The following is a 57,387-nucleotide window of genomic DNA, read 5'->3' as shown; positions in this document are numbered from 1 at the left end:
GCCGGACGGGCTGAGTTGGCTGAGGCCGATTCAGCCCCTCCGGCGTTTGAGGAGGGGGGCCGGGGACTGGCCCCCGGTACGGGACGGGTAGGGGCGGCGGGGGCGAGGAAAAGGCTCAGAAGCCCAGCTTGCGCAGCTGCCGAGGATCCCGCTGCCAGTCCTTGGCGACCTTCACATGGAGGTCCAGGAACACCGGAGTACCGAGCAGCGCCTCGATCTGCTTCCGGCTCTTGATGCCGACCTGCTTCAGCCGCTGGCCCTTCGGCCCGATGATGATCCCCTTCTGGCTCGGCCGCTCGATGTACACGAACGCATGGATGTCGAGCAGCGGCTTGTCGGCGGGCCGGCCCTCGCGCGGAAGCATCTCCTCCACCACCACCGCGATGGAGTGCGGCAGCTCGTCGCGCACACCCTCCAGGGCGGCCTCCCGGATCAGCTCCGCGATCATGACCTGCTCGGGCTCGTCGGTGAGATCACCCTCGGGGTACAGCGCAGGCCCCTCCGGCAGGAGCGGGACGATCAGGTCGGCCAGCAGGTCCACCTGCTTGTCGGCGACCGCCGACACGGGCACGATCTCCGCCCACTCGAACCCGAGCTCCTTGCCGAGCTGGTCGATGGCGATGAGCTGCTCCGCAAGGGTCTTGCTGTCCACGAGGTCGGTCTTCGTGACGATCGCGATCTTCGGCGTCTTCTTGATCGACGCCAGTTCCTTCGCGATGAAGCGGTCACCGGGGCCGAGCTTCTCGTTCGCCGGCAGGCAGAAGCCGATCACGTCGACCTCGGCCCAGGTGGTGCGCACGACGTCGTTCAGCCGCTCGCCCAGCAGCGTGCGCGGCTTGTGCAGGCCAGGGGTGTCGACCAGGATCAGCTGGGCGTCCTCCCGGTGCACGATCCCCCGTACCGTGTGCCGCGTCGTCTGCGGCTGGTCGGCGGTGATGGCCACCTTCTGGCCGACCAGAGCGTTCGTAAGGGTGGACTTGCCCGCGTTGGGGCGGCCCACGAAGCAGGCGAAGCCGGCGCGGTGGGGAGCCTCCGACGATTCAGACGGCTTGGATGACTGGCTGCGAACGCTCATGGCGCCCATTCTCCCTGATCCACAGAGCCCCGCCGCACAACAGAGCGACCACCGCTCACCCTGTGAGATTCAGGAAACCTCCACGCAACGAAACATCACGGAAACATGCCTGTGCAGAGCTGGAAACGCATGCCGGTGACCCTCTGACGAGCCCCCACCTCGATGGAGACGACGTGACGACCCTCGCCGCAGCGCACGCGGACACCGGCGACACCGCCTGGCTGCTCGCCGCCACCGCCCTCGTCCTGCTGATGACCCCGGGCCTCGCCCTCTTCTACGGCGGCATGGTCCGCACGAAGAGCGTCCTCAACATGCTGATGATGAGCTTCGTTTCGATCGCCCTGGTCACGGTGGTGTGGCTGGCCGCCGGCTACTCGCTGGCCTTCGGGGACGACATCGGCGGCGGGCTCATCGGCGGCCTGAGGCACGCCGGGATGGCGGGCCTCGGCCCCGGCAGCGTGCAGGGCACCGTGCCCACCCTGCTCTTCGCCACCTTCCAGCTCACCTTCGCGATCATCACCGCCGCGCTCATCAGCGGCGCCGTCGCGGACCGCGTGAAATTCGCGGCCTGGCTGGTCTTCGTCCCGGTCTGGGCGCTGCTCGTATACGTTCCCGTCACGCACTGGGTGTGGGGCCCCGGCGGCTGGATCGCGCACCGCCTCGGCGCTCTCGACTTCGCGGGCGGACTCCCGGTGGAAATCACCTCCGGGGCCTCCGGTCTGGCCCTGTGCCTCGTCCTCGGCCCCCGGCTGGGCTTCAAGAAGGACGCGATGCGTCCGCACAACCTGCCCATGGTGATGCTGGGCGCGGGCCTGCTCTGGTTCGGCTGGTTCGGCTTCAACGCGGGCTCGGCCCTCGGCGCGAACGGTCTCGCTGCCGCCGCTTTCCTCAACACCCTCGCCGCCGGCTGCACCGGCCTGCTCGGCTGGCTCTTCGTCGAGCAGAAGCGCGACGGGCATCCGACGACACTGGGCGCCGCGTCCGGTGCCGTCGCCGGTCTGGTCGCCATCACCCCGTCCTGCGGCTCGGTCTCCCTGCTCGGCGCCCTGGTCGTCGGCCTGGCCGCCGGCGTCGTCTGCTCGTACGCCGTGAGCTGGAAGTTCAAGCTCAACTACGACGACTCGCTCGACGTCGTCGGCGTCCACCTGGTCGGCGGCATCATCGGCACCCTCCTCATCGGCGTCTTCGCCGAGAAGGCCATGACAGGCGGCACCGAGGGCCTCCTCTACGGCGGCGGGCTCGGCCAGCTCGGCAAGCAACTGGTGGCCGTGGTCGTCGTGGCCGCGTACGCCTTCCTCGTGACGTACGGCGTCGGCAAGCTGATCGACAAGGCGATGGGCTTCCGGGCGAGCGAGGACCAGGAGCACCGGGGCCTGGACCTTACGGTGCACGCCGAGACCGCATACGATCACGGCGTCCTGGGTCACGGCGCCCCGGTCTCGTCCTCCGTCCCCTCCGCCACGCAGAAGGTAAAGAGCCAGGCATGAAGCTCATCACCGCGATCGTCAAGCCCTACCGCCTCGACGAGGTGAAGACGGCCCTCCAGGAGCTGGGCGTGCACGGTCTGACCGTGACCGAGGCGAGCGGGTACGGCCGGCAGCGCGGCCACACCGAGGTGTACCGCGGCGCCGAGTACCAGGTCGACCTCGTCCCCAAGGTCCGTATCGAGGTCGTCGTCGGGGACGCCGAGTCGGACGCCGTGATCGACGCGATCGTCAAGGCCGCACAGACGGGGAAGATCGGAGACGGGAAGGTGTGGGCGCTGCCGGTCGAGACGGTCGTACGGGTACGGACGGGAGAGCGCGGCCCGGACGCGCTCTGAAACCCCTTGTCCCCCGGGCCGCGTGACGGAGCTCACCTCCTCGCCGCGGCCCGCTCCCGTCGCACGCCCCGCGCCGCGGCGGCGACCGCTTCGAGCGCCGCGCCACGACCACGGACGCCCCTTGCCCTGCGTGCCCTGATCCCCAGCGCGACCCCCACCACCAGCGCCGCCGACAGCACCAGCGCCGCCGCCCACGGCAGCGCGAAGAAAGACGCGCTCGCCGACTCCCGGGTGTCCTGGGCGCTGGCCGTCAACGTGATGTCTCCCCAGTCCATCTGGGGCGCGCCGCGCCATGGCTCGGTGAGGTGGACGCGCTGTCCGGGCAGCAGTTCGGAGGGGATGCGGGACAGGTTGCGGGCCAGGAGCGTACGGCCGAACAGGCCCTCCGCGCGCAGTTCCACCTTCGGTACGAGGGTGACGTTTCCGGTGTTGTGCAGGGTGTACGAGATCGTCGCCGTGCTGTCGCCGAGGCCGGGGACGAGCGGCTGGTGGTGGACGACGTGGACGTTCTCCACGGCGATCGCGGGGAGGGCCGGGCCGCCGACGCGCAGGTAGACGCGGGCGGCGACCGCCCGCTGCACACCGAGTGCGAGGGAGCCGTCGCCCTTGTCGATCTGTTCGTCGAGAGCCACGAGCGCACCCGGGTGGTCGCCCGGTTCGGCGCCCTCGGGCACGTGCAGCGTGAAGGGGACGGTGACCTCGCCGTGTGCGGGGACGGTCACGCGTGACTTCGCGGGCTTCGCCCAGGCGCCGACGCCCCGCTGCTTCTCCCGCACCGTCCTGACGGCGAAACCGCCGTCGCGGGGGGTGTTGTAGGCGTCGGCGGCGTACAGCCGGAAGCTCAGCGGCTGCCCGGTCCTGTTCGCCACGACCACCTTGTCCTCGATGGTCGTCCCGGGATCGGCGGAGAGGTAGAAGTACGGGCGGGCGGCCACTTTCGAGGCGGCCGGGTAGACGGACCAGCTGCCGTTGTCGGCGGCGTGGGCGGGTGCAGGCGCGGCGAAGAGGGCCAGGAAGAGGCCCAGGAGGAGGACGTACGGCTTGCGCATGGGTGCGGACCCCCACGGACTTCGACGGACTTCGACGGACTTCGGCGGGACGAGCGGAACGGGCGGGTGCGGACGCCCGTACGGTCAGCTGAGCGTCAGGGTGAGCACGCCCGAGTACGAGCCGGGGGGCGTGAACGCCGGTACGTCCAGCGAGAGCCCCGCGTTCGCCGTGAACTCGCCGCCGGTCAGCGTGCCGTTGGGGGTGGACGCCAGGGTCGCTCCCGAACTGCCCACCGTGCCCGCGGAACCGGCCTGGCAGGTGCTCGGGCTGCCCGCCTTGGTGGCGCAGGCAGGGGTCCAGCTCAGCTTCCCGGCATCGATCTTGGCGCCCGGACCGGTGAAGTCGGTGACCTTGCCGGTGAGGGACCAGCCCGCGGGTCCGCCGCGGAAGTCCTTCACGGTGACGGCGTTCAGGGCGCCGGTGGAGGCACCGCCCTTGCCGAAGTCGACCGCCGACAGGGCGACGGAGTCCCCGGCCTGGGACATGGACAGCGTGCCCGCCTTCACCGTGGTGGTGACCTTCTGGCTGCCGGCGGGAACCGGGGTGGTGTCGTTCACGACGTAGGCCGCGGGACCCGCCCCTTTGCCGGCGCTCCACGCACTTCCCTCGTACGCCACGATCCCCGTCGTCGTCTTGTCGTTGACGACGAGGGAGCCGCTGAAGGAGCCGTCGGCGGAGGCGGTGACCGTCGCCTTGTCCGCGGTCTGGGTGTCCCCGGAGCGCCCGGCGAGGGTGACGGTCGCGCCCGGCGTGAAGTTGCTGCCGTGGACGATGACACCGGCACCGGCGTTCCCGGAGGCCGAACCGAGCGAGATGGCACGGTTGTTGACCGGCGTGGCGTCCGTCGCCGTGGCGGTCTCGGAGACCGGGGCGGGCGGGTTGGTCACCGTGCACGGGGTGTCCAGCTCGAGTATGTAGCTGGTGTGGATGTTGTAGTCGCCGGGCGAGAGCGTGATCGAACCGGCCGCGGTGACCTTGAAGGTGCCGGTCATGGAGAACGACGGGAAGGCGCCGTTGCCCGGCACCGGATCGTTCTTCTTGGGCCCGGCGACCGTCACGTCGCCCGTCTGCGCACCGCCGAGAGTGACCTTGCCCGTCGGCGTCATGATGTCGGCCGGCAGTGCGATGGCGGTGGGGTTGCTGGCGGCGGGCTTGACGACCGTATAGGTCACGGTGACGGTGTCGCCGACCTTCGGACTGGGGTTGTCCACCGCGATACTCGCGGTCGTCGTACCGTCGATCGGCGGGATGCCCGCGACCGCGGGCGGGATGCAGTGCGTGGCGAAGTCCACGTTGGTGGCGGCACCGGCCGGACAGGCCAGTGCGCCACCCGCGGTGACCGCGAGCGCGGTCCCGCCGAGCAGCGACGCCCAACGGCGTCTTCGGGTTGTCGAACCCATGGGAGTGCCCCCTTCTCTGCTGCGCTCACTGGGGGCATTGATGTGGGGAATGAGTGAGAAGTCAATGGAGAAGTCGAAATGAACCGATGGCCCGTCAGTTCCCGTGCTTCTGCCGGGAACTGACGGGCCATCGGTGGTGACTCAGTCGAACACGAACGGTCCCGGCGACTGCGGGCCGGTCGCGGTGCAGGTGATGGTGATGCCGAAGACGGTCATCTGCAGCGAGCCGCCGTAGGCCTCCAGGCTGTCGCCGGAGGCGACGGTGCCGGAGAGCGGGCCGACGGTGACGGGGTCGCCGGTGGCCATCGCCGGGTTCTTGGTGCCGGTGAAGGCGGTGGTGCCGCCGCTCGCGTCGACCAGGGTGAGCGTGGAGGAGATCGAGTCCTGGGACAGGGCGATCGGCGCGGTGATGGCGGACGTGACGGTGACGGTGGCCGCCGTGCCGTCCTGGGTGGCCGTGAGCGTGGCCTGTCCGCCGCCGAAGCTTCCGCAGTCGGCGGTGATCGTCGCCGACTGCGGGGTGACGGCGAGGGCGCTGGGCGCGAACGCGAGCGAGGCGGCCGCGAGGGCACCCACCGCCACTGCCGCACCTGTGGTTATCCGTTTGGCTCTCATGGGGATCCGGCTCCCTTCCCGAAGCTGGGAACTGCCATGTGGGGATGGATGGGAGAGGTCCGGACGGACAGCCGGCAGGCGCGGTGCGGGGCGCCGGGTGGGGGGTGGGGGGTGGAGTGAATCTGACGGTCCGTCGGAACTACCGGCTCCATTGATGCCCGTGAGGTGAAGGAACGGCAAGGGTGAATTCCGGACGGCTCTGAAGCGGCCGGTTTTCAGCCTGCGGTGACCGTGGTCCGTACCGTTCCGTCGGGCCCGGCCACGAGCACCGGTGTGTCCGCCCCGCCCAGATCCCGTACGGCGGCCAGGTCCTGAGCCGAAGCCGACTCGACGTCCGTCACCACGGCCGCCGCCTCCAGGGACTTCGCCCCGGACGCCACCGCCATGGCCACCGCCGTCTGCAGCGCACTCAGCTTCAACGAGGCCAGGTCGACGGTCCCGGCGACATACGTACGGCCCGTCTCGTCCCGTACGGCAGCCCCCTCGGGCACACCGTTGCGGGCCCGTGCGGAACGGGCCAGGGTGACGATCTTGCGGTCCTCGGGGTCAAGCGCGTTGCTGTCGGTCATGAGCCGAGCATACGTAGCGGCACCGGCCCTATCCGGCCATGGGGTGCAGCGCGCTCAGGGCCGGTCCAGGCGGAGCCGCTCGGCACGCGGCAGTCCGGCCACCACCAGGTCGTAGGAGTCCTCGATGAGCTCACGGACGAGCCGGTCGGGGAGGGCGCCGTCGACCGTGACGGTGTTCCAGTGGCGCTTGTTCATGTGGTAGCCGGGGATGATCAGGCCCTCGTACTCGCTGCGCAGCCGGATCGCGTCCTCCGGGTCGCACTTGAGGTTGACCGTGAGGGGGCGGGCGTCCAGCCAGCTCAGGGCGAACATCTTGCCCAGCACCTTGAAGACCGAGATGTCCGGGGCGAAGGGGAAGTCCTCCACCGCCGCGTTGAAGGACAGGCAGAAGCCGCGCAGTTCCTCGGGCTTCACTCCTCTTTCGCCTCCTCCTTGGACGGGTCCGCCGGATCCACGGGCTCCACGAGCACCGTCACGATCTTGTTCCGGCGGCCGGCGGCGGCCTCCGCGGTCAGCCGGAGCTCGCGCCCGTCGGGCACCTCCACGATCGCCGACGCCCCGGCGATGGGCACCCGGCCCAGCGCCTTCGCGAGCAGTCCGCCGACGGTCTCCACGTCCTCGTCGTCGTACTCGTCGAGCCCGTACAGCTCGCCGAGGTCGGTGATGTCGAGGCGGGCGGTGACCCGGTAGCGGTCCTCGCCGAGGTCCTCGACCGGCGGCAGCTCACGGTCGTACTCGTCGGTGATCTCGCCGACGATCTCCTCGAGGATGTCCTCGATGGTGACGATGCCGGCCGTGCCGCCGTACTCGTCGATGACGACGGCGACATGGTTGCGGTCCTGCTGCATCTCGCGCAGCAGATCGCCGGCGTTCTTGGTGTCGGGCACGAAGGCGGCGGGCCGCATGGCCGTCGACACCAGCTCGCTCTCGGCGTCCCGGCTGATGTGCGTCTTGCGGGCCAGGTCCTTCAGATACACGATGCCGACGATGTCGTCCTCGCTCTCCCCGGTGACCGGGATGCGCGAGAAACCCGAGCGCAGCGCGAGGGTCAGGGCCTGGCGGATCGTCTTGTAGCGCTCGATGACGACCAGGTCGGTCCGCGGGACCATGACCTCCCTCACGAGGGTGTCGCCCAGCTCGAAGACCGAGTGCACCATGCGGCGCTCCTCGTCCTCGATCAGCGACTCCGCCTCGGCGAGGTCGACCAGCGCCCGCAGCTCCGCCTCGGAGGCGAACGGGCCGCGGCGGAAGCCCTTGCCGGGGGTCAGCGCATTGCCGATGAGGATGAGCAGGGACGGGATCGGCCCCATGATCCGCGCGAGCGGCAGCAGCACGTACGCCGCGGCCGTCGCCGTGTTCAGCGGATGCTGCCGGCCGATGGTGCGCGGCGAGACACCGACGGCGACGTACGACACCAGGACCATCACGCCGATCGCGGCCAGCAGGGCGCGGGTGGTGCCGGAGAACTGCTGGAGGCAGGCGTACGTCACCAGGGCCGCGGCCGCCATCTCGCAGGCGACGCGGACCAGCAGCGCCACGTTGAGATAGCGGGTCGGGTCGGCGGCGACCTGGGCGAGCTTCGCGCTGCCGCGCCGGCCGGAGCGTACGGCCTCCTCGGCGCGGAAGCTGGAGACGCGCGCGAGGCCCGCCTCCGCACAGGCGGCGAGCCAGGCGACGACGACCAGGGCGATCGCGCCCGCGACGATCTGGGGACTCATGAGACGGTCGGGGCCGGGGACGGACCGGTCAGGCCCTTCTCCGCGCGCCAGCCGTCCACGATGGCCGCCTGCAGACCGAACATCTCGGCCTTCTCGTCGGGCTCCTCGTGGTCGTACCCGAGGAGATGCAGCACCCCGTGGACGGTGAGGAGCTGGAGCTCCTCGTCCATGGAGTGCTGGGTGGGCGCTTCCTCGCCCTGCTTCTTGGCGACCTCCGGGCAGAGCACGATGTCGCCGAGGAGGCCCTGCGGGGGCTCGTCGTCGTCCTTCGACGGCGGCCGCAGCTCGTCCATCGGGAAGGACATGACGTCCGTCGGCCCCGGCAGGTCCATCCACTGGATGTGCAACTGCTCCATGGCGTCGGCGTCCACGACGATCACCGAGAGCTCGGAGAGCGGGTGGATGCGCATCCGCGCGAGTGCGTAGCGGGCGATGTCGAGGATCGCCTGCTCGTCGACCTCGGTTCCGGACTCGTTGTTGACGTCGATCGACATGGTGCTGCTCGGTCTACTTCCCCTTGTGCCCGGACTGCCTGCCCCGGCCGCCCTTGTGGGTGCCGTTCTCGGTGCCGTGCTTGCTGTCGTACTTCTCGTACGCGTCGACGATACGGCCGACGAGCTTGTGCCGTACGACATCGTGGGACGTGAGGCGCGAGAAGTGGACGTCGTCCAGGCCCTCGAGGATCTCCTGCACCTGACGCAGGCCCGACTTGGTGCCGGTCGGCAGGTCGACCTGCGTCACGTCACCGGTGATCACGATCTTCGAGTCGAAGCCGAGGCGGGTGAGGAACATCTTCATCTGCTCGGGCGAGGTGTTCTGGGCCTCGTCCAGGATGATGAAGGCGTCGTTCAACGTGCGGCCTCGCATGTAGGCGAGCGGCGCGACCTCGATCGTGCCCGCGGCCATCAGCCTGGGGATCGAGTCCGGGTCGAGCATGTCGTGCAGCGCGTCGTACAGCGGGCGCAGATACGGGTCGATCTTCTCGTAGAGCGTGCCGGGCAGGAAGCCCAGCCGCTCGCCCGCCTCGACCGCGGGCCGGGTCAGGATGATGCGGTTGACCTGCTTGGACTGCAGGGCCTGCACCGCCTTGGCCATGGCCAGGTACGTCTTGCCGGTGCCGGCGGGGCCGATGCCGAAGACGATCGTGTGCTTGTCGATCGCGTCGACGTACCGCTTCTGGTTGAGGGTCTTGGGGCGGATCGTGCGGCCGCGCGAGGAGAGGATGTTCTGGGTGAGGACCTCGGCCGGGGTCTCCTGGCCTTCGCTCTCCCCGTTCTCACTCGCTCTGAGCATGGCGATCGAGCGTTCCACTGCGTCCTCCGTCATCGGTTGCCCGGTGCGGAGCACCAGCATCATCTCGTCGAACAGGCGCTGGATCAGAGCGACTTCCGCGGGGTCGCCGACCGCGCTGATCTCATTGCCCCGGACATGTATGTCGGCCGCCGGGAAGGCCTTCTCGATCACGCGCAGAAGGGAGTCGCCGGACCCCAGAACGGTCACCATGGGGTGTTGGGCGGGGACGGTGAACTCTGCTCTCGCCTGCCCCTGCGCGGGGGTGTGAGCTGTGGGTGTCTGAGTCATGGGCCGGCTCTGTAGGCCTTGCTCGTCCTCCTCGAAACGGCACGCCAGCCACTAGGGCTGCCTTGGCGGTTTCAAGGGTACGCCGGGGGACTGACAACGCCGTAGGTCTTTTTGGCAGGCGCCGTTTCACAGTGCTTGCGGTGCTCAGGCCGACCTGAACCCGATCGTCGGCACGGCCCTGCGCCGCGGCCACGGTCTCGCGGCCTCCCCCTGGGGGATCAGGCGCTCCAGGAACGCATACCGCCGCAGCGCCGCCGGGTCCTGCCCCTCCACCGACTGCACCCTCCGCCACCAGGCCGCGATCTCCGACCATCCCGGTGCCGACAACGAGCCCCCGAACTCCTGGACGGACAGCGCGGCCGTCAGCCCCGCGAAGGCCAGCCGGTCGGCCAGGGGCCAGTCCGCCAGCGTGCCGGTGACGAAGCCCGCGACGAACACGTCGCCCGCGCCGGTCGGGTCCAGGGCCTCCACGGCGATCGCGGGCACCTCGGCCGTCTCTCCGGTACACCGGTCGACGGCGTACGCGCCCTCCGCACCGAGGGTGACCACCGCGAGCGGAACGTGCTCGGTGAGGGCGTGTGCGGCGGCGCGCGGGGAGGTCGCGCCGGTGTACCGCATGGCCTCCTCCGCGTTCGGCAGGAAGGCCTCGCAGTGTTCGAGGTCGGTCAGGCCCGCCAGGTCCCAGGCGCCGGTCTCGTCCCAGCCGACGTCGGCGAAGATACGGGTGCCGTGGTGCGCGGCCTGGGCGATCCAGGGGGCGCGCCTGCCCGGGGTGAGGGAGGCGACGGCGGCACGCGCGCGGGGCGCGCGGTCGGGGGCGCCCCCCAGGTTGAACACGGTCTCGGGGGGTGGCTCGTGGCCGTGGGAGACCATCGTGCGCTCGCCCTCGTACGCCATGGACACGGTGACCGAGGAGTGCCAGCCGGGGATCTTGCGCGAGGTGGAGAGGTCGATGCCCTCGCCCTGCTCCAGGGCGTCCCAGCAGTACTCCCCGTAGTGGTCGTCGCCGAAGGCCGCCGCGAGGGAGGTCCTCAGACCCAGGCGGGCCAGTGCGGTGGCCATGTTGGCGACGCCACCGGGGCTCGACCCCATCCCGCGTGCCCAGGACTCGGTGCCGCGCACCGGGGCGGAGTCGAGCCCGGTGAAGATGATGTCGAGGAAGACGGGACCGGTGAGATACACGTCCCAGGGGGGATCGTCCGGCACGCGCAGTACGGCCAGCGGGTCGACCTGTGCCTGGCACTCCGGTCCCGCTGTGATGGGTGCTGGTCCCTTCCCGTTGGACGCGCTCACGGTGCACTCCCTGACATGGTGCGGATCAGGCCAGTGTGCACCACCCCACCGGTCAGCGTCTTTCAGCCCGTCCGGCGTTTGAGGACGAGGCCGTCAGGCCGAAAGGGGGGTCCGGGGGCGCTACCAGCGAGGCACCGCGGGCGTCACCCACCCCGGCTCCGCGACCCGCATGGCAGCCGCGTCGTCCCGCTCGCGCAGCGAGCCGTCGTCGTCCAGCCACCGCTGGTGCAGGAACTGCAGCTTGGCACGGTCGAGCTCCACACCGAGCCCGGGCGCGTCGGAGACGGCGACCTTCCCACCGTCGAACGTCAGCCGCGCGCCGAGCACGTCCTCCGACTGCCACGGATAGTGCGAGTCGCAGGCATGGCGCAGATTCGGCACGGTGGCCGCGACATGCGTCATCGCGGCCAGACTGATCCCCAGATGGGTGTTGGAGTGCATGGACACCCCGACTCCGAACGTACGGCAGACGGCAGCCAGTTGCTGCGTGTTGCGCAGCCCGCCCCAGTAGTGGTGGTCCGACAGCACCACCTGGACGGCGTCCCGTGTGAACGCCTCCTTGATCTCGGCGAAGGTCGTCACGCACATGTTGGTGGCGAGCGGCACCCCGGTGGCGGCGGAGACCTCGGCCATGGCGGGGGTGCCGAGCGCCGGGTCCTCCAGGTATTCGAGGACGTCCCCGAGTTCCTCCGCCACCTTCAGCGAAGTCTCCACCGACCAGGCACCGTTGGGGTCAAGCCGCAGCGGGTGGCCGGGAAACGCCTCCGCGAGAGCCCGTACGGCGGCGATCTCCTCGTCCGGCGGGAAGACACCGCCCTTGAGCTTGAACGAGGTGAACCCGTACCGCTCCTTGAACAGCCGGGCCTGCTCCACCACCCCGGCCGGGTCGAGGGCGGCACCCCAGTCGTCCTTCTCGCAGGCCACGCCCTCCGGGTGGTCGGCCCACTTGTAGAACAGGTAGGCGCTGTACTCGACCGCGTCGCGCACCTTGCCGCCGAGCAGCGCGTGCACGGGCAGGCCGAGCGCCTTGCCGAGGGCGTCGAGACAGGCGACCTCGAAGCCGGAGACCACGGACAGCCGCAGCTTGTCGGCGGTCTGGACACCGCGCAGCCCGCCGACGTCGACCTGGTTCCGGACCCGCGCGGAGTCCACGGAGACCTCGTCCGCGATCACGAACAGGCCGTTCAGATCACTGACTTGACGGCCTTTCAGCTTCTCGGCGAAGGGCCGGGCGAGCTCCAGGTACTTGGTGTCGCCGTAGGTCTCGCCGACACCCGTGGTCCCGTCGGCCGTCACCACCTCCACGATCAGCCGCGGGGTGTACGGCTGGTGGACGCCCTGCGTGTTGAGGAGGGGCGGGTCGGCGACCAGGATCGGCGTCAGCCGTACGTCGGTGATGGTGAGGTTCACAGCGCGGCTCCTACGAGGTCGAGTCCGGTGGCGAGCAGGGCTTCGAGGTCGGCGAGGTCGCCGGCCGAGGGGTCGGTGAGCGGGGCGCGGACGGGGCCGACGGGGCGGCCGCGCAGCCGGGCCGCCGCCTTGACCAGCGACACGGCGTATCCCGGTACGCGGTCGCGGAGCTCGACCAGCGGGACGTAGAAGTCGCGCAGCAGCCGCTCTGTGACTTTGTTGTCACCGGCGTCACCATCGCGCAGGGCCGCGAAGAAGGCGTTCGCGATCTCGGGGGCGAAGGCGTGCACGGCGGAGGAGTAGGCGGGGACGCCGACGGCGGCGTAGGCACGGGCCTGGATCTCGGCGGTGGACGCGCCGTTGAAGAAGAGGAAGCCCTCGGGCGCGGCGAGGGTCAGGCGCTGGAGGCGGTCGAGGTCGCTGCGGCCGTCCTTGAGGCCGATGACGTTCGGGACGGCCGCGATGCGCCTCAGGGAAGCTGTCGTGTAGGCGACCTGGCCGCGCTGGTAGGCGATGAGCGGCAGCCGGGTGCGGGCGGCGATCTGCTCCAGCTGTGCGACGAGGCCTTCCTGCGGGGCGGCGACCAGGTAGTGCGGCAGGACGAGCAGCGCGTCGGCGCCGGCCTGCTCGGCGATACGGGCGAACCGGGCGGCCTGGGCCCAGCCGTACCCGGTCCCGGCGACCACGGGCAGTCGCCCGCCCGCCTCCTCGACGGCGATGGTCACGACCTGCCGATACTCGTCCTCGTCCAGCGAGAAGAACTCGCCGGTGCCGCAGGCGGGGCTGCATCCGACATGCGGCTCCGCCGCGTGGCGGCGCCCGGGCCGGTGGCGATCTGCGCGGCTACGTGGGCGCGGAAGCCCTCCGGGTCGAGCGAGCCGTCGTCGTGGAAGGACGTCAGCGGGAAGGAGAGCACTCCTGCCGCCATCCCGTCGTGCAGCCGTCGCGCAACCGTCTCCGCCTCACCGCTCACAATGTCTCCCCATGTAGATTTCATACATATATGGAGACAGAGCCTAGGTATGCGAACAGCAGCAGTCAACGGTCCGGTCCGGCACGGGCCGACTAACATCGCTCCATGTCGGACACAGGTGGTGGCGTGCGCGAGGTGAAGTCCGCCGCCCGGACGGTCGAACTGCTGGAGCTGCTCGCCGCCCGCGGCGACCGTCCGGCACGGCTGCAGGAGCTGGCGGACGAGCTGGGCGTCCCGCGCAGCTCGATGTACGCGCTGCTGCAGACCCTGATCAGCCGGGGCTGGGTGCGTACGGACGTCACCGGTTCGCTGTACGGCATCGGCATCCACGCCCTGCTCACCGGCACCGGCTACCTCGACTCCGACCCACGGGTGCGCGTCGTACGGCCGTATCTCGACGAGGCGTCCGAGGCGCTCGGCGAGACCATCCACATGGGCCGGCTCGACGGGCGGGACGTGGCGTATCTGGCGACGCGGGAGTCGCACGAGTATCTGCGGACCATCAGCCGCGTCGGCCGCAGGCTGCCCGCGCACGCGGGCGCGCTCGGCAAGGCGCTGCTGGCCGAGCGGGACGACGAGGAGCTGCCCGAGGGGCCGTACCAGGCGCTCACCCCGAACACGCACACCGGTCGGGAGTCACTGTCGGCGGATCTCGCGCGCGTCCGCACCCGCGGATACTCGGTCGACCGCGAGGAGGGCGTGGCCGGAATCGCCGGTTTCGGCTTCGCGCTGCGCTACGACGTCCCCGCGCAGGACGCGATCAGCTGCTCGGTGCCGGTGGCCCGGCTGACGCCGGAGCACGAGGAGCGGATCGTGGCGGTGATGCGGGAGATCCGCCTGAAGATCGAGGCGACGGCACCGGGTGCGGGAGGCTCGGCGCACTGGCGTTGAGCCGCCCGACCAGCCCATTTGGCGCGCTCGCCTACCCGGCCTCTCTCACACCAAACACAACGTGCGCCACATCACACCCCCCTCGCTTCTTTCCCGAACCGCGTGCTTGATACAAATTCTCCGCGCGTTCCTGTCCGTCGACGGTCGTCGCCCACCCCCTTCTTGAGCCGCTTCTTTCGCATGCCCTGGGAACGCCCGTGTTCGCGCCTCGCACCACCCCCTGGCCCCTCGTCGCCCTTTTCACGGCCGGGTACCTCGCTCCGTATCTGCTGCCGACGACCGTCGGACGGCTCGACTCGGGGCTTCCGCTCTCCGCGACCGAGGCGGGTGCCATCGGCAGTGCGCTGCTGCTGAGTTCGGCCGCGGCCGGCTTCCTGCTCGCCTCCCGCGTCGACCGGATCGGCCCACGCACCCTGGCCCGCATCGGTCTCGTGCTCGCGATCGTCGGCTACGGCGGCGCCGCGCTCACCCACTTCGTCCCGGCGGTCGTCGCGGGCGCGCTCGTCGGGGGTTTCGGCTCCGGTACGGCGACGACGGTCGCCGCCACCGGGATCGCCGCCCAGCCGGACCCGCACCGGACGACCACACTGGGCCTGCTCGGTGTCTCCGCACTCGCGGGCGCCCTGTATCTGGCGATCCCCCTCCTCGGAGCGGGCCACGGACAACCCCTCGCCGCGATCGCGCTCACCGCGCTCGCCGTCTGGCCGCTCACCGGCCGGCTCCCGGTCCGTACGGCGGTCGCGCACAGCCCCCTCGGCGGCACCCGCCTGCCCCGGCCGCGTTCCGGTCTGGTCCTCGCCCTCGTCATGTTCTGCTGGTCGCTCGCGCAGAACGCGCTGTGGGGTGTCAGCGGCCGCATCGGCCTCGCCCAGGCGCACCTCGCGGAGGCCACTGTCGGCGCCGTCTTCGCGGTGGCGCTCGGCGCGGGGCTGCTGGGGGTCGTCGGCGCGGGGGCGGTCGGTCCGCGGTTCGGCCGGGCGCTGCCCATCGGGGCGGGAACGGCGCTGATCTCCGGCTGCATCGTGCTCAGCGCGTCCGCGACCGACCTGACGACCTTCGCGAGCGGTGAGATCGCCTGGAACGTGCTCTACCCGGTCGTCCTGTCGTACGTGATCGGCCTCGCGGCCTCCCTGGACCCACGCGGCCGCTGGGCGGTCCTCGTCGGCTCCGCGTCCTCCCTGGGAACGGCGGCGGGCCCACTGACCGGCAGCGTGCTGGCTGCGCAGGCGGGGTTCCCGGTGATGGGAGCGGTCCTGGCGGTGGGGCTGCTGGTGATCACGGTGCCGCTGACCGCGGTCGCGACTCTTTCAGCCCGCCTGGGGGCGCAGCCCCCGGCAGCGCCCAGGACAACCCCCGCACCGGACTTCACCACCGCCGCCTAGAACTCGTACGCCTCCACCTCGGACAGATACCGAGCCCGCCGCTCCTCGTCGTCCTCCAGGAAGGACGCGAGGAACGAGTTGCGGGCCAGTTCACGCAACCGTTCCTCGGTCAGGCCGAGCGCCGAACGCACCGCGTCGAAGTTGTCGCCGACATAGCCGCCGAAGTAGGCGGGGTCGTCGGAGTTGACCGTGCAGAGCAGGCCTGCGTCGAGCATCGCGGGCAGCGGGTGCTCGGCGAGGGTGTCGACCGTGCGCAGGCGGACGTTGGAGAGGGGGCACAGGGTCAGCGGGATGCGGTCGCGGACCAGCCGCTCGACCAGCTCGGGGGATTCCATGCACCGCAGCCCGTGGTCGACGCGCTCCACGCCGAGCACGTCCAGGGCCTCGGTGATGTACTCCGGCGGGCCCTCCTCCCCGGCGTGCGCCACCCGCCGCAGCCCCAGCGCGGCGGCGGCCTCGTACACCTCGCGGAACTTCACCGGCGGGTGCCCGACCTCGGCGGAGTCGAGGCCGACACCGGTGATCCGGTCCAGGTACGGCTTCGCGGCCTCCAGGGTCTGCAGTGCCGACGCGGCGGACTCGTCCCGCAGGAAGCACAGGATCAACCGGGTGGAGACGCCGTGCACCGACTCGCTGTGCTGCAGCGCCCGCCACAGCCCCTCCACGACCGTGCCCATGCCCACGCCCCGCGAGATGTGCGCCTGCGGGTCGAAGAAGATCTCCGCGTGCCGCACGCCCTGCGCGGCGGCGCGGGCGAGGTAGGCGTTCGCGAGGTCCTCGAAGTCCCGCTCGGTGCGCAGGACGGCCATGAGCTCGTAGTACAGGTTCAGGAAGGACTGGAGGTCCTCGAAGTCATAGGCCTTGCGGAGTTCGTCCTCGTCGGCGTACGGCAGCTCGACGCCGTTGCGGGCGGCCAACTCGAAGGCGAGCTCCGGCTCCAGGGTGCCTTCGATGTGCAGGTGCAGTTCAGCTTTGGGGAGGGGCATCAAAGCATCGTACGGGTGCCTTACCGGCGTTTCGGGACCGGCACTCGTAGAAGATCGTGCGCGACCGTCAGTTCACCCTCGAAGCCGGCGGCCCGCGTCTGCCGCTCGAACTCTCCCCCAGACTCCGTCCGGGAGGTGCCCTCAGGTTCGGTGTAGCGCTGGCTGAAGTGCGTGAGCACGAGGTGCCGTACGCCCGCGTCCCGTGCCACCGCCGCCGCCTGGCCCGCGGTCAGGTGGCCGTGCTCGACCGCGAGATCGGTGTCCTCGTCGAGGAACGTCGACTCGATGACGAGCATGTCGCAGCCCTCGGCGAGCGCGTACACCCCGTCGCACAGGCGGGTGTCCATGACGAACGCGAACCGCTGGCCGCGGCGCACCTCGCTGACGTCCTCCAGGGCCACGCCGTCGACGACGCCCTCGCGCTGGATACGACCGACGTCCGGGCCCTTGATGCCGTGCGCGGCGAGACGCTCGGGGAGCATCCGGCGTCCGTCGGGTTCGGTCAGCCGGTAGCCGTAGGACTCGACCGGGTGCGAGAGCCTGCGCGCTTCGAGGGTGTACGAGGGCGTGACGGCCAGGGTTCCGTCCGTGTCGATCGGGGCCTCGGTGAGGTCGACCGTCTCTCGGTAGGCGGTGGCGTAGCGCAGGCGGTTGAAGAAGCGCTGACCGGAGCGCGGGTAGTGCGCGGTGATCTCGTGCGGGACCCTGTCGAGGTTGATGCGCTGGATGACGCCCGCGAGGCCCAGACAGTGGTCGCCGTGGAAGTGGGTGACGCAGATCCGGTTGAGGTCGTGCGCGGCGGCCCCGGCACGCAGCATCTGGCGCTGGGTGCCCTCGCCGGGGTCGAAGAGGATGCCCTCGCCGTCCCAGCGCAGCAGATAGCCGTTGTGGTTGCGGTGCCGGGTGGGGACCTGGCTGGCGGTGCCGAGGACCACCAGTTCACGTACGGACACGGTCGGTTATCCGGGGGGCCACTGCAGGCCGCGGCCACCGAGTACGTGCGCATGGGCGTGCCAGACGGTCTGGCCGGCGCCGACGCCCGTGTTGAAGACGACGCGGTAGCTCTCCAGCTTTTCCTCGTCTGCGACCGACTGGGCCTCGCGCAGGACGTCCGCGGCGAGCACCGGTTCGGCGGCGGCGAGCTCGGCCGCGTTCTTGTAGTGCGCCTTCGGGATCACCAGGACATGGGTGGGCGCCTGGGGGTTGATGTCCCGGAAGGCGACGGTGGTCTCCGTCTCGCGGACGATCGTCGCCGGCACATGCCCCGCGACGATCTTGCAGAACAGGCAGTCGTCCTGCGGCTCCCCTGCCATGTGGTCTCCTCAAGCCGGTTGATCGATCACACTGATCGAGTACGGGGGCATCGTATCCAGGGACGTCAGTCCAGGGTCGGGGGTGTCTTGGCGGGGGTCTCCTCCAGGGCGGCCAGTGCGATGCGGATCGCCTCGTCCAGCTGGACGTCCCGTCCCGCCGCGTGGTCCTGCGGCCGCTGGACCACTTCCACGTCCGGGTCCACACCACGGTTCTCGACGTCCCAGCCGTAACCCTCCAGCCAGAAGGCGTACTTGGGCTGGGTGGTCAGCGTTTCGTCGACGAGCCGGTAGCGGCTGTCGATGCCTATGACACCGCCCCAGGTGCGGGTGCCGATCAGCGGGCCGATACCGAGGGCTTTGATGGCGGCGCCGATGATGTCACCGTCGGAGCCGGTGAACTCGTTGACGAGCGCGACGACGGGACCGCGTGGCGCGTCCTCCGGGTAGCTGGACGGCCGCAGGCCGCGCGGCCGGTCCCAGCCGACGATCCGCCGTGCCAGCTTCTCGACGACCAGCTGCGAGGTGTGCCCGCCCCGGTTCTCGCGCACGTCCACGACGAGGCCTTCCCGGGCCACCTCCACCCGCAGGTCGCGGTGGATCTGCGCCCAGCCGGGCGCCTGCATGTCGGGCACATGGAGATAGCCCAGGCGGCCCTCGGACCGCTCGTGGACGTAGGCACGCCGGCCGGCGACCCAGGCGTGGTAGCGCAGGGGTTCCTCGTCGGCCACGGGCACGACGACCGGGTGGCGCAGTTCGCCGCCGCCGGACGGCGAGACGGTCAGCTCGATCGGTTTGCCCGCCGTGCCGACGAGCAGCGGGCCGGGGCCGGTCACCGGGTCGACCGGCTGCCCGCCGATCGCGACGATCGCGTCTCCCGCACGCACCGCGACACCCGGTGCGGCCAGCGGGGAGCGGGCGTCGGGGTCGGAGGTCTCCGAGGGCAGGATCCGGTCGATGCGCCAACTGCCGTCCTCGTGCCGGGAGATGTCCGCCCCGAGCAGGCCCTGTCTGACCCCGCCGCCGACCCGGCCGACGTGCCCGACGACGTAGGAGTGCGAGGTGCCCAGTTCGCCGTGGACCTCCCACAGCAGGTCCATCAGGTCGTCGTGGGTGGCCACGCCCTCCAGCAACGGGCGGTAGCGGTCGAGGGCGGCGGCCCAGTCGACACCCCCCATGTCCGGGCGCCAGAAGTTGTCCCGCATGAGGCGGCCGTTCTCCTCGTACATCTGCCGCCACTCGGCCGCCGGGTCGAGGATCTGCCGTACCCGGGACAGGTCGACCGTGATGTTCGAGTCGCCGTCGTCGTTCGGGGCGCGCCGGTCGCTGGGGACGACCTTCAGTCTGCCGTCGGTCCACAGCAGGACCCGCTTGCCGTCACCGCTGACCGCGAAGTGGTCGGTGTCGGCGGCGAGGTGTTCGAGGCGCCGCTGGGTGAGGTCGTACCGCTCCAGGTCGCTGCCGGGGTCCGAGGCGTCAGGTGTGGCCCTGGAAGTCCCGAGGGTGCCCTGCACCGGATGACGCAGCCACAGCACACCGTCCTTCGCCGCGCGCAGGGTGGTGTAGCGGGCCGCCTCGACCGGAAAGGGCACGATGCGGTCGGCGAGCCCTTCGAGGTCGATGCGGGTGGCCGAGGCGCCCTCGCTGTCCGGGGTCTCGTCCTTGTCCGGGGTCTCGAAGGGGCGGCCGTGGCGCTGCGGGCCGAACGGCGAGGGAGTCGTGGCGGCGAGCGTGATCAGGTGCGGACGGGCGCCTGCGATGAAGGCCAGATCGAAGACGTGCTCGTCGTAGACGGGGTCGAAGGAGCGGGTGGAGAGGAAGGCGAGGTACTTGCCGTCGAGGGTGAACGCCGGCGCGTAGTCCCGGAAGCGCAGGGGCGTCGCCTCGGTCACCGACAGGTCGGCCGTGTTGGCGAGCTTCAGGTGGCGCAGCGGCCGCGGACCGGGGTGCGACCAGACGAGCCAGGCCGAGTCGGGCGAGAACACCAGCCCGGACACATCGCCGTCCGCGCTGCGGTCGACCTCGCGCACCTCGCCCGTCTCCCGCTCGACGAGCAGGACACGTCCGTCGTGCGCGGCGACCGCGGCCTTGCTGCCGTCGGGTGCCATGGCCAGGCCCAGGACCCGCCCCAGCAGGCCGGCGGCGAGCCGGCGCGGGGTGCTGCCGGGCACCAGGCCGGTGGCGGGCGCGAACTCCAGGGCGTCCTCGCCCTCGGCGTCCGTCACCCACACCGCCCACTCCTCGCCCTCGACGCGGAAGGAGCGCGGCAACCGGGCCCGTATGCCCGGTTCGGCGGCGAGCGCGCGGGCCGGACCGGACCGATGGGTGACCCAGTGGACGGCACCGCGCACTCCGACCGCGCTGCCGCGGCCGGTGTGGTCGGGGCTCGCGTCCCCGAACCATCTGGCGACGTTGAGCGGGCGCGGCTGCAGGTCGGTGCGCGGCCCGCCGAGCCTGATGTCCAGGCGGCGCGGTTCGGCGCCGTCGAGGTCGTCGAGCAGCCACAGCTCACCGCCGGCGCAGTAGGCGACGCGGGTGCCGTCGCCGGCGGCTTGCCGGGCGTAGAAGCCGTCGAGAGGCGTGTGCCGGCGCAGATCGGATCCGTCGGCGAGGGAGGAGTACAGCGCGCCGGTGCCCTCGTGGTCGGACAGGAACGCGATCCGCTCCCCCACCCACACCGGATGCTCGATGTTCCCGTCCAACTCCTCGTGCAGCCGTACGAAGTCCCCGTCGCTCGCGCGGTCGATCCACAGCTTGCCCGCGGTGCCGCCTCGATACCGCTTCCACCAGGCCGCCTCGCGTCCCATGGGCGCGGACAGGAGCACCACGTGGGGTCCGTGGGCCACGGCGCCCACCGGCCCGTAGGGCAGGGTGGTGGCAGGTCCGCCGTCGAGCGGGACGGCGTGCGCCCAGGTGCGGCGCAGGGTCGCCTGGCCCTGGGCGCTGATCACCAGGACCCGTCCGTCCGGGGTCCAGCCGCCCACCCGGCTGCCCCAACTGCCCCAGTGCGTAAGGCGTCTGGCACGCCCGCCGCCCACCGGCGCGACATGTACCTCGGGTGCGCCGTCGCGGGTGGAGGTCCACGCGACGGTCATGCCGTCGGGCGAGATGCGCGGCTGCGTCACCGGCACGTTGTCGGCGCTGACCCGCCACGCCCAGCCGCCGTCGAGGGGTGCCAGCCAGACGTCGTCCTCGGCGGTGAACGCCACCAACTCCCCATGCACATGCGGGAATCGGAGGTACGCGGAGGTGGCAGCAGATGGCGGCTGAGTCACCCGATCACCTTAGGCAGGAGCGGTACCGGCAGCCAGAGCTTTCGATCACTTGCCCTCGACGGGCCAGCACTTCGGATCGCCCTTGCACCAGATGGTCCTGGTGACCGTCACGGTGACGGTGGCGCCGGGCTGACCGCCGTTCCCGTTGGAGGGGTTGTTGACGATGGGCGACGGTGTCGCGTTGCAGTTGCCGAGCCCCGTCACATGGAACCACTGTTTGCCGCCCACCTTGGCGGTGAGGTCGCCGCGCACGCAGGCGCCGTCGACGGCGCGGGTGACCCTGCCGGTGACGGTGATGTCCCGTCGGTCCTTGGTCTGCCCCTGGCAGTCGACGTTGGCGACGGTGGTCTCGCTCGCCGAGGGCGCCGTCCGCGTGGAGACCTTGTTGTTGCCGTAGTTGGCGGTGCAGCTGAGCCACTGCACGTCGACGTGCTGCCGCTTCAGCTCCCTGGTCGCGGTCTGGTCGGTCGTGTACGCCACGGCCGCCGAGTTCAGCCCGCCCGGATCACAGGCCACGGCTCCGCCGACGCCCAGGACGGCAAGTCCCACCGCGGCCGCCGCCCGCCGTCCCCGCGGCCGCCGCCAAATCCGCCTCAATGCCCCCATGGAGGGCAGCCTGCCACCGAGTGCCGTCCGGCGGTAGAGCGCATACGGTCACGAAAGCGCCCGCGCGCCCTGCCGGTTCAGCCGCGCAGCAGCAGCCACTCCTGCAACTCCACCAGGTTCCCCTCGGGGTCCTTGAGATGGGCCACCCGCATGCGGTCCGTCATGGGGGCCGGGCCGTGCACAAGGACGGCGCCCCGGGTGGCGATCTCCTCGCAGTAGGTGTCGAGGTCGTCGACGCGCAGCACCACCAGGGAGCGGTGGCCGGTTGCCGTGTCGCCCAGTTCGTCCAGGACCTCGGCCATCATCGAACGGTCCTGGAGGGCGATGCCCGCCGAGCCGGTGGCCGGGCTGAACTTCTCGTACGGGCCCGTGGTCGCCCCGGACTGCGGCTTCAGGCCGAGGACCTCGGCGTAGAAGCGGTAGCAGGCGGCGAAGTCGCTGACGAGGAGGCGGACTTGGGCGAGTTCCATGGTGTTCCCCCGTGATCGTTCAGGACCAGCGGCCGGTGCGGCCCAGGAGCAGGGCGGTCGCCGCGGTGCCGGCGGTCGATGTACGCAGCACGCTACGCCCGAGCCGGTACGCCTTCGCACCCGCCTCCTCGAAGAGCGCCAACTCCTGCTCGGAGACGCCCCCTTCGGGGCCCACGACCAGCACGATCTCGCCCGAGGCGGGAAGCTCGGCGGTCGCCAGCGGCTCGCTGCCGTAGTCGCGGTCCTCGTGCAGTACGGCCGCGAAGTCGGCTTTGGCGAGAAGTGCGGCAACCTGCTTGGTCGTCGCCGCGTCCGCGACCTCCGGGAAGCGCAGCCGGCGGGACTGCTTGCCGGCCTCGCGGGCGGTGGCCCGCCACTTGGCGAGGGCCTTCAGTCCCCGCTCGCCCTTCCACTGGGTGATGCAGCGGGCCGCCGACCAGGGCACGATCGCGTCGACGCCGGTCTCGGTCATCGTCTCGACGGCCAGCTCGCCACGGTCCCCCTTGGGAAGGGCCTGGACGACGGTGATACGGGGGCTGGGCTCGGGCTCGACCGGGAACTCGACGGGCTCTACGAACAGCCGGTCCTTGCCCTCCGTCCGCACGACCGCACCGGCGGCGCCGCGGCCCAGACCGTCCGTCAGCACCACGTCCTCGCCGGGCTGCAGCCGCCGTACGGACACCGCGTGCCGTCCCTCGGGGCCGTCCAGTTCGACGATCGAGCCGGGCCCCACGCCCGCCAGCGACTCGACGACGAACACCGGCGCGGTCATCGCAGGTCCCCCTTGCCCGACAACGCTGTCCTGGCCACGTCGATCTCGGCGGCGAGGACCTCCACCAGCTGCCCGGCCGGGAGCTCGCGCGCCATGCGGTGCCCCTGCCCCGCCCACAGCGCCATGCCCTGCGCGTCGCCGGATGCGGCGGCCTTCTTGCGCAGCGGCGAGGTGAGGTGGTGGACCTCCGGGTAGGCGGCCGGTGCGTACGGGCCGTGCTCGCGCAGGAAGCGGTTGACCAGGCCGCGGGCCGGGCGGCCGGAGAACGCCCGGGTCAGCTCCGTGCGCACGAACAGCGGGTTGGTGAGGGCCTGCTTGTGGACGGCGTTCGCACCGGACTCCGGGGTGGCGAGGAATGCCGTGCCGAGCTGGGCCGCGCTCGCGCCCGCCGCCAGCACCGCGGCGATCTGCCCGCCGCGCATGATGCCGCCGGCGGCGACGATCGGGATGCTCACGGTCTCGCGGACCTGGGCGACGAGCGAGAGCAGCCCGATACCGGTGCCGTCCGCCTCCGGGTTGTCCCGGTGGGTGCCCTGGTGGCCGCCGGCCTCCACTCCCTGCACGATCACCGCGTCGGCGCCGGCCAGCTGCACGGCGAGGGCCTCCTCGGGGGTGGTCGCCGTGACCAGCGTGAGGGTGCCGGCCCGGCGGAGGGAGTCGAGGACCTCGCGGCTCGGCACCCCGAAGTGGAAAGAGACCACCGGCACGGGGTTGTCGAGCAGCACGGCGACCTTGGAGTCGTAGGCGTCGTCCCGGCCGCTGTCCGGATCGCCGAGCTCGGTCTCGTACCAACCGGCCTCGCCGGCCAACTGGTGGGCGTAGATCTCCACGGCACCGGGGTCGGCGTACTCGGGCTGCGGCATGAAGAGGTTCACGCCGAAGGGACGGTTCGTGATCCCCCGGAGCTGCTTGATCTCCTGGTACATGCCGTCGGCCGTCTTGTACCCGGCGGCGAGAAACCCGAGCCCGCCGGCCTCGCACACAGCGGCGGCCAGATGCGGCACGGAGACACCGCCCGCCATGGGGGCCTGCACGATCGGATGAGGGAAGAGATCGGTCAGCGCGGAGGACATGACGGCATGTTGTCACGTCCTCCGAACAAGTCCGAATCGGGCCCATTCCAGCCTGTCCGGCGCCCGAGGACGAGGCCGTTCAGGCCGGAAACGGGGGTCTGGGGGCAGAGTCTCCAGCACCACGGTCAGCGGCCGTTGAACGCGTCCTTCAGACGGGAGAACAGGCCCTGCTGCCCCGGCTGGAACTGCCCCGTCGGCCGCTCCTCACCCCGCAGCTTCGCCAGCTCCCGCAGGAGCCGCTCCTGCTCGGGATCCAGCTTGTTCGGGGTCTGGACCTCGACATGCACGATGAGGTCCCCGCGACCGCCGCCGCGCAGATGCGTGACGCCCCGGCCGTGCAGCGGGATCGACTGGCCGGACTGGGTGCCGGGCCGAATGTCGACCTCCTCCAGGCCGTCCAGCGTCTCCAGCGGGACCTTGGTGCCGAGGGCGGCCGCGGTCATCGGGAGGGTGACCGTGCAGTGCAGGTCGTCTCCCCGGCGCTGGAACTGCGCGTGCGGCAGCTCGTGGATCTCGACGTACAGGTCACCGGCGGGACCACCGCCGGGGCCGACCTCGCCCTCGCCCGCGAGCTGGATGCGGGTGCCGTTGTCGACACCGGCCGGGATCTTGACCGTGAGGGTACGGCGGGACCGGACCCGGCCGTCGCCCGCGCACTCCGGGCACGGCGTCGGGACCACGGTGCCGAAGCCCTGGCACTGGGGACACGGCCGCGAGGTCATGACCTGGCCCAGGAAGGACCGCGTCACCTGAGACACCTCACCGCGACCGCGGCACATGTCACACGTCTGGGCGGAGGTGCCCGGCGCCGCGCCCTCACCGTTACAGGTGGAGCAGACGATCGCCGTGTCGACCTGGATGTCCTTCGTGGTGCCGAAGGCCGCCTCGTCGAGCTCGATCTCCAGCCGGATCATCGCGTCCTGGCCGCGGCGGGTGCGCGAGCGCGGGCCGCGCTGCGACGCCGTACCGAAGAACGCGTCCATGATGTCCGAGAAGTTCCCGAAGCCACCGGCCCCGAAGCCGCCCGCGCCTCCGCCGCCCGCCTGCGAGAGCGGGTCGCCGCCGAGGTCGTAGACCTGCTTCTTCTGCGGGTCGGAGAGCACCTCGTAAGCGGCGTTGATCTCCTTGAACCGCTCCTGGGTCTTCGGATCCGGGTTCACGTCCGGGTGCAGCTCGCGAGCGAGCCGCCGGAAGGCCTTCTTGATCTCTTCCTGCGACGCGTCGCGGCGCACGCCGAGAACGGCGTAGTAGTCCGTGGCCACTTACGACTCCGCCAGGATCTGTCCGACGTACCGTGCCACTGCGCGTACCGCTCCCATCGTTCCCGGGTAATCCATGCGGGTCGGTCCGACCACGCCGAGCTTGGCGACTGCCTCGCCGCCCGAACCGTAGCCGACCGACACCACGGACGTGGAGTTGAGTCCCTCATAGGCGTTCTCGTGCCCGATGCGCACCGTCATGCCCGAATCCCCCGCCTCGCCAAGCAACTTGAGGAGCACGACCTGCTCCTCGAGCGCCTCCAGGACGGGGCGGATGGTGAGGGGGAAGTCATGCCCGAAACGGGTCAGATTGGCGGTGCCGCCGATCATCAGCCGTTCCTCGTTCTCCTCGACCAGTGTCTCCAGAAGTGTGGAGAGCACTGTCGAGACCGTACCCCGGTCCTCGACGTCGAAGCCTTCGGGCAGGTCTTCCACGAGCCGCGGGACGTCGGCGAAGCGGCGGCCCGCGACCTTGCTGTTGAGCCGCGCCCGCAGATCCGCGAGCGAGGCCTCTCCGAACGGCGCCGGGCAGTCGACCATGCGCTGCTCGACCCGGCCGGTGTCGGTGATCAGCACGAGCATCACGCGCGCGGGGGCGAGCGAGAGCAGCTCCACGTGCCGCACGGTCGAGCGGGTCAGCGACGGGTACTGCACGACGGCGACCTGCCGGGTGAGCTGCGCGAGCAGCCGAACCGTCCGCGCCACCACGTCGTCGAGGTCCACGGCGCCGTCGAGGAAGTTCTGGATCGCCCGCTTCTCGGGCGCGGACATCGGCTTGACGCCCGCGAGCTTGTCGACGAACAGCCGGTAGCCCTTGTCGGTGGGGATGCGTCCCGCGCTGGTGTGCGGCTGGGCGATGAAACCCTCGTCCTCCAGGGCCGCCATGTCGTTGCGGACCGTCGCCGGAGACACGCCGAGGTTGTGCCGCTCGGTCAGGGCCTTCGACCCGACCGGCTCCTCGGTGCCGACATAGTCCTGGACGATGGCGCGCAATACCTGAAGCCGTCGTTCACTCAGCATCCAGCGCACACCTCCAGCAAGTCGTCCCCTAGGCGCTTCGCCTGGCACTCTGTCCGTCCGAGTGCCAGCCGTTACCGGCCAGTGTACGGCGGTGGGGTACACCCGGGGCAAGGTCGGCCCCTGTTGAAGGGGGCGTACCGCTAGCGTCGCCGTATGACGATGACTTGGGAAGAGCTGGGGTGGGAGCGGCTCGCGGCCGGAGTCGGGCGGTGCCGTCTTCCGGGCTGGGACTGCACGACGGGGCTGGTCGTCCGGGAGGGCACGGCGCTCTTGATCGACGCGGGGTCGAGCCTCGCGGAGGGCGCGCGGTTGCGTGCCGAGGCGCAGGAGCTTGCCGGTCACCGTGTGACTCATCTCGCGCTCACGCATCCCCATTTCGACCACGTCCTCGGGGTGGCGGCGTTCGCGGGCGCGGAGGTGTACGGCGCGGTGGGCATCGACACGGTGCTGGACGGCCGGCATGCGCGCGAGGATCTGCGGGCGGACGCGGTGGGCAACGGACTGGACGCACACCTGGCCGAGGAGGCGGTCGACGCCCTGGTCGCGCCCCGGCATCACGTCTCCGGTGAGTGGACCCTCGACCTGGGCGGAGGCCGGCAGGTGCTGCTGGCGAACGTCGGGCCGGGGCACTCGGCCCACGATCTGGCGGTGCTGGTGCCGGGCTCCCCGGAGGTCGTCTTCTGCGGCGACCTGGTGGAGGAGTCCGGCGAACCGCAGGCCGGTTCCGACGCCGTACCGTCGCAGTGGCCCGCCGCCCTGGACCGGCTCCTCGACCTGGGCGGGGAGGACGCACTGTACGTGCCCGGTCACGGAGCGGTGGTGGATGCGGGGTTCGTGCGGAGACAGCGGGACGAGCTGGCGGCACGTTTCGGCGTGTCGTAGCCGCTGTCCGACGACTTCTCCTATCGTCACTCGAATGCGCCAGTACTCCGCCGATCTGACCCCGCCGTGGAAGAAGTCCAAGCCCGTTCCGGAGGTCGCGGCCGAGCCCGGTCTGGTGGTCGAGGAACCCGGCACCGGTTTCTGCGGCGCGGTGATCCGCTGCGAGGCGGGCACGGTGACCCTGGAGGACCGCTTCGGCAAGCACCGGGTGTTCCCGCTGGAGCCGCGGGGGTTTCTGCTGGAGGGGCGGGTGGTGACGCTCGTACGGCCTTCGGGTGCCGCTCCTGTACGGCCCACCCGTACCGCTTCCGGATCGGTCGCCGTCCCCGGCGCACGCGCGCGGGTGGCTCGCGCTGGGCGGATCTACGTGGAGGGCCGGCACGACGCCGAGCTGGTCGAGAAGGTCTGGGGCGACGATCTGCGCATCGAGGGCGTGGTCGTGGAGTACCTGGAGGGCGTGGACGACCTGCCGTCGATCGTCGAGGAGTTCGCACCCGGTCCGGACGCGCGGCTGGGGGTCCTGGTGGACCACCTGGTGCCGGGCACGAAGGAGTGGCGGATCGCGGAGGCGGTGACGAGCGAGCACGCGCTGGTGGTGGGTCACCCGTACATCGACATCTGGGAGGCGGTGAAGCCGTCGTCGCTGGGGATCGCCGGGTGGCCGCGGGTGCCGCACGGGCAGGACTGGAAGACAGGGGTCTGCCGGGCGCTGGGATGGCCGTCGGAGAACACCGGGGCGGTGTGGCAGGCGATCCTGAAGCGGGTGGGTTCCTACAAGGACCTGGAGCCGGAGCTGCTGGGGCGGGTGGAGGAGCTGATCGACTTCGTCACGGGTAGCGGTGGGGCCTGACGTTGGTGAACGTTCCGAACTCGCTGGTTTGCAGCTCGACACCCAGGACATCCAGCATCAGCGGCCGGCCGAACTTCTCGATGTACTGTGCCCGGTAGTTGGCGTCCTCGCCCTTTCCTTCGGGCTTCGTGAACAGAACGCACTGCGCCATGATCGGATCGATGACGAGATAGGCGGGCACGTTGCCTGCGGCATAGATCGAACGCTTGACGGCGTAGTCGCGGTGCACGCTGTTCTTGGAAACGACCTCGACAACCATCGTGATCAGTTGGCACGGCAGCAGACGCCCCGAATCGGGCAGGACGTCACGCGCCACGACTACGAGGTCCGGAACCGGCTCACTCGCCTCGTCGACGAGGTCCACATCCTGGGTCTGGAGCGGATACCAGCGATCCAACGGAATCTGTCGCTCCGTCAGCAACACGATCAGGTTGTGCACCAGATCAGGGCTGGCCATCATCACGATTTCCCCCCGCAGAAGCTCCGCTTTGAGCCCGTCAGGCGGCTCAAAACCCTCGAAGAACTCTGCGACTCCACGTTCGTCCACAGCGGTCATCTCCGTGGCCTCTACATTCGCCGCATGCTGTCAGCGGCAGCCTACGAACCAGGTTAGGGGCCGAACCGGCGTCCGGCCGTGATTCACCCGCCCGAGTGATCAATCCACCAGGTCCCTGACCACCGCATCTGCCAGCAACCGCCCCCGCAAGGTCAGCACAGCCCGCCCCTCCCGGTATGGCCCGCCCTCCAACAGCCCCTCCCCCAACGCCCGCCGCGACGCCGCCAGCCCCTCCTCCCGGAGCAGCGACAGCGGCACTCCCTCCCGCAACCTCAGCTCCAGCAGGATCCGCTCCACCCGCCGGTCCTCCTCCGACAGCAGCTCGCGCCCGGCGCCCGGCGACCGCCCCTCCGCCAGCGCCGCCGCGTACGCGCCTGGATGCTTGACGTTCCACCACCGCACCCCGCCCACGTGCGAGTGGGCCCCGGGGCCCGCGCCCCACCAGTCGGCGCCGCGCCAGTACAGCTCGTTGTGCAGGCAGCGGGCCGCCTCGGAGGTGGCCCAGTTGGAGACCTCGTACCAGTCGAAGCCGGCCGCCGACATCACCTCGTCGGCGATCAGGTAGCGGTCCGCGTGGACGTCGTCGTCCGTCATCGGGACCTCGCCCCGGCGGATGCGACGCGCCAGCTGCGTGCCCTCCTCGACGATCAACGCATAGGCGCTGATGTGGTCCGGGCCCGCCCCGAGCGCCGCCTCCAGCGACGCCCGCCAGTCGTCGTCCGACTCGCCCGGTGTGCCATAGATCAGGTCCAGGTTGACGTGCTCGAAGCCGGCCGCTCGGGCCTCCGCGACGCAGTCCTCCGGGCGCCCCGGCGTGTGCGTACGGTCCAGGACCTTCAGCACATGCTGCTTCGCGCTCTGCATGCCGAAGGAGACGCGGTTGAAGCCGCCCTGCCGGAGCACGGACAGATACTCCGGGTCCACCGACTCCGGGTTCGCCTCCGTCGTCACCTCCGCGTCCGCCGCCAGGCCGAACTCGTCGCGGATCGCAGACAGCATCCGTACGAGATCACCGGCGGCCAGCAGGGTCGGCGTACCGCCGCCCACGAAGACCGTGCGGACCTCGCGCGGGTCGTCGCCGAGGACCTTCCGCGCCAGGCGGATCTCGTCGATCAGGGTGTCCGCGTAGTTGTCACGGGAGGCGAGGACGCCGCCCGTGCCGCGCAGCTCGGTGGCGGTGTAGGTGTTGAAGTCGCAGTAGCCGCAGCGGGTAGCGCAGTACGGGACGTGCAGATAGAAGCCGAGGGGGCGGTCGGGGGCCCCGGTGAGCGCGGATGCGGGGAGTGCGCCGTCGGCGGGGACCGGCTCGCCGTCGGGGAGTGCGGAAGGCATGCCTTCCATTGTCCAGCACCGTACGAAATGCTCACTCCGCCTGCAGCACCAGCAGCGCCAGGTCGTCCTCCGGCGGGCGCCCGCCGAACTCGTGGACCAGCCTGCGGATGCGTTCCGCGATCAGCTCGGCGCTCAGGCCGGCGCAGCCGGAGAGGGCGGCCGCGAGGCCGTCGGCGTCGTCGAACATGTCGGAGCCGGAGCGGCGCTCGGTCACGCCGTCCGTGACGCACAGGAGGCTGTCGCCGGTGCGGAGCTCGAAGGTCTCGCTGGTGTACCTCTCGTCCTCGACGACCCCGAGCAGGGTCTGCGGGCGGGCGGCCGTACGGACGCTTCCGTCGGGGCCGAGGAGCAGCGGGAGCGGGTGGCCCGCGGAGGCGAGCGTGCAGCGGATGCCGCCGTCGAAGGGGGCCAGCTCGCCGTAGAGGAGGGACAGGAAGCGGGTCTGCGGGCCGTCGCCGGGGGCGGGCGGCCGTACCAAAGCCCGGGCGGCGGCGTCCGCGGCCTCCGTCGCGTCGTCCAGGAGGAGGCGGTTGAGGCGGTCCAGGACGTCGGCGACGCGGTAGCCCTCGCGCGCGAGCAGGCGCAGCCAGGGGCGGGCCAGGCCGATGACGACGGCGGCCTCGGGGCCCTTGCCCTGGACGTCACCGACGGCGAAGCACCAGCGGCCGTCGCCGGCCGGGAAGAGGTCGTAGAAGTCGCCGCTGGGGCCGCCCTTGTCGCACGGTTCGTAGACGAGGGCGCTGCGTACGCCGGGGATCTCGGCGACGGCTGCGGGCAGCAGGCCGCGCTGCAGGACCTGGCTGATGGTGGCCTGGCGGGCGTACTGGCGGGCCGCGCCGATGGCGAGCGCCACCCGGCGGCTGAGGTCCTCGACGAGCCCGGTGACCTCGTCGGGGAAGCGCAGCAGCCCGGCGCGTCCGATGACGAGCGTGCCGAGCGGCCGGCCGCCCGCGATCAGACGGTAGGCGAGCGCCGCGCCGTGCTCGTCGCGCACATCGAGCGCCTCGCCGGGCCACGGGTACACGACCGGCCCGGACTTCCCCCACTCCCGGCTGCTCCCCCACTCCCGGCTCCGCTCGAGCGGGGGCGCCCCCATGGCGGGCGGGACGCTCATCGCCTCCGGCGGATGCGGCGGGTCCTTCTCCAGGGCGCGGCGCAGTTCCTCGATGCGGTTCTCGCTGCAGTGCCAGACGCGGGCCAGGCGGGGCCCGGCGCCGCCGGTGCCGTCGGCCCAGCCCCCGCGGCCCATGGCCTCGTCCTCCAGCCACACCGCGCACCAGTCGGCGAGCCGCGGCACGATCAGCTGTCCGGCGAGTGCGGCGACCAGGTTCTCGTCGAGCTGCCCGGCCAGCAGATCGGACGCCTCGGCGAGGAAGGACAGGGCACCTCGGTGCAGCCAGTCCCGGTCGCGCTCGGCGCGCTGCGGGTCGGGCGCCAGTATCTCGGCGGCGCGCAGCCCGCGTTCCAGTGCCTGCCGGCCGGCGTGCGCCTCCGGCTCGCCCGGGGCCGGGCTGCGCTCGGCGGGCAGCCGCGCCCACACCGTCTTGGTGCCCCGGCGGAAGGTGACGCCCCAGGACTCGGCGAGCGTGGCGACCAGGCGCAGTCCGCGGCCGTACTCCGGTGTCCCGTGCGGCACTTCGGCCGTCTCGTAGGGCCCTTCGGCGTCGGAGTCGCGGGGTGCCCGGGAGGGGTGGTGGTCGGAGACCTCCACGACGAGCGCGCCGGGCGCCTCCTCCAGACGGCACTCCACCTCGACCTCGGTGCCCGCGTGCACGACGGCGTTGGTGACGAGTTCGCTGACGACGAGCACGGCGTCGTCGGCGAGCCGGTCGGTGAGGCGTTCGGCGCCGGGCAAGCCGGCCTCCGTCCAGTCGGCGACCGCGGCGCGGACGAGAGCGCGGGCGGAACCCGGCGCGAGGGGACTGCCGGGCAGGGTCGTGTACGCCTGCGCACGCGGGTCCACCCTTCCGTGCTCGGTCGCGTGCAGGTGTGCAGGCGCATCGCAAGCGCAGGAAGCGGTCTCCCGTTGCGTCGGAATGGCCCCCATGGACAGCTCCCCGAGCAGTTCGGACGAATACGCCTCAGTCGATGCCGACAGAGTGACAGACTGACCCCGCCCATAAGCGCCGAGTTACCGAAGTGGGCCGCCATGAGTGAGAACAGTGCTACGCGTGTGCTCGAAGACGGTCAAAAACCGGAACAACTCCGAGCATCCGAGCTGCGCCCGCTGCTCGCCGCGATGACCGCCGCCCGGGACGGCGACTTCACGAAGGTTCCGGAGACGGGCCACGGGATCGTGGCCGAGCTGACGGCCGTGTTCAACCAGATCATGGACCGCAACACGCACTTCAACGGGGAAGTGCAGCGCGTGAAGCGGGAGTTGGTACGGCACGGACGGCTCGACGAGCGGGTCACGGCGAGCCCCGGGCAGGGCGCCTGGACCTCCCGGGTCAACGATGTGAACCAGCTCCTCGACGCCCTGGTGGCCCCGGCGGCGAACGCCACGCGGGTGCTGGACGCGGTGGCCGGCGGTGACCTGACCCAGCGGGTCGACCTGCACGACGGCAACCGGCAGCTGCGCGGTGATCTGCGGCGGCTGGGCCGGGCCGTGAACAAGATGGTCGACCAGCTCTCCCTGTTCACCGGCGAGGTGACCCGGGTCGCGCGCGAGGTGGGCACCGAGGGGCGGCTCGGCGGGCGGGCCAAGGTGACGGGTCTGTCCGGCAGTTGGCGGGACGTGACCGAGGCCGTCAACACGATGGCCTCCCGGCTGACCGCGCAGGTGCGTGACATCGCCCTGGTGACGACGGCGGTGGCCCGCGGCGACCTGACCCGTACGGTCACGGTTGAGGCGACCGGTGAGCTGCTCGAACTGAAGCTGACCGTGAACACAATGGTCGACCAGCTGTCCGCCTTCGCCGACGAGGTGACCCGTGTGGCCCGGGAGGTCGGCACCGAGGGCCAGCTGGGCGGGCGGGCCCAGGTGCGGGGCGTCAGCGGGGTCTGGAAGGACCTGACCGACAACGTCAACTTCATGGCCTCGAACCTGACTTCGCAGGTCCGCAACATCGCCCAGGTGACGACCGCCGTCGCCAACGGCGACCTGAGCCAGAAGATCACGGTCGACGCGCAGGGCGAGATCCTGGAACTGAAGTCGACCATCAACACCATGGTGGACCAGCTCTCCGCCTTCGCCGACGAGGTCACCCGCGTGGCCCGCGAGGTCGGCACCGAGGGCAACCTCGGCGGCCGTGCCCAGGTGCGGGGCGTCTCCGGCGTCTGGAAGGACCTCACGGACAACGTCAACTTCATGGCGGACAACCTCACTTCGCAGGTCCGCAACATCGCCCTCGTCTCGACCGCGGTGGCCCAGGGCGACCTCGGCAAGAAGATCACCGTCGAGGCGAAGGGCGAGATCCTGGAGCTGAAGTCCACGATCAACACCATGGTGGACCAGCTCTCCGCCTTCGCCGACGAGGTCACCCGCGTGGCCCGCGAGGTCGGCACCGAGGGAAACCTCGGCGGACAGGCGCAGGTGCGGGGTGTGTCGGGCGTCTGGAAGGACCTGACGGACAACGTCAACTTCATGGCCCTGAACCTGACCTCACAGGTCCGCAACATCGCCCAGGTGACGACCGCCGTCGCCAACGGCGACCTCTCCAAGAAGATCACCGTCGACGCCCGCGGCGAGATCCTGGAGCTGAAGGACACCGTCAACACGATGGTGGAGCAGCTGCGCGCCTTCGCCGACGAGGTGACGAGGGTGGCCCGCGAGGTCGGCACCGACGGCCGGCTCGGCGGCCGCGCCCAGGTGCTCGGGGTGTCCGGTGTGTGGCGGGACCTGACCGACAACGTCAACTACATGGCGGACAACCTCACTTCACAGGTGCGGAACATCGCCCAGGTGACGACCGCCGTCGCCAACGGCGACCTCTCCAAGAAGATCGACGTGGACGCCCGCGGCGAGATCCTGGAGCTGAAGACCGCCATCAACACGATGGTCGACACGCTCTCCTCCTTCTCCTCCGAGGTCACCCGCGTGGCCCGCGAGGTCGGATCCGAGGGCCAACTCGGCGGCCAGGCGAGGGTCGAGGGCGTCTACGGCACCTGGAAGCGCCTGACGACGAACGTGAACGAGCTGGCGTCGAACCTGACCACCCAGGTCCGCGCGATCGCCGAGGTCGCCTCCGCCGTGGCCCAGGGCGACATGTCCCGCTCCATCACCGTGGAGACCCAGGGCGAGGTCGCCGAGCTGAAGGACAACATCAACCTGATGGTGGCCAACCTCCGCGAGACCACCCGCGCGAAGGACTGGCTGGAGTCCAACCTGGCCCGCCTGGCCGCGCTGATGCAGGGCCACCGCGACCTGATGGAGGTCGCCGACCTGCTGCTGCGCGAGCTGACCCCGCTGGTGAACGCCCAGTACGGCGCGTTCTTCCTGGCCGACCCGGACGAGGAGAGCGCCGGGCTGCGCACCGCCGTTCCCGCGAAGGGGCTCGCCTTCATCGCCGGGTACGGCTCGGCGCAGGGCGCGACCGTCGAGACCGGCGGCCTCCCGGTGCACGGACTGGTCCGGCAGGCGGCCCGGGAGAAGAAGCGGATCCTCGTCGAGGAGGCCCCGCCGGACTACATCAAGATCAACAGCGGGCTCGGCGAGGCGGCCCCCACCAGCGTCGTCATCATCCCGATCCTCTTCGAGGACAAGCTCCTCGGCGTGATCGAGCTGGCCTCCTTCTCCCGCTTCTCCGACGTCCACCTCGCGTTCTTCGACCAGTTCGTGAACACCATCGCCGTCGCGATCAACACGATCATCGCCAACTCCCGTACGGAGTCCCTGCTCGGCGAGTCCCAGCGCCTGGCCATGCAGCTCCAGGAACGCTCGGACGAACTCCAGAAACAACAGGCGGAGTTGCAGCGCTCGAACGCCGAACTGGAGGAGAAGGCAGCCCTGCTGGCCACGAGCTCCCAGTACAAGTCGGAGTTCCTGGCGAACATGTCGCACGAGCTGCGCACCCCGCTGAACTCCCTGCTGATCCTGGCAAGGCTGCTCTCCGACAACCCCGACGGCCATCTCACCGACCAGGAGGTGCAGTTCGCGACGACGATCCACCGCTCCGGCTCGGACCTCCTCCAGCTGATCAACGACATCCTGGACCTGTCGAAGATCGAGGCCGGCCGCATGGACGTACGCCCGAAGAAGCTCCCGCTCATCAAGCTCCTGGACTACGTCCACGCCACCTTCCGCCCGCTCACCCTCGACCGTGGCCTCGCCTTCGAGGTGGCGGTCGGCGAGGACGTGCCGCGCGAGATGTACTCGGACGAGCAGCGGCTCCAGCAGATCCTGCGCAACCTGCTCTCCAACGCGATCAAGTTCACCGCGTCGGGCCGGGTCGAGCTGCGTGTGACCCGGATCAAGGACCCCGAGCGCCTCCATGTCCGCGACAGCGACGACGTGATCGCCTTCGCGGTCACGGACACCGGCATCGGCATCGCCGCCGAGAAACTCCCGGTGATCTTCGAGGCGTTCCAGCAGGCCGACGGCACCACCAACCGCAAGTACGGCGGCACCGGCCTCGGCCTGTCCATCAGCCGTGAGATCGCGGGCCTGCTCGGCGGCCGTATCGTCGCCACCAGCGAGCCCGGCAAGGGGTCCACCTTCACGCTGTACGTCCCCGTCGTCAGCCCCGGCCACCCGGCGACCGGGCCGGTGACCGAGGAGCATGCCCTGCCGATGCCGGAACAGCTGTCCACCGAGCCGTTCACCGCCACGCACGACGTGGACGACTCCTGGCCGGCCCCCACCAAACTGGAGGCCTGGAAGACGGGCCGGGCCGGCCAGGTACTGCCCGGGCGGCGGGTGTTGATCGTCGACGACGACATTCGCAACGTCTTCGCCCTCACCCATGTCCTCGGCCGCGTAGGCATGCCCGTCCTGTACGCGGAGAACGGCCGCGAGGGCATCGAGACGCTGGAGCGCAACCCGGACGTCGAACTCGTCCTGATGGACATCATGATGCCGGAGATGGACGGCTACGAGACCATCGCCGCCATCCGCCGCACCCCCCGCTGGTCCGGTCTGCCGATCGTCGCCCTGACCGCCAAGGCGATGCCCGGAGACCGCGAGAAGTCCATCGGCCGGGGTGCGAACGACTACGTACCGAAGCCGGTGGACGTCGATCAGCTGCTGACGGTCGTCTGCGCACTGCTGGATCCGGAGGGCCCGGACGAGAACACCGACACCACTGCGCCGCAGCCGGGCACGACCGAGGAAGCGGCGGCAGGGCCGAACACCGAATGAGGCACACTCATCATGAGCGCTGAGGCAACGACCAACGAGCGCGCCAGCATCCTCCTCGTGGACGACATGGAGGACAACCTGATCGCGCTGGAGGCCGTCCTGGGGTCCCTCAACGAGCCGCTGGTACGCGCACGTTCGGGCGAGGAGGCGATGAAGGCACTGCTGCGCCAGCACTTCGCCCTCGTCCTGCTCGACGTCCGCATGCCCGGCATGGACGGATTCGAGACGGCCGCCAACATCAAGCGGCTCGACCAGACCAAGGACGTCCCGATCATCTTCCTGACCGGCGCGGAGGACGACTCCGGCTACGCCTTCCGCGGCTACGCCACAGGCGCCGCGGACTACCTGACCAAGCCCTTCGACCCCTGGGTCCTCCGCGCAAAGGTCACCGTCTTCCTGGACCTGCACAGGAAGAACCAGCAATTGGAGCGGCTGCTGGCACAGGAACAGTCGGACTACGGGGAGGTGGGCACCAGACTGGCCGAACTGGAACGGCAGTTGGACACGGAGGAGCCCCCGGACCTGGCAGCCTTGCGGGTCCAGGTCCGAGAGCTCCGGGAACTAGTAGCCAGGGGCCGCGGCTTCTAGCTTTTAGGGGCGCGGGGCTGTATCGATGTGCGGCTCCGCCGCGCGGGCGCGATCAACCACAACGAACGGTCAGCCGCCAAGCAACCCGCACCACCCCCTACGCTTCGCGCGTACCGGCGTACATCTCATCGATGAGGTGCTTGTACTCCCGCTCGACAACAGGCCGCTTCAGCTTCAGGCTGGGCGTGATCTCACCGTGCTCCACATCAAGATCCCGCGGCAGCAGACGGAACTTCTTGACGGTCTGCCACCGCTGCAACCCCTGGTTGAGCTCCGTGACGTACCCCTCGATGAGCGCGACCGTCGCCGGCGCGGCCACCACCTCGGCGTACGACTTGCCCGCCAAGCCGTTCTCGGACGCCCACTGCAGAATCGACGGCTCGTCCAGCGCGATCAGCGCCGTGCAGAAGTTCCGGTCGGCCCCGTGCACCAGGATGTTGGACACGTACGGGCACACCGCCTTGAACTGCCCCTCGACCTCCGCGGGCGCGATGTACTTGCCGCCGGACGTCTTGATGAGGTCCTTCTTGCGGTCGGTGATGCGCAGATACCCGTCGGGCGACAGCTCACCGATGTCACCGGTGTGGAACCAGCCGTCCGACTCCAGCACCTCGGCGGTCTTCTCGGGCAGCCCGTGGTAGCCCTCCATGATGCCCGGGCTGCGCAGCAGGATCTCCCCGTCGTCCGCGATCCGCACCTCCGTGCCGGGCAGCGGCTTGCCGACCGTGCCGGTGCGGTAGGCCTCGCCGGGGTTCACGAAGGAGGCCGCCGAGGACTCCGTGAGGCCGTAGCCCTCGAGGATGTGGATGCCTGCGCCGGCGAAGAAGTAGCCGATCTCGGGCGCGAGCGCGGCCGACCCGGAGACGCAGGCCCGCAGGTTCCCGCCGAACGCCTCGCGGATCTTGGCGAAGACCAGCGCGTCGGCGACCTTGTGCTTGGCGCCGAGCGAGAACGGGACCGAGGCCGTGCCGGTGCGCCGGAAGTTGTCCTGTGCGACCTTGGCGTACTCGCGGGCGACCTCGGCGGCCCACTGGAAGATCTTGTACTTGGCGCCGCCGCCGGCCTTCGCCTTGGCCGCGACCCCGTTGTAGACCTTCTCGAAGATGCGCGGGACGGCCGCCATGTACGTCGGCTGCACGACCGGAAGATTCTCGATGATCTTGTCGACGCGGCCGTCGACGGCGGTGACGTGCCCGACCTCGATCTGCCCGGAGGTGAGCACCTTGCCGAAGACGTGCGCGAGCGGCAGCCACAGGTACTGCACGTCCTCGCCGCTGATCAGCCCGGTCGCGGCGAGCGCCTTCGCCATGTACGACCAGTTGTCGTGCGGCAGGCGCACACCCTTGGGGCGGCCGGTCGTGCCCGAGGTGTAGATCAGGGTCGCGAGCTGATCGGACGTGATCGCACCGACCCGCTCCTTGATCAGGTCGGGGTCCTTCTCCAGACGGGCGGCGCCTCGGGCCTCCAGCTCGCTGAGGGTGAGGACCCAGTCGCTGGTCTCGACGCCGGCCGGGTCGATCACGACGACATGCGTGAGATCGGGCAGCTCGGCCTTCTTCTCCACCGCCTTGGCGAGCTGGGCCGCGTCCTCCGCGATCAGCACCCGGCTGTCGGAGTCGGAGAGGATGAACGCCGACTCGTCCGCGTTGGTCTGCGGGTAGACCGTGGTGGTGGCCGCTCCGGCGCACAGGATGCCGAGGTCGGCGAGGATCCACTCGACCCGGGTGGAGGCGGCGAGCGCCACGCGCTGCTCGGGCTGCACCCCCAGTTCGATCAGACCGGCCGCGATCGCGTAGACCCGCTCGGCGGCCTGCGCCCAGCTGAGCGCCTTCCAGTCGTCGGGGCCCTCACCGGAGGTGGCGGCTACCGGGTAGCGGTATGCCTCGGCGTCCGGTGTGGCCGCAACGCGCTCCAGGAAGAGGGTCGCCACGCTCGGCGGACGGTTCTCGATCAGTGTCTGTGTGTCGCTCACGACATCCTCCGGGGCCCGCGGCAGCGCGGCTGGCTCAAGTGCGGCGGTATTGACTGCGGCTGTAATCCACTCGCAAGCCGTTGTTTAACTCGCGAGTAACTATCGAGCAGAGATCAGGGTAGAGCCCGACCGGCCGGTTCGTAAGGGGCGGCGGCCTGTCACTTCCTACAGAGAGCGACACTACGCACGCGTAGGGGCTCGCCGCGCTTTCGTACGCCGAGCCCCTGTTGTGTCCGGATTGGTGCCGCAACCCGTTGTTACTCGCGGTTACTTCTTGCCCTTGCCCGACCCCGCGCTGTCATCGCTGGAGAGCACGGCGATGAACGCCTCCTGCGGAACCTCCACGGAACCCACCATCTTCATTCGCTTCTTGCCCTCCTTCTGCTTCTCCAGCAGCTTGCGCTTACGGGAGATGTCGCCGCCGTAGCACTTGGCGAGGACGTCCTTGCGGATGGCGCGGATGGTTTCGCGGGCGATCACCCGGGAGCCGATGGCGGCCTGGATGGGCACCTCGAAGGCCTGCCGCGGGATGAGCTCGCGCAGCTTGGCGACGAGCCGCACACCGTAGGCGTAGGCCGCGTCCTTGTGGGTGATGGCGGAGAAGGCGTCGACCTTGTCGCCGTGCAGCAGGATGTCGACCTTGACCAGGCTGGAGGTCTGCTCGCCGGTGGGCTCGTAGTCCAGCGAGGCGTAGCCGCGGGTCTTCGACTTCAGCTGGTCGAAGAAGTCGAAGACGATCTCGGCGAGGGGCAGCGTGTAGCGGATCTCGACGCGGTCCTCGGACAGGTAGTCCATGCCGAGGAGGGTGCCGCGCCGGGTCTGGCACAGCTCCATGATCGAGCCGATGAACTCGCTCGGGGCGAGGATCGTGGCGCGTACGACAGGCTCGTACACGTCGTTGATCTTGCCCTCGGGGAACTCGCTGGGGTTGGTGACCGTGTGCTCGCTGCCGTCCTCCATGATCACGCGGTAGACCACGTTGGGCGCGGTCGCGATCAGGTCGAGCCCGAACTCGCGCTCCAGCCGCTCACGGATGACGTCGAGGTGCAGGAGTCCGAGGAAGCCGACGCGGAAACCGAAGCCCAGGGCGGCGGAGGTCTCCGGCTCGTACACCAGCGCGGCATCGTTGAGCTGGAGCTTGTCGAGGGCGTCGCGCAGCTCGGGGTAGTCCGAGCCGTCCAGCGGATACAGCCCGGAGAAGACCATGGGCTTGGGGTCCTTGTACCCCCCGAGCGCCTCGGTCGCGCCCTTGTGCAGGCTGGTGATGGTGTCACCGACCTTGGACTGCCGGACGTCCTTCACACCGGTGATGAGGTAGCCGACCTCACCGACGCCCAGGCCGTCCGCACCGAGCATCTCGGGCGAGTTCGTGCCGATCTCCAGCAGCTCGTGCGTGGCACCGGTGGACATCATCCGGATCCGCTCGCGCTTGTTGAGCTGGCCGTCGACGACTCGTACATACGTCACGACACCGCGGTAGGAGTCGTAGACGGAGTCGAAGATCATCGCGCGGGCGGGGGCGTCCGCGACGCCGACCGGCGCCGGGATCTCCTTGACCACCTTGTCGAGCAGCGCGTCGACGCCGAGACCGGTCTTGGCGGAGACCCGCAGCACGTCGTCCGGGTCGCAGCCGACGAGGTTCGCGAGCTCCTCGGCGAACTTCTCGGGCTGCGCGGCCGGCAGGTCGATCTTGTTCAGTACGGGGATGATCGTGAGGTCGTTCTCCATCGCCAGATACAGGTTGGCGAGGGTCTGGGCCTCGATGCCCTGGGCGGCGTCGACGAGGAGGACGGTTCCCTCGCAGGCGGCGAGCGACCGCGAGACCTCGTAGGTGAAGTCGACGTGCCCCGGGGTGTCGATCATGTTGAGGATGTGCGTGTTGCCGGGCTCATGAGTCGGAGCCCAGGGCAGCCGCACCGCCTGGGACTTGATCGTGATGCCACGCTCGCGCTCGATGTCCATCCGGTCGAGGTACTGAGCACGCATCTGCCGCTGCTCGACCACACCGGTCAGCTGGAGCATCCGGTCGGCGAGCGTGGACTTGCCGTGGTCGATGTGCGCGATGATGCAGAAATTGCGGATCAGAGCCGGGTCGGTACGGCTCGGCTCGGGCACATTGTTAGGGGTCGCGGGCACGCAGGGTCCTGTCTCTTGAGGCGCCTTATGCCTCGGGTCGGATCGATACGTAGGCTCCATGGTCCCACGGGTGGCGACCGTAGACCGTTTTGGGCCGTCGGGGCCGCCGCTGGTACTGTGGGTGGCTGTGTCTCATGCCCTCTCAGCGCGAGGCACAACTCCCAAGAAATCACCTGGTACGGGACCCGGTACCTCCTGCGCGGAGTGCTCCTGGCCCTGTGCCTGAACCTGAAAAGGCTCAATCAGTGGCGAACATCAAGTCCCAGATCAAGCGGATCAAGACCAACGAGAAGGCCCGGCTGCGCAACAAGGCCGTCAAGTCCTCCCTGAAGACCGCGATCCGCAAGGCCCGCGAGGCCGCTGCCGCGGGTGACGTCGAGAAGGCCACCGAGTACCAGCGCGCTGCGGCGCGTCAGCTCGACAAGGCCGTCTCGAAGGGCGTCATCCACAAGAACCAGGCCGCCAACAAGAAGTCGGCGCTTGCTTCCAAGGTCGCCTCCATCAAGGGCTGAACCTCTTACTGATCTGACCGGTCCCACGGGACCGAACCGCCGCAAGGACCCAGAGCGGGCCCTCTCTCATCCGCTCCCGACCGGCACCCGAGGATCCGCGCGCGGCCTGCGTTCGCCACGCGGGCGCGGATCCGACAGCTTGAGCCGAAGGCCCCGGCACCCAGCCCTTCCCCAGGGCGGGATGCCGGGGCCTTCGGCATTCTTGGCCGGTACTTCTCGACGGCGGCCTTACGCCCGCCCCCGGGACCGGGCAGCGCGGGCGATCACCACGACTGCCTTCTCCAGCGCGTACTCGGGATCGTCCCCGCCTCCCTTCACTCCCGCATCCGCCTCGGCAACCGCCCGCAGCGCGACCGCGACCCCGTCCGGCGTCCATCCCCGCATCTGCTGTCGCACCCGGTCGATCTTCCAGGGCGGCATCCCCAGCTCGCGCGCCAGATCGGCCGGCCGCCCCCCACGCGCGGACGAGAGCTTCCCGATCGCCCGCACGCCCTGCGCCAGCGCACTGGTGATCATCACGGGCGCCACCCCGGTGGCCAGGGACCATCTGAGCGCCTCCAGTGCCTCGGCCGCCCGCCCCTCCACGGCGCGGTCGGCAACCGTGAAGCTCGACGCCTCGGCCCGCCCCTTGTAGTACCGCCCGACGACGGCCTCGTCGATGGTCCCCTCGACGTCGGCGACCAGCTGGGAGACGGCGGACGCCAGCTCCCGCAGATCGCTTCCGATGGCGTCGACGAGCGCCTGGCAGGCCTCGGGCGTGGCAGATCTCCCGGCCGCCCGGAACTCCCCGCGCACGAAGGCCAGCCGATCCGCCGGCTTGGTCATCTTCGGACAGGCCACCTCCCGCGCCCCGACCTTGCGCGCGGCGTCGAGAAGGCCCTTGCCCTTGGCCCCGCCCGCATGCACCAGCACGAGGGTGATCTCCTCGGCGGGCGCGCCGAGATAGGCCTTCACGTCCTTGATCGTGTCGGCGGAGAGATCCTGGGCATTGCGTACGACCACGACCTTGCGCTCGGCGAAGAGCGAGGGGCTGGTCAGCTCGGCGAGTGTGCCGGGCTGCAGCTGCTCCGGTGACAGGTCACGTACGTCCGTGTCGGCGTCGGTGGCCCTGGCGGCGGCCACCACCTCCTGCACGGCACGGTCGAGCAGGAGGTCCTCCTGGCCCACGGCAAGCGTCACCGGGGCGAGAGGGTCGTCTTCAGCAGTCTTCCTGGCCATCGCGACAAGCATGGCACGGGCCACTGACAACGCGGTCGGTACGACCGCGCCCGACAGGGGCGCGGGGCTGTATGGACATGCGGCTCCGCCGCGATGGGCCCCCACGCTCGAGCGAAGTCGAGAGCGGGGGAGCGACCAGCCACGTCGGCGCGCAGTCGGCACTCGACCGTCGGTCCCCGGCGATCCAGCGGAGCGCTACGGCTCCTCCCGCCACCCGTCCCACGCCCCCACGAACTCGTCCAGCTCCCCGGGGTCCAGCCGTCCGTCCTCATCGCGCAGGACGACCAGCCACTGCGCGTCCTCCGCGTCGTCCTCACCGGCCAGCGCGTCCCGTACGAGCTGCGGTTCCTCGGCCACCCCGAACCGCTCACCGAGCGCCTCGGCCACCGCCTCCGCGGCATCGCGGTCGGGCAGCACCAGCACATGTCTCACATCGCTCACGGCAGCCATTGTCCGGCACCCGCCGAGGGCGCCCGGAGGTCACCCTTTGCGTACGATCTGCACGTCGAGGTCGACCCGGATGCTCGGCCCCACCACTGCGATCCCGCGCGCCAGCATGGTCTGCCAGCTCACCGTGAAGTCGTCCCGGTGCAGTTCCGTGGTGGCCCGGCAGGCCGCCCGCACCTCGCCCTCCATGCCGTTGCCGAGCCCGAGGTACTCGGTGTCGAGCGTGACCGTACGCGTCACACCGTGCAGCGACAGCGCTCCGGTGACCGCCCACCGGCTCCCGCCCTTGTGCACGAACCGCTCGCTGTAGAACTCCAGCGTCGGAAAGCGCACCACGTCCAGGAAGTCACCGGACCGCAGATGGTCGTCCCGCATCCGGACGTTCGTGTCGATGGACGCCGCGTCGATCACCACATGCATCGCCGACTGCTCCACCGGCTCCGTGATCCGGACGGCCCCGGCGAACGAGTTGAACCGGCCGTGGATCCGGGCCAGTCCGATGTGCCGCGCGGTGAACCCGATCGAGGAATGCGTGGGCTCGATCTCCCAGTCGCCCGCCGGCGGAAGCTCCGGCGGCCGCGCGACCTGAAGCGTCACATCACCCAGCGAAGCGAGCGCGTTCTCCCCGACGGTCGCGCTCGCCCGGTAGGGCGTGTATCCCTCAGCGGACACCGCGAGCCGGTACTCCCCGGCGGGCACGGTCGTCACGAACGACCCGTAGGGGTCCGTCTCCCCGCCGACCACCTTGCGCCCCATGGCGTCGCTGACCGCGAACTCCGCGTGCTTCACGGGCTCGTGGACCGGATCCAGCACCCGGCAGCTCAGCACCCCGGCGCTCGGCGGGGTCTGCACCGCCGCCAGGGGACTCGTCCGTTGCACCCTGTTCGTTCGGTTTCCCAGCCAGCGGCCGAACATCCACGCCACCCCTGTGCGCCTCGACATCTTCTGTTGCCGAAGAGACATTCGATCACCGATGTGGCTTTCGAGGCAACACGGAGTGTCTACGCACGAGTAGCAACGACTGGTCCCCTCTGGGCTCATGTGACGCCATGTGACCTCAATCAGTCCCCGCGAGGGGATTTCGCACGGTCGGCACACAGGCGAGTTCGATCCCGAACCGCTCCCGGTACGCCCCGAGCACCTCCTCGTCCGTGCCCAACTCCCGCTCCATCCGCGCCCCGTCGACGCCCGTGACCTTGAACGTGCGCCCGCTGAGCGTGATCCTCCCTCCGTCCTCCGTCACCCTTGAACACACCAGCGACTGCACGAAGTGCGAGGCCGGCGAGGTGCTGTGCCACCACGCCCCGGCCACGAAGTCGCCGAGCTCACGGGGCCGCGCCTCCAGCTGGTACTGCGGCCTGCCGTTCACGACGACATCCAGGTCCGGCCCCGCCTCGACGATCCGGAAGCCGCCGCCGGGATCCTTCTGCTCACCCCTGTCCCCGAATGCCAGCGGGTAGTGGCTGTGCGCCCCGAAGCCCACGTCCGCCAGCCACTCACTCCCGTCCGACGCCCGCACCCGCAGCGCGAGGTGGTCGTACGGGATGCCGAGCCGCCCCTGGTCCCCGTGCACCCGCGCCGCGAGCAGCGTGACCTCGAACCCCATTGCGCCGAGCAAGGCCCCGAACACCCCGTTGAGTTCGTAGCAGAACCCGCCCCGCCGTGCCCCCACCACCTTGTCCAGCAGCCGCTTCTCCTCCAGCACGATCTCCTCGCCGAGGTGGATCGACAGGTTCTCGAAGGGCACTGTCTGCAGGTGGCGCAGGTGCAGCTCGCGCAGCACGTCGGCGGTTGCGCCGGCGGCCGGCTTCGGACGCTCGGCTCCCAGGCGGCGGAGGTAGGCATCGACCTGTGCTGAATTCATGTCCTCAGTCTCGCGCCACCCCCAGCTCCCTGCCTTCCCCCGCGACCGCGAGGGCCCCGTCCCGGTCCGTCCGCAGCACCACCGCGCCCCCGGCCTGCAGCGCCGCGACCGTGCTGGGGGCGGGGTGGCCGTACATGTTGTGCTCCCCGCAGCTGATCAACGCGATCCGAGGCGCCGCCCTGCGCATCAGCTCCGGGTCCTGGTACGCCGAACCGTGATGGGCCACCTTGAGGACGTCCACACGACCGAGCAGCGCGCCCTCCGGCGATCTCAACAGCGCCTGCTGGGACGGGGGTTCGAGATCCCCGAGCAGCAGCAGCCGCAGCCCGCCCGACCTGGCGAGCAGGGCGACACTGGCGTCGTTCGGACCGTCCGGATCCGGTGCCGGGCGGGGCGGGGGCCACAACACCTGCCAGGAGAGCGAGCCGGTCCGGCGCTGCTCCCCGGCCACGGCGTGGGTGAGCGGGATGTGCCGTGCCGCCGCCTCCTTCCGTACGAACCGCGCCTGGTCCGCGGGTTCTTCGAAGCCCGTCGTCTCGATCGCGCCCACCGAACGTCCGCGCAGCACACCGGGCAGCCCGGCCACATGGTCGGCATGGAAGTGGGTGAGGACGACCAGCGGGATCCTGGTGATACCGAGGGTGCGCAGGCAGTGGTCGACGAGTGTGGGATCGGGCCCGGCGTCCACCACCACACCGCTGCCGTCCCCCGCCGCGAGGACCGTCGCGTCGCCCTGCCCCACGTCGCACATGGCGAATCGCCATCCCGGCGGTGGCCATCCCGTGATCACTCTGGTCAGCGGTGGCGGCTGTACGACGACGAGCACGAGCAGCACCCCGCAGGCAGCACACCACCACGGATGTCTCAGGAGCCTTCGGCCGATCAGCAGCATGGTCACCGTGACCAGGGCGAGCAGCCCCGCCCCGCTCCAAGTGCCCGGCCAGTCCACTCCCCCGCCGGGCAGGGCGGCGCCCGTCCGGGCGATGCCCGCGATCCAGACCGTCGGCCAACTCGCGCACCAGGCGAGCACCTTGGCCACCGGCATCAGCACCGGCGCCGTCGCCAGCGCCGCGAAGCCCAGCACGGTAGCGGGTGCCACCGCGATCTCGGCGAGCAGATTGCACGGCACCGCCACCAGGCTCACCCGCGCCGACAGCACGGCGACGACGGGCGCGCACAACGCCTGTGCCGCGGCCGCCGCGGCCAGCCCCTCGGCAAGCCTCGGCGGGACCCGGCGCCGGCGCAGTGCCTCGCTCCAGCGGGGCGCGAGCGTGAGCAGGGCGCTGGTGGCCAGCACCGAGAGCAGGAAGCCGTAACTCCGGGCCAGCCAGGGGTCGTACAGCACGAGGAGCAGGACCGCCGTCGCCAGCGCCGGGACGAGCGATCGGCGGCGTCCGGTGGCCAGGGCCAGCAGGACGACGGCCCCGCAGGCCGCGGCCCGCAGCACACTCGGATCCGGTCTGCACACGATCACGAAGGCGAGCGTGAGGGCGCCTCCGAGCAGCGCGGTCGTCCTGAGCGGGATGCCGAGCCGGGGTGCGAGTCCGCGGCGCTCCACCAGTTGTGCCGTGCCGGGTGGTCCGATGAGCAGGGCGAGGATGATCGTGAGGTTGCTCCCGGACACGGCGAGCGTGTGGGCGAGGTCGGTCTCCTTGAAGGCCTCGTCCAGCTCCGGGGTGATCCGCGAGGTGTCCCCGACGACCAGGCCGGGCAGCAACGCCCTGGCGTCCGCCGGCAGCCCGTCGGTCGCCTCCCGCAGCTCGGCCCGCAACCGCCCCGCGAACCGCTGCACCCCGGACGGTCCTGCCACCACCTCCGGCGCGGTCTTCCCCCGCACTCGCAGCACGGCCGCGACCCGGTCGCCCTCGACCGCCGCGGGCGCCAACCGCGCAACGACCCGCACCCGCGTGGACGGCAACAGTTCGAGCCACGGCGACCGTGGCGGCACCTCTCCTCCGGCACCGCGTGCCCCCGTGTCGACGATGACCAGCACGGGCGCCCGCGTCACCACCGCCGTCCCACCCGCCTCCTCCACCCGCCGCGCCTCCCCCTCGATCAGCACGGAGGCCGGGGCGACATGGTCCCCGCTGACCTTGGGCCTGCTGAGCCGTGGGGCGGAGCCGACCTCGACCTCGGCGGTCACGGTGGCGTACTGCCGCGCCAGCTCCGGCACGGGGCCACGCCGGACGTCGGCACCGTGCAGCCCCGCGGACACGGCGGCCGCGGCGACGCAGAGCAGCACGGCGGCGACGGAGATCCGCGGCCACGCTGCCCGCGCAGGTCGACCGGCCACCCGCGAAGCCCGGCCCGCGGGCACAGGCGCCGGTGCCGACTGCTCGGGCAATGGGCCGCCGCCGTGGCTGCCACGGGCGGGAACGCCGGTGGCCCACGGGGCGCCGGCGGGAGCACCGCCGCCCTTCCGGCCACCGCCGGAGTTTCCACTCCAGTCGCCACCGTCGCCGTAACCGCCGCCCTGACCCTGCCCACCGCGGCTTCCTCCGCCGTCCGCTCCCCGTCGCCGCACGAGCAGCAGCACAGCGGCCGCGAGGAGGCACACCACCGCCGTGCTCATGGCCCACGCCACCGTCGCGTCCAGCATCACCGCAGCCGTCGCCCAGACCGCGAGCGCGGGCGGTACGAGACGCAGGTCCGTCGGCCCTTCCTGCCGGGGATGGGCGGCTCCGAGCCGTCCTGAGGAGGCGGCGTGGACGGCCGCGCGCCCGGCCTGGAGATCGGGAGCGCGCCTCATGGCCGTACGAGATTCCGGAGATCGGCGAAGCGGCGGTCGCCGATGCCGTTCACCTCGCGCAGCTGGTCCACCGAGCGGAAACCGCCGTGCTGGGTGCGGTAGTCGACGATGTGCCGGGCCAGTACGGGCCCGACGCCCGGCAGGGTGTCCAGCTGATCCGCCGTGGCGGTGTTGAGCGGGACCGGAGCGGCGGGCGCGGCGCCCGCCGCCGAACCGGCCGGGACGCCGGCGGCCGCAGCGGGCGCCGGGGCGGCGGGACCGCCGACCACCACCTGCTCCCCGTCCACGAGGAAACGGGCCCGGTTCAAGCCGTCGGTGCTCGTGCCGGGACGCAGCCCACCGGCCGCGCGCAACGCGTCGGCGACGCGTGAACCGGCGGGCAGACGATGGATCCCGGGCTCACGGACCTTGCCGCTGACGTCCACGACGATCTCGGCCCCTGCCGTGCCTGCGGCACTCGGCGCCCCGGGCGAAACCGCCGGCCCTGGCCGCTCGCTCCCCTTGCGTTCGCCGAAGGGAGCCACCGCCCGCACCACCTCGGGCGCCCGCACGGACTGTGTCCGCCCGGCCCAGAAGTGCTGAACGGCGAACACCGCGGCAACGACGAGCAGCACCGAGAGCGCGACCACGCTCCGCCGCTCCAGACCGCACCTCGTCTGCAGCCACAACGGCATCCGCTCCCGCAGCGCAAGCCCCGCCCGCATGCGCCAGGCCTCTGCGGACCGGCGATCGTCCGGGCTCTCGGCGGCCACTCCGCCCACGGGTGGAAGAACGCGCTCGTCGCTCTCCTCGACGGTCGCGAGCGGCGGACCTGCCCCCGACTCCCGCCATTCCCCCGCCCGTTCGGGGAAGAGCACCTCCGCACGCCGTCGGAGTTCCTCCGCCGGCGCATGCCGGTGCCGGACCCGGCTGCGGGTCATGGGGCGACGATGACGGAGCCGACCGTCGGATGCGGGGCTGCGCCCCGGACCACTGCTCGCGGTCGCTGTGCGTGAACGTGATCGAAGTGCCATGCCACGACGATGGGGCACCCCGCCACCCTCGCGATGATCTTGCTCAATTCCCGGGGATTACCCACCGGTTGTGGATAACTTCGTCCCTCACACGGGTGAGAGCGAAGGGGCGGGCAGCCGTCACCGCGGCGAGACCACGACCCCCAGCAGCCCGGGCCCGGTGTGCGCCCCGATCACCGCCCCCACCTCGCTCACATGCAGATCGGCCAGCCCGGGCACCCGCGCCCTGAGCCGGTCCGCGAGGGCCGACGCCCGCTCGGGGGCGGCGAGATGGTGGACGGCGATGTCCACCTGGTCGCTGCCGGCGCGGTCCGCCACGATCTCCTCGAGGCGGGCGATCGCCCTCGACGCCGTACGGACCTTCTCCAGGAGTTCGATACGGCCGCCGTCCAGCTGCAGCAGCGGTTTCACGGCGAGCGCCGAGCCCAGCAGCGCCTGCGCGGCGCCGATCCGGCCACCGCGGCGCAGATAGTCGAGGGTGTCGACGTAGAAGTAGGCGGATGTGCCCGAGGCCCGCTTCTCCGCGGCCGTGACGGCCTCGTCCACCGTGCCGCCCGCCTCCGCCGCCTCGGCTGCGGCGAGCGTGCAGAACCCGAGTGCCATCGCGACCGCCCCGGTGTCCACCACCCGCACCGGCACCGGCGCCTCACGCGCCGCGAGGACAGCCGCGTCGTACGTGCCCGACAATTCGGCGGAGAGGTGGAGGGAGACGATGCCGGTGGCGCCGGACTCGGCGACTTTGCGGTAGGTCTCGGCGAAGAGCTGGGGGCTGGGGCGCGAGGTGGTGACGGGGCGCCGCTTCTGGAGTGCCTGGGCCAGGGAACGCGTCGAGATCTCGGTGCCCTCGTCCAGTGCCTGGTCGCCGAGGACCACGGTCAGGGGCACCGCTGTGATGCCGTGGCGCTCCATCGTCCGCGGCGGCAGGTAGGCCGTTGAATCGGTGACGATCGCGACATGGCGGGACATGAGCTGGAGGTTACCTGCCGTAGCGCCGGGACGGCAGCCCGGCCCCTCTCACCTGGTCTGCCCTTGACCGGATCAAGTAGTGCTCTCGGGGCGGGGTTTCTTCTGCCAGGGGTAGGCGGGGCGCCGTCCCGGCGGGGTGATGGCGGGCCGCGCCGACTCCTCGGCGGTGCGGGACCGGGGCCCGTCGGGCCAGGTCTGCCGGGATGCGTCGGCGTCGGCAGCGGGGGCCTCGGGCCACGGCGGCGGGGCCGACGCCGACTCCGACTTCGTCCAGTGCCGCAGGGCTCCCGCCTCGACGTCTATCTGCGCGCTCAGCGAGTCCAGGTCGTCGTCGGCGAAGCGGCGGGCCCGGTCGCGGGCCGCCCAGCGCAGTGCGTCCGCCGACTGAACGATGCGCTCGGTGCGCTCCCGCAGGGCGGGCAGCCGCTCGGCGAGCGTCGTGCGGTCCGGCTCGGCCTCCAGGTGCTTGAGATCGCCGTCCAGTTCGCGCCCGTGCTCGTTGAGGCGTGCGAAAAGGCCGAGGGACTCCTTGAGGGACTCGTCCTCGGTCGCGCCCGCGTGCAGCGCCTCCTGCGTGGCACGCATGGACGTGCGCAGCCTCAGCCGCAGTTGGGCCAGCTCGCCCGCCGCTCCGGGCTGGACGAAGGACTTGGCCCGCAGGGTGTGGTCCTCGACGGTGCGGCGGGCCTGGGTGATCGTGCGGTCCACGCCGCGCTTGGCGGCGCCGACGGCCTTCACCGTGGCGTAGGCACCGAGTACCAGGAACAGCACGAAGAGCAGGGCGAACACTGCGATCACTGCTTCCACCGCTCCTCCTGAGACCGGTCGCGACACACCCCGCGTCGCTCTTCCACGGTAAACGAGACGGGCAGGTTCGGAGTTCCAGAAGAACCCCGAACCTGCCCGTAGGGGACTACCCCGAGGCGCTCAGGCCCCGGCCGTTCCGCGGTGCCTACGCCGGAACGATGTTGACCAGCTTCGGCGCCCGCACGATCACCTTGCGGATCCCCGCGCCGTCCAGCGCCGCGACGACCTTCTCGTCGGCCAGCGCCACCTTCTCCAGCTCCTCCTCGGAGATGGCCGGGGAGACCTCCAGCCGCGCCTTGACCTTGCCCTTGATCTGCACCACGCAGGTCACGGACTCGTCGACCACGTACGCCGGGTCGGCGACCGGCAGGTCCTGGTGGACCACCGAGTCGGTGTGGCCCAGCTTGCGCCACAGCTCCTCGGCGATGTGCGGGGCCAGCGGGGCCACCAGCAGCACCAGGGCCTCGGCGACCGAGCGCGGCACCGGGCCGCCCGCCTTGGTCAGGTGGTTGTTCAGCTCGGTGATCTTGGCGATGGCGGTGTTGAAGCGCAGGCCCTCCAGGTCCTGGCGCACGCCGTCGATCGCCTTGTGCAGGGCGCGCAGCGTCTCCACGTCGATGTCGGCGTCCTCGACGTCGACGACGGTGACCTCGCCGGTCGTCTCGTCGACGACATTGCGCCACAGCCGCTGCAGCAGCCGGAACTGGCCCACCACCGCGCGCGTGTCCCACGGCCGCGAGACATCCAGCGGGCCCATCGCCATCTCGTACAGGCGCAGCGTGTCGGCACCGTACTCGGCGGCGATCTCGTCCGGAGTGACCGCGTTCTTCAGGGACTTGCCCATCTTGCCCAGCAGCCGGGAGACCTTCTCGCCCTGGTGGTAGTACGCGCCGTCGCGCTCCTCCACCTCGGCGGCCGGCACCGCGATGCCACGGCTGTCCCGGTAGACGTAGGCCTGGATCATGCCCTGGTTGAACAGCTTGTGGAACGGCTCCGCGGAGGAGACGTGCCCCAGGTCGTACAGGACCTTGGACCAGAAGCGCGCGTACAGCAGGTGCAGCACGGCGTGCTCGGCGCCGCCCACGTACAGGTCGACGCCGCCGTGCGGCCGGCCCTCGCGCGGGCCCATCCAGTACTGCTCGATCTCCGGGTCGACCAGCCGCTCGTTGTTGTGCGGGTCCAGGTAGCGCAGCTCGTACCAGCAGGAACCGGCCCAGTTGGGCATGGTGTTGGTCTCGCGGCGGTACCGCTTGGGGCCGTCGCCCAGGTCCAGCGTGACGTTGACCCAGTCGTCGTTGCGGGACAGCGGGGTCTCCGGGGACGTGTTCGCGTCGTCCGGGTCGAAGGTGCGCGGCGAGTAGTCCTCGACCTCCGGCAGCTCCAGCGGCAGCATCGACTCGGGCAGCGAGTGGGCGATGCCGTCCTCGTCGTAGACGATCGGGAAGGGCTCGCCCCAGTAGCGCTGACGGCTGAACAGCCAGTCGCGCAGCCGGAAGTTGACGGTGCCCTCGCCGATGCCCTTGCGCGCCAGCCACTCGGTGATGCGCGCCTTGGCCTCGACGACGCCCAGGCCGTCCAGGGAGACGCCCTCGCCGACGGAGTTGACGATCTTCGCGTCGTAGGAGACGAAGGCCTCGTCCCAGGTGGACGTGTCCGTGCCGCGGCCGTCGGTCGGCTCGACGACGCAGTTGATCGGCAGTTCGAAGGCGCGCGCGAACTCGAAGTCACGGCTGTCGTGCGCCGGTACGGCCATGATCGCGCCCGTGCCGTAGCCCATCAGGACGTAGTCGGCGATGAAGACCGGGACCTGCTCGCCGTTGACCGGGTTGGTCGCGTACGCGCCGATGAAGACGCCGGTCTTGTCCTTGGCCTCGGCCTGCCGCTCCACGTCGGACTTGGAGGCGGCCTGGGCTCGGTAGTCGGCGACGGCCTCGGCGGGGGTGGCGTGACCGCCGGTCCACGCCTCGTGCGTGCCCTCGGGCCAGGCGGCCGGAGTGAACTTCTCGACCAGCGGGTGCTCGGGGGCCAGCACCATGTAGGTCGCGCCGAACAGGGTGTCCGGGCGCGTGGTGAAGACCGTGATGCGCTCGCCGTCGATCGGGAAGTCGACGCGGGCGCCCTCGGAGCGGCCGATCCAGTTGCGCTGCTGCAGCTTGATGGCCTCGGGCCAGTCCAGCGCCTCCAGGTCGTCCAGCAGCCGGTCGGCGTAGGCGGTGATGCGCATGTTCCACTGGCGCAGCTTGGCCTTGAAGACGGGGAAGTTTCCGCGCTCGGAGCGACCGTCGGCGGTCACCTCCTCGTTGGCCAGCACGGTGCCCAGGCCGGGGCACCAGTTCACCGGCGCGTCGGAGGCGTACGCCAGGCGGAACTCGCTCAGGACGTCGGCACGCTCCGTGGCGCTCAGTTCGTGCCACGCGCGCGTGTGTCCCGGTACGGCGCGCTCACCGGTCTCGAACTGGGCGATCAGTTCGGAGATCGGGCGGGCCTTGTCGGCCTCGTCGTCGTACCAGGAGTTGAAGATCTGCAGGAAGATCCACTGGGTCCACTTGTAGTAGTCCGGGTCGATCGTGGCGAACGACCGGCGCCTGTCGTGGCCCAGACCCAGCCGGCGCAGCTGGACCTTCATGTTCTCGATGTTGGCCTCGGTGGACACCCGCGGGTGCGTGCCGGTCTGCACGGCGTACTGCTCGGCGGGCAGGCCGAAGGCGTCGAAGCCCAGGGTGTGCAGGACGTTGTGGCCGGTCATGCGCTGGAAGCGTGCGAAGACGTCGGTGGCGATGTACCCCAGGGGGTGGCCGACGTGCAGGCCCGCACCCGAGGGGTACGGGAACATGTCCATGATGAACTTCTTGGGGCGGGCGACGACCGCGGGGTCGCCGGCCAGGTCACCCTTGGGGTTCGGCGCCGCGTACGTGCCCTCGGCGTCCCAGAAGTCCTGCCAGCGTGCCTCGATCTCGGCCGCGACCGCGGCCGTGTAGCGGTGCGGCGCTGCCACCTCGGCGGCGGCAGCGGGGTTCGTCTCGCTCATGATCCTTAAGCTCCATCGATCGTCTCTGCCAGCAGCGGTGTCGTTCGAGAAACGAAAAATCCCCTCGCACAGGAGGGGACGCCGCGCCGATTCCGACCATCCGATTCGCCCGGTGGTCGGGACTGATCAGCGCGGCCCGCTAAGCAGAAGGCGTACGGCACGCATGCGGTTAGGGTACCGCAGCGCTTGAGCACGACGCGACGCGCTTCCGTATGGCTCCTTGGCACCACTGTCATCACCCGACAAAAGCTGAACCAAGGTCAAAAGTTACTTCGCGTAACACCTACTACCGGGACATCGCAACGAGCGCGTCGTCCTTAGATAACAACGCAATAACTCAAACCTCGTACCGATCGGTATGGAGCCACTTAGAGTTCGGCAGCGGGACCGCCTTCCCGGAACTGCTTCGGAGTTGCCCCCATGAACCCTCGTCGTAGTAACACCTCGCTCCCCAAGCCGGGCCGGTCGGCCTATGGGGTGGCGTCGGCTGTCGTACTGCTGCTCATACCCGTCGTCGTGCTGCTCGGAGGCGGGTGGCTGCAACAGTTCCTGAACTTCGGTGCGGGCGTCCTCTCGCTCGTCTGCCTCACCTGCTCGGTGATCTGGGGGCTGGTGGCCCAGGACCGGCTCATCCTGAACACACGCCAGCGGATCATCGCCCAGGGCATCCACCGGGTGACGGCCGTCGGCTCGATCGCGTTCCTGCTGGTGCACATCACCGTCAAGCTGGCGCTGGACCACACGGTGCTGATCGCCGCGCTGATCCCCTTCAGCCTCGGTGTCAAGGGCAGCGCGGGCCTCATCGGCCTCGGCTCGCTGGCCGGACTGCTCATGATCTTCGTGGGCATCACCGGCGCCCTGCGCAACCAGTTCGCCTCCCCGGCACCGGTCGCGGCGCGCTGGCGCGCCATGCACGCACTGGCCTACCCGGCCTGGTGCTCGGCGCTGGTCCACGGCCTGTTCGCGGGCCGCGCGGCAAAGCCGTTCTTCATGATCTCCTACGAGCTGTGCCTCGTCGCGGTGGCCGCCGCGCTCGCCCTGCGGGCGGCTCCCCGGCCGTTCAAGCGCCGGGTCGCCGACCGGCTGGCCGCCCTCCTGGGCAACGAGCCGGGCTCGGCCCGCGCCGAGGAGCTGGAAGCGAACCGCGCACGGGTCGGCGAGACCTCCTCCGCACTGCCGGGCTACGAGAACGCGCGGGCGCCGAAGCCGTCCCCCGCCGACACGATGACCACGCCCGCGGCGCCCTACTACGACGCCCCCGCCGCCCGCACGATGACCCCGGAGCCTGCCAACGGCTTCGCGGCCGCCTACCGCGCCGTCACTCCCCAGCAGCGCGGCCAGCAGCCCTACGCGGCCGACCAGACCGCCCGCATGAACCTGCCCATGGACATGCAGCCCACGGAGGCGATCCCGCGCATGGACGCCGGCGGCAGCACCTCCGGCAGCTGGCCCGTCCCCACGCCCCCGCCGGTCGGCGAGGCGCCCCCGTCGGCGTACGACCCGATGCAGGACACCGGATACAACATCCCGGCCTATGGCAGTCCGGGCACAGGCGGGGATCCCATGCAGGACACCGGATACAACATCCCGGCCTATGCCAATCCGGGCACCGCCGGGTACGGCGGAAGTGACATGTACGACACCGGTGAGACAAACACCCTCTACGGCACGTACAACCCGAACGACACGTACAACAGCGGTCCCGCCAATGAACCAGCGCCCGGTGCCTCGTTCGACGCACCGGGTTCGGGCGAACCTTGGAACACGCCTTCCGGAGGCTATAGGTGAACGAGGCCCTGCCCGACGTCCCAGAAGTCCGCGTGGTCGGACTTCCGCAGCTCACGTCTGGCTTCGACCTTGTCGAAAGACTCGATCTGCCCATGCACCTCAAGGTGCACGGGCCGCTCGAACCGCTCGGCGGCGAGCAGCTCGCGAAGCTCGCCGAGAACATCAACCTGAAGGGCCGCGGCGGCGCGGGCTTTCCCTTCCACAAGAAGCTGCGCTCGGTCGCCGAAGCGGCGATCAAGCGCGGCGTACGGCCGGTCGTCGTCGTCAACGGAAGCGAGGACGAGCCGGCCTGCCGCAAGGACACGGTGCTGATCAACCGTGCCCCGCACCTCATCCTGGACGGTGCGCTGCTGGTCGCAGAGGCGCTGGGTGCCCGCACGCTCGTGGTGGGGGTCACCCGTGAGTCGACGCAGCGCTCCATGGAAGCCGCGCTCGCCGAACGCGGCCTGAACAACGGCCGCCGGTCGGTTCTACGCGCGCGCGTGCAGCGCAATCCCATCCGCATGGTGACCGGAGCGGCGGCCTCGCTGATCCGCTCCATCGACGGCGGCCCGGCGATCCCGCCCGGCCGCAAGGTCAGCGCCTCCCAGAACGGCGTCGGCGGCGCACCGACCCTCCTGTCGAACGCCGAGACCTTCGCCCAACTGGCGATCGCCGCCCGCATCGGCCCGGAGCGCTACGGCAACACCGGTCTGTACGACGAGCCGGGCACCGTCATGCTGACGGTCTCCGGCGCGGTCGCCCGCCCCATGGTGATCGAGGTCCCCACGGGCGTCCCGCTGCGCTACGTCCTCCAGCTCGCCGGCGCCCCGCCGGTGCCCCAGGGCGTGCTGACGGGCGGCTACCACGGCAAGTGGATCGACGCGGCGACGGTCAACGAGGCGATCGTCTCCCGCAACTCCCTGGACGCGGTGGGCGGTGCCCTGGGCGCCGGCGCGATCCTGCCGATCAGTCAGAAGACCTGCCCGCTGGGCGAGTCGCTGCGCGTGGCGCAGTGGCTGGCCGAGGAGAGCGCGGGCCAGTGCGGCCCCTGCTACCTCGGTCTGCCGGCCGCCGCGCGCGGTATGGCCGACATCCTCAACGGCGGCGGCCCGGCCGCTCTGGAGGCACTCAAGCAGGTCGCCAAGAACGTGAAGCGGCGCGGCGCGTGCTCGCACCCGGACGGCTCCGCGATGTTCCTTGAGTCGACCATCAAGGCGTTCACCGACGACCTGGCCGCGCATGTCCTCGGAAACGGCTGCGGACGGCCGGTGGAGGGCGTTCTGCCGCTCTTCGAGGGCGGTCAGATGCCTACGGGCATCGCGGGCGGCTCAGAGCCCGTGGAGAACGGCCCCAGCCGTCAGAAGATCTACGTCGACTGGACCCTGTGCCGCGGCCACGGCCTGTGCGCGGACATCCTCCCGGAGGTGTTCGAACTCGGCGCCGACGGCTTCCCGACCGTCGCCCAGGCGCAGGTCCCGCGCTACGCGGAGGCCAAGGCCCTGCGCGCGGTGCGCCGTTGCCCGGCGCTGGCCCTGCGCATCGAGGAGGAGACGCCCAGGGACCGGGCGCCCTCCCGCAACCTGCCCGTCCTCTCGCAGGGCCGCGGGCGGCGCGCACTGGGCCGCTGAGCCGACGTCAGGAGGGGGGCCGCCCACCGGGCGGCCCCCCTCTCGCACAACTGCCCCCGAAAACACGAAGATCCCGCCGGATCGAAACGATCCGGCGGGATCTTGATTGTGGAGCTAAGGAGAATTGAACTCCTGACCTCCTGCATGCCATGCAGGCGCTCTACCAACTGAGCTATAGCCCCTTGCTTGGTCCTCCGGGGTTTCCCCCCGGCGGCGACGCC

46 protein-coding genes, 1 tRNA gene and 1 pseudogene are annotated in these 57,387 nt (G+C 70.7%); 11 read left to right on the top strand and 37 right to left on the bottom strand.

Features of this window, described 5'->3' with window-relative positions:
• Positions 1-115 precede the first annotated feature (115 nt).
• Entirely contained in the window at positions 116-1,075 is a 960-nt protein-coding gene (gene era, locus AB0N07_RS30350) for a GTPase Era (RefSeq protein ID WP_037884815.1), read from the bottom strand.
• A 173-nt stretch (positions 1,076-1,248) separates the two neighbouring features.
• Here era and AB0N07_RS30345 point away from each other — a divergent pair, with 173 nt between their 5' ends.
• Both AB0N07_RS30345 and AB0N07_RS30340 read left to right on the top strand, forming a co-directional pair.
• Entirely contained in the window at positions 1,249-2,562 is a 1,314-nt protein-coding gene (locus AB0N07_RS30345) for an ammonium transporter (protein ID WP_365840456.1), read from the top strand.
• Positions 2,559-2,897, top strand: coding sequence for a P-II family nitrogen regulator (locus AB0N07_RS30340; RefSeq protein ID WP_365840454.1), 339 nt, complete (start codon positions 2,559-2,561; stop codon positions 2,895-2,897). The genes AB0N07_RS30345 and AB0N07_RS30340 overlap by 4 nt, the downstream gene beginning before the upstream one ends.
• A 32-nt stretch (positions 2,898-2,929) precedes the next feature.
• Here AB0N07_RS30340 and AB0N07_RS30335 read toward each other — a convergent pair whose 3' ends face one another.
• From AB0N07_RS30335 to AB0N07_RS30285, 11 genes and pseudogenes are all read right to left on the bottom strand, one after another.
• A complete protein-coding gene (locus AB0N07_RS30335; RefSeq protein WP_365840452.1) occupies positions 2,930-3,946 on the bottom strand; it encodes a DUF916 domain-containing protein in 1,017 nt (338 codons plus the stop codon).
• A gap of 84 nt (positions 3,947-4,030) precedes the next feature.
• Positions 4,031-5,347 carry a beta-xylosidase gene (locus tag AB0N07_RS30330; protein ID WP_365840450.1) on the bottom strand — a complete coding sequence of 439 codons (1,317 nt, stop codon included), beginning with the start codon at positions 5,345-5,347 and terminating at the stop codon, positions 4,031-4,033.
• Between the two features lie 141 nt (positions 5,348-5,488).
• Entirely contained in the window at positions 5,489-5,962 is a 474-nt protein-coding gene (locus AB0N07_RS30325) for a hypothetical protein (protein WP_365840448.1), read from the bottom strand.
• Positions 5,963-6,177: 215 nt separating this feature from the next.
• On the bottom strand, positions 6,178-6,531 hold the full coding sequence (locus AB0N07_RS30320) for a cytidine deaminase (protein ID WP_365840446.1): 354 nt from the start codon (positions 6,529-6,531) through the stop codon (positions 6,178-6,180).
• Between the two features lie 54 nt (positions 6,532-6,585).
• Complete coding sequence (locus AB0N07_RS30315) at positions 6,586-6,945, bottom strand: MmcQ/YjbR family DNA-binding protein (RefSeq protein ID WP_365840444.1); 360 nt, start codon at positions 6,943-6,945, stop codon at positions 6,586-6,588.
• A complete protein-coding gene (locus tag AB0N07_RS30310) occupies positions 6,942-8,249 on the bottom strand; it encodes a hemolysin family protein (protein WP_365840442.1) in 1,308 nt (435 codons plus the stop codon). The genes AB0N07_RS30315 and AB0N07_RS30310 overlap by 4 nt, the downstream gene beginning before the upstream one ends.
• Positions 8,246-8,743 carry an rRNA maturation RNase YbeY gene (ybeY, locus tag AB0N07_RS30305; RefSeq protein WP_142151884.1) on the bottom strand — a complete coding sequence of 166 codons (498 nt, stop codon included), beginning with the start codon at positions 8,741-8,743 and terminating at the stop codon, positions 8,246-8,248. Before ybeY ends, AB0N07_RS30310 begins: the two co-directional genes overlap by 4 nt.
• 13 nt (positions 8,744-8,756) lie before the next feature.
• Entirely contained in the window at positions 8,757-9,830 is a 1,074-nt protein-coding gene (locus AB0N07_RS30300; protein ID WP_365840439.1) for a PhoH family protein, read from the bottom strand.
• Positions 9,831-9,974: 144 nt separating this feature from the next.
• Positions 9,975-11,123: a PfkB family carbohydrate kinase gene (locus AB0N07_RS30295; RefSeq protein WP_365840437.1), complete on the bottom strand. Its 1,149-nt coding sequence runs from the start codon at positions 11,121-11,123 to the stop codon at positions 9,975-9,977.
• Between the two features lie 120 nt (positions 11,124-11,243).
• Positions 11,244-12,533: a glucarate dehydratase family protein gene (locus AB0N07_RS30290; RefSeq protein ID WP_365840435.1), complete on the bottom strand. Its 1,290-nt coding sequence runs from the start codon at positions 12,531-12,533 to the stop codon at positions 11,244-11,246.
• Positions 12,530-13,530: pseudogene (locus AB0N07_RS30285) on the bottom strand (5-dehydro-4-deoxyglucarate dehydratase). Before AB0N07_RS30285 ends, AB0N07_RS30290 begins: the two are co-directional and overlap by 4 nt.
• Before the next feature lie 81 nt (positions 13,531-13,611).
• On the opposite strand from AB0N07_RS30285, the gene AB0N07_RS30280 reads away from it, so the two are divergent.
• On the top strand, positions 13,612-14,397 hold the full coding sequence (locus tag AB0N07_RS30280; RefSeq protein WP_365840433.1) for an IclR family transcriptional regulator: 786 nt from the start codon (positions 13,612-13,614) through the stop codon (positions 14,395-14,397).
• 197 nt (positions 14,398-14,594) lie between these two features.
• Positions 14,595-15,779: an MFS transporter gene (locus AB0N07_RS30275; RefSeq protein ID WP_365840431.1), complete on the top strand. Its 1,185-nt coding sequence runs from the start codon at positions 14,595-14,597 to the stop codon at positions 15,777-15,779.
• Here the strand turns inward: AB0N07_RS30275 and AB0N07_RS30270 are convergent.
• The 10 genes from AB0N07_RS30270 to hrcA all read right to left on the bottom strand — a co-directional run bounded on the left by AB0N07_RS30270 (position 15,776) and on the right by hrcA (position 26,550).
• Complete coding sequence (locus tag AB0N07_RS30270; RefSeq protein ID WP_365840429.1) at positions 15,776-16,765, bottom strand: adenosine deaminase; 990 nt, start codon at positions 16,763-16,765, stop codon at positions 15,776-15,778. The two genes, AB0N07_RS30275 and AB0N07_RS30270, sit on opposite strands and share 4 nt — an antisense overlap.
• Before the next feature lie 20 nt (positions 16,766-16,785).
• Positions 16,786-17,718 carry a ribonuclease Z gene (locus AB0N07_RS30265; protein WP_365840427.1) on the bottom strand — a complete coding sequence of 311 codons (933 nt, stop codon included), beginning with the start codon at positions 17,716-17,718 and terminating at the stop codon, positions 16,786-16,788.
• Positions 17,719-17,724: 6 nt separating this feature from the next.
• On the bottom strand, positions 17,725-18,078 hold the full coding sequence (locus AB0N07_RS30260; RefSeq protein ID WP_365840425.1) for a histidine triad nucleotide-binding protein: 354 nt from the start codon (positions 18,076-18,078) through the stop codon (positions 17,725-17,727).
• Between the two features lie 65 nt (positions 18,079-18,143).
• Entirely contained in the window at positions 18,144-21,350 is a 3,207-nt protein-coding gene (locus tag AB0N07_RS30255) for a PDZ domain-containing protein (RefSeq protein ID WP_365840423.1), read from the bottom strand.
• Positions 21,351-21,395: 45 nt separating this feature from the next.
• Positions 21,396-21,956 (bottom strand): hypothetical protein, encoded by a 561-nt coding sequence (locus tag AB0N07_RS30250; protein ID WP_365840421.1) that lies wholly within the window; start codon positions 21,954-21,956, stop codon positions 21,396-21,398.
• Between the two features lie 77 nt (positions 21,957-22,033).
• Positions 22,034-22,426: a VOC family protein gene (locus tag AB0N07_RS30245; RefSeq protein WP_365840419.1), complete on the bottom strand. Its 393-nt coding sequence runs from the start codon at positions 22,424-22,426 to the stop codon at positions 22,034-22,036.
• A 19-nt stretch (positions 22,427-22,445) separates the two neighbouring features.
• Entirely contained in the window at positions 22,446-23,198 is a 753-nt protein-coding gene (locus AB0N07_RS30240; RefSeq protein ID WP_365840417.1) for a 16S rRNA (uracil(1498)-N(3))-methyltransferase, read from the bottom strand.
• Entirely contained in the window at positions 23,195-24,271 is a 1,077-nt protein-coding gene (locus AB0N07_RS30235) for a nitronate monooxygenase (RefSeq protein ID WP_365840415.1), read from the bottom strand. Before AB0N07_RS30235 ends, AB0N07_RS30240 begins: the two co-directional genes overlap by 4 nt.
• 125 nt (positions 24,272-24,396) lie before the next feature.
• A complete protein-coding gene (gene dnaJ / locus AB0N07_RS30230; RefSeq protein WP_365840413.1) occupies positions 24,397-25,533 on the bottom strand; it encodes a molecular chaperone DnaJ in 1,137 nt (378 codons plus the stop codon).
• The gene (gene hrcA / locus AB0N07_RS30225) at positions 25,534-26,550 is read right to left on the bottom strand and encodes a heat-inducible transcriptional repressor HrcA (RefSeq protein WP_344402435.1); all 1,017 of its coding nucleotides are present in this window, start codon (positions 26,548-26,550) and stop codon (positions 25,534-25,536) included.
• Positions 26,551-26,703: 153 nt separating this feature from the next.
• Between hrcA and AB0N07_RS30220 the strand changes: the two genes are divergently transcribed.
• Both AB0N07_RS30220 and AB0N07_RS30215 read left to right on the top strand, forming a co-directional pair.
• A complete protein-coding gene (locus tag AB0N07_RS30220) occupies positions 26,704-27,432 on the top strand; it encodes an MBL fold metallo-hydrolase (protein ID WP_365840411.1) in 729 nt (242 codons plus the stop codon).
• A 34-nt stretch (positions 27,433-27,466) separates the two neighbouring features.
• Complete coding sequence (locus AB0N07_RS30215) at positions 27,467-28,282, top strand: DUF3097 domain-containing protein (RefSeq protein ID WP_365840409.1); 816 nt, start codon at positions 27,467-27,469, stop codon at positions 28,280-28,282.
• On the opposite strand, the gene AB0N07_RS30210 is transcribed toward AB0N07_RS30215, so the two are convergent.
• From AB0N07_RS30210 to AB0N07_RS30200, 3 genes are all read right to left on the bottom strand, one after another.
• Positions 28,260-28,838, bottom strand: coding sequence for a Uma2 family endonuclease (locus AB0N07_RS30210; RefSeq protein ID WP_365840407.1), 579 nt, complete (start codon positions 28,836-28,838; stop codon positions 28,260-28,262). The genes AB0N07_RS30215 and AB0N07_RS30210 overlap by 23 nt on opposite strands.
• Positions 28,839-28,937: 99 nt before the next feature.
• Positions 28,938-30,170, bottom strand: a complete 1,233-nt coding sequence (hemW, locus tag AB0N07_RS30205) for a radical SAM family heme chaperone HemW (protein WP_365840405.1) — start codon at positions 30,168-30,170, stop codon at positions 28,938-28,940.
• A 31-nt stretch (positions 30,171-30,201) separates the two neighbouring features.
• Positions 30,202-32,217 carry an ATP-binding SpoIIE family protein phosphatase gene (locus AB0N07_RS30200; RefSeq protein ID WP_365840402.1) on the bottom strand — a complete coding sequence of 672 codons (2,016 nt, stop codon included), beginning with the start codon at positions 32,215-32,217 and terminating at the stop codon, positions 30,202-30,204.
• 102 nt (positions 32,218-32,319) lie between these two features.
• Between AB0N07_RS30200 and AB0N07_RS30195 the strand changes: the two genes are divergently transcribed.
• Positions 32,320-36,468: a HAMP domain-containing protein gene (locus AB0N07_RS30195; RefSeq protein WP_365840400.1), complete on the top strand. Its 4,149-nt coding sequence runs from the start codon at positions 32,320-32,322 to the stop codon at positions 36,466-36,468.
• 12 nt (positions 36,469-36,480) lie between these two features.
• Complete coding sequence (locus tag AB0N07_RS30190; protein WP_365840398.1) at positions 36,481-37,056, top strand: response regulator; 576 nt, start codon at positions 36,481-36,483, stop codon at positions 37,054-37,056.
• Positions 37,057-37,153: 97 nt separating this feature from the next.
• Here the strand turns inward: AB0N07_RS30190 and AB0N07_RS30185 are convergent, their stop codons facing one another.
• Together AB0N07_RS30185 and lepA are read right to left on the bottom strand one after the other, a co-directional pair.
• A complete protein-coding gene (locus AB0N07_RS30185) occupies positions 37,154-39,028 on the bottom strand; it encodes an AMP-dependent synthetase/ligase (protein ID WP_365840396.1) in 1,875 nt (624 codons plus the stop codon).
• Positions 39,029-39,295: 267 nt separating this feature from the next.
• Entirely contained in the window at positions 39,296-41,164 is a 1,869-nt protein-coding gene (lepA, locus tag AB0N07_RS30180; RefSeq protein WP_365840394.1) for a translation elongation factor 4, read from the bottom strand.
• Positions 41,165-41,409: 245 nt separating this feature from the next.
• Here lepA and rpsT point away from each other — a divergent pair, with 245 nt between their 5' ends.
• A complete protein-coding gene (gene rpsT / locus AB0N07_RS30175) occupies positions 41,410-41,676 on the top strand; it encodes a 30S ribosomal protein S20 (RefSeq protein ID WP_194046147.1) in 267 nt (88 codons plus the stop codon).
• A 228-nt stretch (positions 41,677-41,904) separates the two neighbouring features.
• On the opposite strand, the gene holA is transcribed toward rpsT, so the two are convergent.
• The 9 genes from holA to leuS form a co-directional block, all read right to left on the bottom strand.
• Entirely contained in the window at positions 41,905-42,894 is a 990-nt protein-coding gene (gene holA / locus AB0N07_RS30170) for a DNA polymerase III subunit delta (RefSeq protein ID WP_365840392.1), read from the bottom strand.
• Between the two features lie 195 nt (positions 42,895-43,089).
• Complete coding sequence (locus tag AB0N07_RS30165) at positions 43,090-43,335, bottom strand: hypothetical protein (RefSeq protein ID WP_365840390.1); 246 nt, start codon at positions 43,333-43,335, stop codon at positions 43,090-43,092.
• Between the two features lie 39 nt (positions 43,336-43,374).
• On the bottom strand, positions 43,375-44,256 hold the full coding sequence (locus tag AB0N07_RS30160) for a YceI family protein (protein ID WP_365840459.1): 882 nt from the start codon (positions 44,254-44,256) through the stop codon (positions 43,375-43,377).
• Between the two features lie 142 nt (positions 44,257-44,398).
• Positions 44,399-45,205: an arylamine N-acetyltransferase gene (locus AB0N07_RS30155; RefSeq protein WP_365840388.1), complete on the bottom strand. Its 807-nt coding sequence runs from the start codon at positions 45,203-45,205 to the stop codon at positions 44,399-44,401.
• A gap of 4 nt (positions 45,206-45,209) precedes the next feature.
• The gene (locus AB0N07_RS30150) at positions 45,210-47,954 is read right to left on the bottom strand and encodes a ComEC/Rec2 family competence protein (protein ID WP_365840386.1); all 2,745 of its coding nucleotides are present in this window, start codon (positions 47,952-47,954) and stop codon (positions 45,210-45,212) included.
• Positions 47,951-48,967, bottom strand: a complete 1,017-nt coding sequence (locus AB0N07_RS30145; protein ID WP_365840384.1) for a ComEA family DNA-binding protein — start codon at positions 48,965-48,967, stop codon at positions 47,951-47,953. Before AB0N07_RS30145 ends, AB0N07_RS30150 begins: the two co-directional genes overlap by 4 nt.
• A gap of 120 nt (positions 48,968-49,087) precedes the next feature.
• Positions 49,088-49,933, bottom strand: coding sequence for a DegV family protein (locus AB0N07_RS30140; RefSeq protein WP_365840382.1), 846 nt, complete (start codon positions 49,931-49,933; stop codon positions 49,088-49,090).
• Positions 49,934-50,005: 72 nt separating this feature from the next.
• Positions 50,006-50,740 carry a hypothetical protein gene (locus AB0N07_RS30135; protein WP_365840380.1) on the bottom strand — a complete coding sequence of 245 codons (735 nt, stop codon included), beginning with the start codon at positions 50,738-50,740 and terminating at the stop codon, positions 50,006-50,008.
• Between the two features lie 145 nt (positions 50,741-50,885).
• Entirely contained in the window at positions 50,886-53,768 is a 2,883-nt protein-coding gene (gene leuS, locus AB0N07_RS30130; RefSeq protein WP_365840378.1) for a leucine--tRNA ligase, read from the bottom strand.
• 420 nt (positions 53,769-54,188) lie between these two features.
• Here leuS and AB0N07_RS30125 point away from each other — a divergent pair, with 420 nt between their 5' ends.
• Positions 54,189-55,556, top strand: a complete 1,368-nt coding sequence (locus AB0N07_RS30125) for a cytochrome b/b6 domain-containing protein (RefSeq protein WP_365840376.1) — start codon at positions 54,189-54,191, stop codon at positions 55,554-55,556.
• Positions 55,553-57,166, top strand: a complete 1,614-nt coding sequence (locus AB0N07_RS30120) for an NADH-ubiquinone oxidoreductase-F iron-sulfur binding region domain-containing protein (protein WP_365840374.1) — start codon at positions 55,553-55,555, stop codon at positions 57,164-57,166. The genes AB0N07_RS30125 and AB0N07_RS30120 overlap by 4 nt, the downstream gene beginning before the upstream one ends.
• A 109-nt stretch (positions 57,167-57,275) precedes the next feature.
• Here AB0N07_RS30120 and AB0N07_RS30115 read toward each other — a convergent pair.
• A tRNA-Ala gene (locus AB0N07_RS30115) sits at positions 57,276-57,348 on the bottom strand.
• Positions 57,349-57,387: the final 39 nt, after the last annotated feature.

The sequence above is a fragment of the Streptomyces sp. NPDC051172 genome (genome assembly GCF_040682555.1).
In the GTDB taxonomy this organism is placed as follows: domain Bacteria; phylum Actinomycetota; class Actinomycetes; order Streptomycetales; family Streptomycetaceae; genus Streptomyces.
The sequence above is the reverse complement of the archived record's forward strand: the minus strand, read 5'-3'. Positions and strand labels throughout refer to the sequence as shown.

Bases quoted from the DNA above. Each gene is read 5' to 3' on its own strand.
- AB0N07_RS30280 (WP_365840433.1), top strand. From the start codon at position 13,612: ATGTCGGACACAGGTGGTGGCGTGCGCGAGGTGAAGTCCGCCGCCCGG.
- AB0N07_RS30320 (WP_365840446.1), bottom strand. From the start codon at position 6,531: ATGACCGACAGCAACGCGCTTGACCCCGAGGACCGCAAGATCGTCACC.
- AB0N07_RS30200 (WP_365840402.1), bottom strand. From the start codon at position 32,217: ATGGGGGCCATTCCGACGCAACGGGAGACCGCTTCCTGCGCTTGCGAT.
- AB0N07_RS30190 (WP_365840398.1), top strand. From the start codon at position 36,481: ATGAGCGCTGAGGCAACGACCAACGAGCGCGCCAGCATCCTCCTCGTG.
- AB0N07_RS30160 (WP_365840459.1), bottom strand. From the start codon at position 44,256: ATGTTCGGCCGCTGGCTGGGAAACCGAACGAACAGGGTGCAACGGACG.
- AB0N07_RS30245 (WP_365840419.1), bottom strand. From the start codon at position 22,426: ATGGAACTCGCCCAAGTCCGCCTCCTCGTCAGCGACTTCGCCGCCTGC.
- AB0N07_RS30270 (WP_365840429.1), bottom strand. From the start codon at position 16,765: ATGCCCCTCCCCAAAGCTGAACTGCACCTGCACATCGAAGGCACCCTG.
- leuS (WP_365840378.1), bottom strand. From the start codon at position 53,768: ATGAGCGAGACGAACCCCGCTGCCGCCGCCGAGGTGGCAGCGCCGCAC.
- ybeY (WP_142151884.1), bottom strand. From the start codon at position 8,743: ATGTCGATCGACGTCAACAACGAGTCCGGAACCGAGGTCGACGAGCAG.
- AB0N07_RS30150 (WP_365840386.1), bottom strand. From the start codon at position 47,954: ATGAGGCGCGCTCCCGATCTCCAGGCCGGGCGCGCGGCCGTCCACGCC.
- AB0N07_RS30325 (WP_365840448.1), bottom strand. From the start codon at position 5,962: ATGAGAGCCAAACGGATAACCACAGGTGCGGCAGTGGCGGTGGGTGCC.
- AB0N07_RS30140 (WP_365840382.1), bottom strand. From the start codon at position 49,933: ATGTCCCGCCATGTCGCGATCGTCACCGATTCAACGGCCTACCTGCCG.
- AB0N07_RS30195 (WP_365840400.1), top strand. From the start codon at position 32,320: ATGAGTGAGAACAGTGCTACGCGTGTGCTCGAAGACGGTCAAAAACCG.
- AB0N07_RS30300 (WP_365840439.1), bottom strand. From the start codon at position 9,830: ATGACTCAGACACCCACAGCTCACACCCCCGCGCAGGGGCAGGCGAGA.
- AB0N07_RS30340 (WP_365840454.1), top strand. From the start codon at position 2,559: ATGAAGCTCATCACCGCGATCGTCAAGCCCTACCGCCTCGACGAGGTG.
- holA (WP_365840392.1), bottom strand. From the start codon at position 42,894: ATGGCCAGGAAGACTGCTGAAGACGACCCTCTCGCCCCGGTGACGCTT.
- AB0N07_RS30215 (WP_365840409.1), top strand. From the start codon at position 27,467: ATGCGCCAGTACTCCGCCGATCTGACCCCGCCGTGGAAGAAGTCCAAG.
- AB0N07_RS30310 (WP_365840442.1), bottom strand. From the start codon at position 8,249: ATGAGTCCCCAGATCGTCGCGGGCGCGATCGCCCTGGTCGTCGTCGCC.
- AB0N07_RS30220 (WP_365840411.1), top strand. From the start codon at position 26,704: ATGACGATGACTTGGGAAGAGCTGGGGTGGGAGCGGCTCGCGGCCGGA.
- AB0N07_RS30250 (WP_365840421.1), bottom strand. From the start codon at position 21,956: ATGGGGGCATTGAGGCGGATTTGGCGGCGGCCGCGGGGACGGCGGGCG.
- AB0N07_RS30335 (WP_365840452.1), bottom strand. From the start codon at position 3,946: ATGCGCAAGCCGTACGTCCTCCTCCTGGGCCTCTTCCTGGCCCTCTTC.
- AB0N07_RS30125 (WP_365840376.1), top strand. From the start codon at position 54,189: ATGAACCCTCGTCGTAGTAACACCTCGCTCCCCAAGCCGGGCCGGTCG.
- AB0N07_RS30330 (WP_365840450.1), bottom strand. From the start codon at position 5,347: ATGGGTTCGACAACCCGAAGACGCCGTTGGGCGTCGCTGCTCGGCGGG.
- hrcA (WP_344402435.1), bottom strand. From the start codon at position 26,550: ATGCTGAGTGAACGACGGCTTCAGGTATTGCGCGCCATCGTCCAGGAC.
- AB0N07_RS30155 (WP_365840388.1), bottom strand. From the start codon at position 45,205: ATGAATTCAGCACAGGTCGATGCCTACCTCCGCCGCCTGGGAGCCGAG.
- AB0N07_RS30260 (WP_365840425.1), bottom strand. From the start codon at position 18,078: ATGGCAGGGGAGCCGCAGGACGACTGCCTGTTCTGCAAGATCGTCGCG.
- AB0N07_RS30235 (WP_365840415.1), bottom strand. From the start codon at position 24,271: ATGTCCTCCGCGCTGACCGATCTCTTCCCTCATCCGATCGTGCAGGCC.
- AB0N07_RS30240 (WP_365840417.1), bottom strand. From the start codon at position 23,198: ATGACCGCGCCGGTGTTCGTCGTCGAGTCGCTGGCGGGCGTGGGGCCC.
- hemW (WP_365840405.1), bottom strand. From the start codon at position 30,170: ATGCCTTCCGCACTCCCCGACGGCGAGCCGGTCCCCGCCGACGGCGCA.
- era (WP_037884815.1), bottom strand. From the start codon at position 1,075: ATGAGCGTTCGCAGCCAGTCATCCAAGCCGTCTGAATCGTCGGAGGCT.
- AB0N07_RS30145 (WP_365840384.1), bottom strand. From the start codon at position 48,967: ATGGCACTTCGATCACGTTCACGCACAGCGACCGCGAGCAGTGGTCCG.
- AB0N07_RS30210 (WP_365840407.1), bottom strand. From the start codon at position 28,838: ATGACCGCTGTGGACGAACGTGGAGTCGCAGAGTTCTTCGAGGGTTTT.